40 protein-coding genes, 1 tRNA gene and 1 pseudogene are annotated in these 43,032 nt (G+C 68.8%); 6 read left to right on the forward strand and 36 right to left on the reverse strand.

Annotated elements, in window-relative coordinates:
* The 19 genes and pseudogenes from ML01_RS31490 to ML01_RS22525 form a co-directional block, all read right to left on the reverse strand.
* Nucleotides 1-88, reverse strand: a pseudogene (locus tag ML01_RS31490) (XRE family transcriptional regulator); the annotation flags it as partial.
* Nucleotides 89-191: 103 nt separating this feature from the next.
* A complete protein-coding gene (locus ML01_RS31495) occupies nucleotides 192-317 on the reverse strand; it encodes a type II toxin-antitoxin system RelE/ParE family toxin (RefSeq protein ID WP_371258235.1) in 126 nt (41 codons plus the stop codon).
* Nucleotides 318-348: 31 nt separating this feature from the next.
* Nucleotides 349-426 (reverse strand): hypothetical protein, encoded by a 78-nt coding sequence (locus tag ML01_RS31500; protein ID WP_371258237.1) that lies wholly within the window; start codon nucleotides 424-426, stop codon nucleotides 349-351.
* Nucleotides 427-943: 517 nt separating this feature from the next.
* On the reverse strand, nucleotides 944-1,510 hold the full coding sequence (locus ML01_RS22450) for a type IV toxin-antitoxin system AbiEi family antitoxin (RefSeq protein ID WP_162268084.1): 567 nt from the start codon (nucleotides 1,508-1,510) through the stop codon (nucleotides 944-946).
* Between the two features lie 137 nt (nucleotides 1,511-1,647).
* Nucleotides 1,648-2,055, reverse strand: coding sequence for a hypothetical protein (locus ML01_RS29210; protein ID WP_156427921.1), 408 nt, complete (start codon nucleotides 2,053-2,055; stop codon nucleotides 1,648-1,650).
* Between the two features lie 513 nt (nucleotides 2,056-2,568).
* Nucleotides 2,569-3,123: a hypothetical protein gene (locus ML01_RS22460; protein WP_058557631.1), complete on the reverse strand. Its 555-nt coding sequence runs from the start codon at nucleotides 3,121-3,123 to the stop codon at nucleotides 2,569-2,571.
* 175 nt (nucleotides 3,124-3,298) lie between these two features.
* Nucleotides 3,299-4,327 carry a hypothetical protein gene (locus ML01_RS22465; protein ID WP_058557632.1) on the reverse strand — a complete coding sequence of 343 codons (1,029 nt, stop codon included), beginning with the start codon at nucleotides 4,325-4,327 and terminating at the stop codon, nucleotides 3,299-3,301.
* A gap of 244 nt (nucleotides 4,328-4,571) precedes the next feature.
* A complete protein-coding gene (locus ML01_RS22470; protein WP_058557633.1) occupies nucleotides 4,572-4,844 on the reverse strand; it encodes a hypothetical protein in 273 nt (90 codons plus the stop codon).
* Between the two features lie 212 nt (nucleotides 4,845-5,056).
* Nucleotides 5,057-6,670 carry an adenylate/guanylate cyclase domain-containing protein gene (locus ML01_RS22475; RefSeq protein WP_082674559.1) on the reverse strand — a complete coding sequence of 538 codons (1,614 nt, stop codon included), beginning with the start codon at nucleotides 6,668-6,670 and terminating at the stop codon, nucleotides 5,057-5,059.
* A 187-nt stretch (nucleotides 6,671-6,857) separates the two neighbouring features.
* Complete coding sequence (locus tag ML01_RS22480) at nucleotides 6,858-8,255, reverse strand: tetratricopeptide repeat protein (RefSeq protein WP_058557635.1); 1,398 nt, start codon at nucleotides 8,253-8,255, stop codon at nucleotides 6,858-6,860.
* Nucleotides 8,236-9,156 carry a hypothetical protein gene (locus tag ML01_RS22485; RefSeq protein ID WP_156427922.1) on the reverse strand — a complete coding sequence of 307 codons (921 nt, stop codon included), beginning with the start codon at nucleotides 9,154-9,156 and terminating at the stop codon, nucleotides 8,236-8,238. The genes ML01_RS22480 and ML01_RS22485 overlap by 20 nt, the downstream gene beginning before the upstream one ends.
* A gap of 102 nt (nucleotides 9,157-9,258) precedes the next feature.
* Nucleotides 9,259-9,334 (reverse strand) — tRNA-Thr (locus tag ML01_RS22490).
* Between the two features lie 111 nt (nucleotides 9,335-9,445).
* Nucleotides 9,446-10,036: a Uma2 family endonuclease gene (locus tag ML01_RS22495; protein WP_058557637.1), complete on the reverse strand. Its 591-nt coding sequence runs from the start codon at nucleotides 10,034-10,036 to the stop codon at nucleotides 9,446-9,448.
* 108 nt (nucleotides 10,037-10,144) lie between these two features.
* Entirely contained in the window at nucleotides 10,145-11,248 is a 1,104-nt protein-coding gene (gene thiO / locus ML01_RS22500) for a glycine oxidase ThiO (protein WP_058557638.1), read from the reverse strand.
* 23 nt (nucleotides 11,249-11,271) lie between these two features.
* Entirely contained in the window at nucleotides 11,272-12,222 is a 951-nt protein-coding gene (ispH, locus tag ML01_RS22505) for a 4-hydroxy-3-methylbut-2-enyl diphosphate reductase (RefSeq protein ID WP_058557639.1), read from the reverse strand.
* 195 nt (nucleotides 12,223-12,417) lie between these two features.
* Nucleotides 12,418-13,248: a squalene/phytoene synthase family protein gene (locus ML01_RS22510; protein WP_058557640.1), complete on the reverse strand. Its 831-nt coding sequence runs from the start codon at nucleotides 13,246-13,248 to the stop codon at nucleotides 12,418-12,420.
* Nucleotides 13,245-13,970, reverse strand: a complete 726-nt coding sequence (locus ML01_RS22515; RefSeq protein ID WP_254045360.1) for an HAD family hydrolase — start codon at nucleotides 13,968-13,970, stop codon at nucleotides 13,245-13,247. Before ML01_RS22515 ends, ML01_RS22510 begins: the two co-directional genes overlap by 4 nt.
* A gap of 8 nt (nucleotides 13,971-13,978) precedes the next feature.
* On the reverse strand, nucleotides 13,979-14,698 hold the full coding sequence (gene ubiG, locus ML01_RS22520; RefSeq protein WP_058557641.1) for a bifunctional 2-polyprenyl-6-hydroxyphenol methylase/3-demethylubiquinol 3-O-methyltransferase UbiG: 720 nt from the start codon (nucleotides 14,696-14,698) through the stop codon (nucleotides 13,979-13,981).
* 102 nt (nucleotides 14,699-14,800) lie between these two features.
* Nucleotides 14,801-15,850, reverse strand: coding sequence for a UbiA family prenyltransferase (locus ML01_RS22525; RefSeq protein ID WP_058557642.1), 1,050 nt, complete (start codon nucleotides 15,848-15,850; stop codon nucleotides 14,801-14,803).
* A 462-nt stretch (nucleotides 15,851-16,312) separates the two neighbouring features.
* On the opposite strand from ML01_RS22525, the gene ML01_RS22530 reads away from it, so the two are divergent.
* Nucleotides 16,313-16,618, forward strand: a complete 306-nt coding sequence (locus ML01_RS22530; RefSeq protein ID WP_058557643.1) for a hypothetical protein — start codon at nucleotides 16,313-16,315, stop codon at nucleotides 16,616-16,618.
* A 187-nt stretch (nucleotides 16,619-16,805) separates the two neighbouring features.
* On the forward strand, nucleotides 16,806-16,988 hold the full coding sequence (locus tag ML01_RS22535) for a hypothetical protein (RefSeq protein WP_058557644.1): 183 nt from the start codon (nucleotides 16,806-16,808) through the stop codon (nucleotides 16,986-16,988).
* A gap of 424 nt (nucleotides 16,989-17,412) precedes the next feature.
* Here the strand turns inward: ML01_RS22535 and ML01_RS29765 are convergent, their stop codons facing one another.
* From ML01_RS29765 to ML01_RS22570, 7 genes are all read right to left on the reverse strand, one after another.
* Nucleotides 17,413-17,652 carry a DUF3368 domain-containing protein gene (locus tag ML01_RS29765; RefSeq protein WP_162268085.1) on the reverse strand — a complete coding sequence of 80 codons (240 nt, stop codon included), beginning with the start codon at nucleotides 17,650-17,652 and terminating at the stop codon, nucleotides 17,413-17,415.
* A gap of 38 nt (nucleotides 17,653-17,690) precedes the next feature.
* The gene (locus tag ML01_RS22545) at nucleotides 17,691-18,743 is read right to left on the reverse strand and encodes a formylglycine-generating enzyme family protein (RefSeq protein WP_058557646.1); all 1,053 of its coding nucleotides are present in this window, start codon (nucleotides 18,741-18,743) and stop codon (nucleotides 17,691-17,693) included.
* Between the two features lie 84 nt (nucleotides 18,744-18,827).
* A complete protein-coding gene (locus ML01_RS22550) occupies nucleotides 18,828-19,253 on the reverse strand; it encodes a DUF5615 family PIN-like protein (RefSeq protein ID WP_371258236.1) in 426 nt (141 codons plus the stop codon).
* The gene (locus ML01_RS22555; protein WP_058557648.1) at nucleotides 19,211-19,441 is read right to left on the reverse strand and encodes a DUF433 domain-containing protein; all 231 of its coding nucleotides are present in this window, start codon (nucleotides 19,439-19,441) and stop codon (nucleotides 19,211-19,213) included. The genes ML01_RS22550 and ML01_RS22555 overlap by 43 nt, the downstream gene beginning before the upstream one ends.
* 119 nt (nucleotides 19,442-19,560) lie before the next feature.
* Entirely contained in the window at nucleotides 19,561-20,424 is an 864-nt protein-coding gene (locus ML01_RS22560; protein ID WP_058557649.1) for a hypothetical protein, read from the reverse strand.
* Nucleotides 20,425-20,801: 377 nt separating this feature from the next.
* On the reverse strand, nucleotides 20,802-23,675 hold the full coding sequence (locus tag ML01_RS22565) for a valine--tRNA ligase (protein WP_058557650.1): 2,874 nt from the start codon (nucleotides 23,673-23,675) through the stop codon (nucleotides 20,802-20,804).
* 232 nt (nucleotides 23,676-23,907) lie between these two features.
* Nucleotides 23,908-24,723 carry a DUF2887 domain-containing protein gene (locus ML01_RS22570; protein ID WP_058557651.1) on the reverse strand — a complete coding sequence of 272 codons (816 nt, stop codon included), beginning with the start codon at nucleotides 24,721-24,723 and terminating at the stop codon, nucleotides 23,908-23,910.
* A gap of 309 nt (nucleotides 24,724-25,032) precedes the next feature.
* On the opposite strand from ML01_RS22570, the gene ML01_RS22575 reads away from it, so the two are divergent.
* Nucleotides 25,033-25,695 (forward strand): Crp/Fnr family transcriptional regulator, encoded by a 663-nt coding sequence (locus ML01_RS22575; protein WP_162268086.1) that lies wholly within the window; start codon nucleotides 25,033-25,035, stop codon nucleotides 25,693-25,695.
* Nucleotides 25,696-26,148: 453 nt separating this feature from the next.
* On the opposite strand, the gene ML01_RS29215 is transcribed toward ML01_RS22575, so the two are convergent.
* The 4 genes from ML01_RS29215 to ML01_RS22590 form a co-directional block, all read right to left on the reverse strand.
* The gene (locus ML01_RS29215; protein ID WP_156427923.1) at nucleotides 26,149-26,319 is read right to left on the reverse strand and encodes a hypothetical protein; all 171 of its coding nucleotides are present in this window, start codon (nucleotides 26,317-26,319) and stop codon (nucleotides 26,149-26,151) included.
* A 45-nt stretch (nucleotides 26,320-26,364) separates the two neighbouring features.
* The gene (locus ML01_RS22580; RefSeq protein ID WP_058557665.1) at nucleotides 26,365-26,997 is read right to left on the reverse strand and encodes a V-type ATP synthase subunit D; all 633 of its coding nucleotides are present in this window, start codon (nucleotides 26,995-26,997) and stop codon (nucleotides 26,365-26,367) included.
* Nucleotides 26,998-27,303: 306 nt separating this feature from the next.
* On the reverse strand, nucleotides 27,304-28,752 hold the full coding sequence (locus ML01_RS22585; protein WP_058557653.1) for a deoxyribodipyrimidine photo-lyase: 1,449 nt from the start codon (nucleotides 28,750-28,752) through the stop codon (nucleotides 27,304-27,306).
* Complete coding sequence (locus ML01_RS22590) at nucleotides 28,745-29,650, reverse strand: hypothetical protein (RefSeq protein ID WP_058557654.1); 906 nt, start codon at nucleotides 29,648-29,650, stop codon at nucleotides 28,745-28,747. Before ML01_RS22590 ends, ML01_RS22585 begins: the two co-directional genes overlap by 8 nt.
* Before the next feature lie 395 nt (nucleotides 29,651-30,045).
* On the opposite strand from ML01_RS22590, the gene ML01_RS27855 reads away from it, so the two are divergent.
* Nucleotides 30,046-30,348 (forward strand): GNAT family N-acetyltransferase, encoded by a 303-nt coding sequence (locus ML01_RS27855; protein ID WP_162268087.1) that lies wholly within the window; start codon nucleotides 30,046-30,048, stop codon nucleotides 30,346-30,348.
* Between the two features lie 471 nt (nucleotides 30,349-30,819).
* Here the strand turns inward: ML01_RS27855 and ML01_RS22600 are convergent, their stop codons facing one another.
* Both ML01_RS22600 and ML01_RS22605 read right to left on the reverse strand, forming a co-directional pair.
* Nucleotides 30,820-31,053 (reverse strand): hypothetical protein, encoded by a 234-nt coding sequence (locus tag ML01_RS22600; protein ID WP_058557656.1) that lies wholly within the window; start codon nucleotides 31,051-31,053, stop codon nucleotides 30,820-30,822.
* Between the two features lie 44 nt (nucleotides 31,054-31,097).
* Nucleotides 31,098-32,030, reverse strand: a complete 933-nt coding sequence (locus tag ML01_RS22605; protein WP_058557657.1) for a histone deacetylase family protein — start codon at nucleotides 32,028-32,030, stop codon at nucleotides 31,098-31,100.
* 269 nt (nucleotides 32,031-32,299) lie between these two features.
* Between ML01_RS22605 and ML01_RS22610 the strand changes: the two genes are divergently transcribed.
* The gene (locus ML01_RS22610; RefSeq protein ID WP_058557658.1) at nucleotides 32,300-34,981 is read left to right on the forward strand and encodes a bifunctional acetate--CoA ligase family protein/GNAT family N-acetyltransferase; all 2,682 of its coding nucleotides are present in this window, start codon (nucleotides 32,300-32,302) and stop codon (nucleotides 34,979-34,981) included.
* A gap of 632 nt (nucleotides 34,982-35,613) precedes the next feature.
* Here ML01_RS22610 and ML01_RS22615 read toward each other — a convergent pair.
* Genes ML01_RS22615 through ML01_RS22630 form a run of 4 tightly spaced genes read right to left on the reverse strand, consistent with a single transcriptional unit; the run spans nucleotide 35,614 to nucleotide 41,336 of the window.
* Nucleotides 35,614-36,906, reverse strand: a complete 1,293-nt coding sequence (locus tag ML01_RS22615) for a M48 family metallopeptidase (RefSeq protein WP_058557659.1) — start codon at nucleotides 36,904-36,906, stop codon at nucleotides 35,614-35,616.
* Nucleotides 36,907-36,912: 6 nt separating this feature from the next.
* Nucleotides 36,913-38,094 (reverse strand): J domain-containing protein, encoded by a 1,182-nt coding sequence (locus ML01_RS22620; RefSeq protein WP_058557660.1) that lies wholly within the window; start codon nucleotides 38,092-38,094, stop codon nucleotides 36,913-36,915.
* Nucleotides 38,095-38,106: 12 nt separating this feature from the next.
* Nucleotides 38,107-40,458 (reverse strand): polysaccharide biosynthesis tyrosine autokinase, encoded by a 2,352-nt coding sequence (locus ML01_RS22625; RefSeq protein WP_082674563.1) that lies wholly within the window; start codon nucleotides 40,456-40,458, stop codon nucleotides 38,107-38,109.
* Nucleotides 40,459-40,472: 14 nt separating this feature from the next.
* Nucleotides 40,473-41,336 carry a polysaccharide biosynthesis/export family protein gene (locus ML01_RS22630; protein ID WP_162268088.1) on the reverse strand — a complete coding sequence of 288 codons (864 nt, stop codon included), beginning with the start codon at nucleotides 41,334-41,336 and terminating at the stop codon, nucleotides 40,473-40,475.
* Nucleotides 41,337-41,614: 278 nt separating this feature from the next.
* Between ML01_RS22630 and ML01_RS22635 the strand changes: the two genes are divergently transcribed.
* On the forward strand, nucleotides 41,615-42,442 hold the full coding sequence (locus ML01_RS22635; RefSeq protein WP_058557663.1) for a tyrosine-protein phosphatase: 828 nt from the start codon (nucleotides 41,615-41,617) through the stop codon (nucleotides 42,440-42,442).
* The last annotated feature ends 590 nt before the right edge of the window (nucleotides 42,443-43,032 follow it).

The raw sequence follows: 43,032 nt of genomic DNA on the forward strand, positions 1-43,032 counted from the left end.
TTAGAGCGGAGCGAAGCTTCATGTTCTCAGCTTCTGCAGGGGTGTCTTCGATGGCATCCCAAATGCTGGGGAATCGCTCGTTGCCCATAATATATATCCCGCGTACTATCTAGGTATTGGGGTTGGCATCGCGGATCGGTTGGCAAAGGCGAAGAGTTGCCTGCCGAATCCTTTGATGCCAACCCTGTAGGTCATTGCTGGCGAGTAATTACCTCGCGGTAACGCCGTTTTGCTAAGTCTATGTCGTGTTGGCTTGTTTTCTCGGATGTCTTATGGAAGCAGTGAAGGACATAAACGGTGTCCGAGAACTTCGCCACATAGATGACGCGGAACGCGCCAGACTGCGTCTCAAATGCGAATCTCCTGCACCCCTGCCCCGATACCCTTCATGGGTTTCCAGTCGTCCGGCTCCAGCCCATGCGGCACCAGGTCGAGCTGGTGTCCAGCTTCGCGGCGCGCCGATTCAGGAAAAGCGCGCAGGTCGTCTAGGGATCTACCGCAAAACTCTATCTCTTAAAAACAATGGTCATTTGTCACTTCTTGTTGCCTGCTGAAAAAAACGTGGCAAAGCAGTCCATTATTCAGCTTCGACTCTAAGATCGAGGCCCCTGGGCCAGTACGAGACTAAGCGGATGCCTTGTCGTGAATCCCAGATAAGCTCCCTAGTTGCGTAGGAGCATACAAAGTTTTGTATGGGCACGTCAACAGTAGCCGTGAGAGCGCTTTGCTCCTACCCCCCCTCGCCCACATCCGCGCCGCGATCGCCCGCTGTTCTTCGCCGAGCGCGACCGCAAGCTCGTGGGTTCGCCGCCGCGTGACGACGCCGTGAATCTGGACCATCAACAAGTCTCTGGCCGCGGCGCCGACATAGAGCAGCTCTCCGCCGCCCAAGCAGCGCCGGTTGTCCGCGACCACGGCTGCCAGCATGGCGAGCTCCTGCCGATCACTTAAGTCGTGCAAAGAGATCTTCCTCGAGCGTTGCGGCTGCCTCGATGCAGCGTGCGTCTCCGGTTGCAAGGAGGTCGGCATAGATCAGCAGCGCCGGTGCCAGTTCCGGAGGCTGCTGGTCGAATCGCCAGAAACGGCTCAGGATCTCGACGTTCCCGTGGGCATCCGGCGTCATGCGGTGCTGGATCTGCATGCGATTCGCCGCCGCCCGGTTTCCATAGAGTGTGATGATCTGCGGCACGAGCACCCCGGACAATCGCGCAACGGCCGCCTCGCCGCTGAGCACGACGTCCGCTTCGCTGGGATCGATCTCGTTCCACCAACCGATATCGCTCGCGCGATAGTTGCCGAGCAGCAGCTTGGGCCGCAGCGTGCGACCGTAGGCATCCACCCACTGGCGCAGCAGCCGCTCCCCCTGCAACAAGCGCCGGCGTCCGCCGATGTCGCCGACGAACCCGAGGCGCTTCAGCTCAGCCATGACGATGCCGACGGTGCCGTGGGCAACGCCGGCGCTCTGGGCGATTGAACGATATGGCGACGACACGAGGGCGGGCTGCGCCAAGAGCGCAAACAAGACGCGCAGACCCTTATCCTGAAACGCGCGCCCGGCCGTCTCGCGCGGCCGCATGCGGGCGCCGCGTTGGCCGACGACGTAGACGAGAAGCCCTTCGCCGTCAATGTAGGCATTACCGGCGCCGTCTACGAAAGGGATGTGAAGGCCGCGAAGCCTGTCTGCGAGTGGCGGGGTAATCTGGTCCGTCGCGAGGAGAAAACGTTGTTCCCGGCCGCCTGGATTGCGCGTGCGACGCTGCCTATGTCAGATGGCCGCAATCCGCGCTTGATCAGCAGCCGGTAAGACAACGGCTTGCCTTGCCAGTGCAGTTGCAGGTTCCCGTCCCACCCGCGCTCCGATGTTGGTGCGGGGACGATGGCCGGGTCTAGGCCCAGCGACTGCAAGAGCCACAGGGCGTTGTCGAACAATTCCGGCTCTGCGGCAATGTTGATGGTGTCCAAAATATTGGCGTGTCCATGCGGCATGGATTTACCGCGATTATGGACAACTCCCCTCCCCGCGAACAGCCCGGCGGGGCGATCCGCGGCATTCAATGCGCCTCCAGCTTGGCCATCTGGCCGCCGACGGTGCTCATCTGCTCGGCCATGTGGCCGATGAGTGCTCGCGACGCGCGGGCGCTGCGGTTCGGAGAGCCGTGACCTGCAGTCTGCGGCCGTCAAGCGCTGGGGTCGCAGCGAACATGACCGCGAACAAGTGCTCGGGGTCGGCGGCCCGAACCGCAAGTTTTGGTGCGCACCAGAGCCCGAGGCCTGCTTGCGCGAAGAACGTGCCGCGTCACGCCGTGGATACGTCCACCGCCGTCGGTCCAGGCGAAGTGTTCCGATCAGCGTCCGTCCGCGCCAAGCGCGATCGACCGGCGACGCGCAATGGTCGAGGCCCAAGGGCCGACAATCTACTGCAATAGTCGCAGGGCGTTGTCGAACAACGCGGGCTCTGCGGCAATGCCGATGGTGTCCAAAACATTGGCGTGTCCATGTGGAATGGATTTGCCACGAGTATGGACATCTCCCTCCCCGCGAACAGCCCGACGGGCCGATCCGCGGCAGTCAGTGCGCCTCCAGCTTCCCGAGCTCGGACAGGATCAGCAGCACCAACCGCTCGCCCTGGCTGTCCATGCCGCGGGTGAGCCGGTCGGGGTCGCGCTCGCCTTGAATCATGGGACGGATGATGCCGGCGAGGCGGGCCATCTGGCCGCCGACGGTGCTCATCTGCTCGGCCATGTGGCCGATCAGCGCGAGCGCCTGCGGGTTGCCGGTGCGGGCGGCGTGGATCATGTGCGCGAGGCCCGGAGCGGCCATGGCCGGGTCCTGGCGCTTGGCGGGGTCCGGCAGCGTGGCCGGGTCCTGCATGCCGCGCAGCACGGCATCGGCGATGATCTGGTCCTCCTCGTCCAGGCCGCGGAAGACCGCGGGGCCGCGCTCGCCGGCGGCGATGCGCTTTAGCGCGGCCACCAGCTCGTGCCAGCCGCTCTGCTCGGCGCCGGCGAGCAGGGCATCGAATTCGGCGCGGCGCTCGGCGTTGCCGCAGGTTTGCGCCGCCTGGCGGATGAGCTCGGCGTGCACCAGTCGGATCTGCTCGTGGCGGTCGGGGAAGTCGGACATGCTATTGGGATGGCTTCGGGGTTTGGGCGCTAGATTGTAAGCGGCGAGGGGCGAGGGGCGAGGGGCGAGGGCGAGGGCCGAGGGAGCCCTCCTCGGCCCTTGGCCCTCGGCCCTCGGCCCTTTGGCGATTTCGATAGCGATCTCGATGAGGACGATGTGGGGTCGGGGAAGATTCTCACCGTCCCAGTGCTGCGATGCCCCCCGGCGTGCCGAGCTCGGTGGCGAGGCCCAGCGCAATGGCCTCCTCCGCGCCGAGCCAGTCCACGGCACCCGGGGCTGTCGCCGCGGCGCGCTCGGCCAGCGCCTGCGCCCCCTCGACGCCAAGCCCCCGCAGATAGCCCGCTTGGCGCACGATGGCGCCGCGGGTGCCGGCGTTGCCGCCGAGCAGCGGCAGCCGTTGCAGGCCGAGTCGCGCGCCCGGCGCCACGAAGCGCAGCATGCCGCCCGCGAAGGCCTGGGCGCAGGCCAGCGCGCAGTCGCCGGTGACGGCGGTGCTGAGGCCGCGGTCGCGAATCCACTGGCCGAGCCGCTCGGCCTCGGCCAGGTCCTGGCCGTTCGCGTCCAGCACGAGCCCCGTGGCGCCGACGGCGCGCACGATCTCCATCACCGCCTGCGCCCAACCGCTGCCGATGTCGCCGCTGACGATGGTCCAGTGTACGGCGGGGACCCGGGGCAGTGTCCGGGCCTTGCGGCAGTGCGCGCCGGCGGCGGCGATGGCATTGGCGGCGCCGGTGAGGCGGACTTCGACGCCGGCATCGCCGACGCTCAGGGTGACGACGTCACCGTCGCGCAGCGCCGTCACCGCGTGCTCGGTGAGCTGCACGCGCTGCCCGATGGACTGCTCGCCCACTGCCACGAGCCTGCCGTCGACCGCGGCGCGCACCGGGCCTCGGGGCAGCCGCAGCGTCCGCTGGCGAGAGAGCCAGCCCACCAGCAGCTCCGGCTGGCAGGCGTCGTCGTAGCGCACGATGACGCGGAGCCCTTCCGTGGCTGCCGGGGAACGGGCGCCGCGCGCGTCCGGCGCCCACTCGGCGCGGGCCGGGGTGGTGCCGGCGAGTACGCCGACGCAAGCCAGCAGGGCCGCGAGGGTGCCGAGCAGCCCGCGTCGGCGCGGCGGTGCCGGTGTCGCGCAGCGCGCGGCTGCAACTGGACCCGCGGCGCCGATGGCCGGGCGCCAGGTTCGGTTCGGCTTGGTGTTTCGCATGGACGTGGTACCGCCGCATCCTGCGCAGCGTTCCCCGAAGGCCGGTTGCGGCATCGGCCGGCGCACGCGCGGCGCAGACCCGCAAGCGCGCGGGATGGGCCGAATATGCCGGACAGCGGCACCGGCGCGTGTCGGTCTGCGCGGCCCGAGCGCGCTCGCACCAAGGTGCAGGACAGCGCTCGACGCTGGCGCGGCAGGTGGCCCTTCGCCCGGGGAGCTGCGTTGGGAGCGGCGGTAGCTCCGCTCAGGAATCGCTGCCGACGGCGAGTGATGCGCCGACGGCCGTCCCCGGGGCCGTCACGCTCACCTCGCCCACGGGGCTGATGCGCGCGCGCCGCTCGACGGTGGTATCGCTGTTGCGATGTGCGGCGGGGTCCGTCAGCAGCAGCGCGCCGACGCCGAGCACGAGGCCCGTGGCGAGGGCGCCGATTGCGGTCTTCTCCATCGACAGGGACGGGCTGCGCTGCGGCAGCATCGGTGAGCCGGTGCGGCTCGGCATGGGGGCAAGCTCGGTCATGGGGAAAACATCCTCATCCGGGGGCTGGTGGCGATCTAGTTGTATTCACGCTGCGGGTTGCGCGGGTCCGCAGGGCGACTACCCGCCCACTGCGCAACCGCGGCGTAAAGCGGGACATCTAGCCTCGCCGCTAGAAAACAAGCGAAAGCCCCATCGAAAAACTCGATCTTTCTGGGTGCCTGCCGGAGACGATTCCGGGCTGTCCGCTGCGCTCAGTCGGACAGTGCCACGCGTTGCCATTCGAGCCGATGCAGCAGGAGCGGCTCGTCCTTGCCCTTGACCCGCGTCGGCGGCAGTGCCGTCAGCGGCCAGCGCGCCGGATCGAGCCGTGCGCGGGTGCTGTCGGCGAGCACCACCTCGCCGTCCGCCGCGACACCGCAGATGCGGCTCGTGACGTTGGTCGTGTCGCCGATGGCGGCGTACTGCACGAGCCGCTCTGAGCCGATATTGCCCGCCGCCACCGGCCCCGTGTTGAGCCCGATGTGGATGCCGATGGGCGCGTGTCCGCGGGCGGTCCAGCCCGCGTTGAAGCGCGCCGCCGCATGCTGCATCCGTACCGCCGCCAGCACGGCCCGCTCGGCGTCGTCGTCGGCGCGATAGGGCGCTCCCCAGAGCGCGAGCAGGGCATCGCCGATGTACTTTTCCAGCGTGCCGCCCAGCGGGAAGATGATCTCCTCCACGGCGAGCTCGAACCAGGCGTTCAGCATGGCGATGACCTCCGCCGGCGGCAGCCGCGAGCAGAGCCCGGTGTAGTCTGAGATGTCGCAGAAGACCGCCGTGACCTCGGTGTCGGCAACCACAATGGTCTCGGTCTCCCGCAGGCGGCGGCTGACGGCGGGTGGAAAAAAGCGCTCTAGCCGGCTGCGGTAGGCGGCCTCCGCGCGCGCTTGCTCGATGAGTGCGGCGTTGTCCAGCGCGAGTCCGACTTGGCCGCCGATGGCGCTGAGCAGGTCCATGTCCTCCCGGGTGTAGACGCCCGTGAGGCGCAGGTTGTCCACGTACAGCGCCCCCAGGGTCCCGTCGCGGCCGGTCAGCGGTACACACAGCCCCGCATGGATGTGCTGGGCGATGATGGATGCGGAGCCCTCGTAGCGTTGGTCCGCCCCGGCGTGGCTCGTGAGCTGCGGCTCGCCGGTGGCGAAGGCGGCCTCGGCGATGTGCCGGCTGAAGAAGCCCGCGTCCTGCGGCAGCCCGTCGCGCACCCGATGCGCCCGCGGTGCGAGACCGCCCGTGTCGTCGCGCAGCAGGATGCAAGCCCGGTCCACGGCCATGTGCGTAAACAGCAGCTCCAGCGCGCGCGTGAGCAGCGCATCCAGGTCCTGCGGTCCCGCAAGACTGCGGCCGATGTCGAGCAGGATGCGGAGCTTGGCTTCGGTGCGGTCCGCGGGGGCGCCGGCGGCGAGGCGAAGCACCGACAACTCGGTGCTGCCGCCGGCCTCCGGCCCTGCGGCGGCCTGGCGCGCCGCAGCGAGGTCGGCCAGCGACCAGGGACCGGAACCCTCGGCGGCCGGGTCGGGTGTCGGCACCCCGGTTGCCTCGAAGCGGCAGCGCGTCTTGCCAAAGCCGACCTCGTCGCCATCCGCCAACTCCACCAGCATCACCGCCGCGCCATTCACGAAGCTGCCGTTGCTGCTGCCCAGGTCCTTCAGCACCGCTCGGCAGCCCGTCGCCGCGGGCACCAGCAGGATTTCCGCGTGATGGCGGGACACGCTGTCCAGGTTCAGGGGCACCGTGTTATCCGGCGCCCGCCCGACGCTGTTGCAGCCGGGCCGCAGCGGCCAGCACCGCGGCCGCCCGTCACCACCGTCCAAAATCAGTCTCGCCATCGCCGCCGCTCACGCCCGCACCGAGGAAACAGAATGTTACGGCGGGTTTGCGAAGATCGGAAGAAAAAGTTACACGCGGGAGGGACGGGGCGTTGGCGTTGTCGTCAGCGCAGTCGCCATCGACTGCGCACGCGGGATGACGATACCGACAACGAGGCGAAGGGATCGTGGCTTTCGCGGCAACGGACTAGACCCGAGCGGCGTCGGTGGCCACGTCCGCTACGTCGCAGCTCATGCCGTGCTCGGCCAATAGCTGCTCGATGTGCTCGGCTTCGGGGATGCGCAGCCCACGGGCGTCGGCGAGTGCTTGGCAGAGCAGGGTGTTGGCCTCAGCGCAGTCACGGTCGGCGGCGCGCTCGAGTAACACACGGGTGATGTTGACGCAGCAGACGAGCACTTCACGGCGGTCGCCAAGCCGCTGGTAGGCGGGCAGCTCTTCCTCCCGGCGGATGCGCAGCGCCTCGTCCAGCTCGCCACGGGCCTGGAGCACGTCGGCGAGCTTGCCCTGGGTGACGGCCGCCGAGCGCAGCTCTCCGAGGCGCTGGAAGGCCGGTAACTGCGTTTCCCGGCGGATGCGCAGCGCTTCGTCCAACTCGCCGCGGTGCTGGAGCACGTCGGCGATCTGCCCCTGGGTAATGGCCACGGAGCGCACATCACCCAGTCGCTGGAATACGGGCAGCGCCTCTTTCCGGCGGATACGCAACGCCTCGTCCAGCTCGCTGCGGTTTTGGAGCACGTCGGCGATCCTGCCCTGGGTGACAGCCATCGAGCGCGCATCGCCGAGGCGCTGATAGCCGGGTAGCTCCTCCTCGCGGCGGATGCGCAGCGCCTCGTCCAGATTGCCGCGCAGTTCCTCAAGCTCGGCGACCTCGTCCCACCACTCGAGCCGCGCGCGAACCACGCGCTCGTCATTGGAGCCCGCCGCGGCGGCAATCCGAGCCTTTAGCTCCTTGCGACGCTCGGTGCGCTCCTCGGCAGTGAAGCGCGGGTCTACGCCCCACTGCCACTCGCGCTCCGCGAAGGGGCGCAGCGCCAGGTTGGTCAGCTCCGGGAGCTCAATGCTGTCGCTGCGGCAGTCAAAGAAGTCCGGCGCACCCGCCGTTAGTTGCCCCAGGACCCGGCGAGGCACCCAGAAAACTACCGGCTGCGGGGCTTGGCGCGGCCATTCGGCGCGGCGCAGGTTGAGGCCTTGCAGGAATCCCGGTGCGAGGTCAGGGTCGTCCAGCATCCGCTCGGCGCCGGTGATCATCGCCGGCCCCGGCGTAGCGGATATGCAGCAGGCTGCGACGGTATCGAGCAGATCGTTGTCCTGATCGCCAAGGTCGATCCGGTGCAAGGTCGCTGACGGCATGGAGTCTGCCAATCGGTGGATGAGCTCATCTCGGCTCGCCGGCGCGTCGCAGGCGCAGAGGATCAACGCGAAGCCGCGGCTGCGGGTGATGGCGCGGCGCAGCGCCCGCAGCGCGTCGCCCGCTTGGGCAAGGCGGGGGTCGGACGCATCGATGCTTGCGGCATGGCCCGGCCCCTCGACGACGATCTCGGCGAGGCCTACCGCGGCGTGCAGCTCAGGGGCGGAAGCGCTCAAGGGTCCGAAGCACCGGGTTGATCTCGTACCAGATGTCGCCGTCCATGTACTCGAAGACAAACAGCAGAAAGAGCATTTGCTGGTGGGGCTCGTCCTTGGGGATGTCGCGTTGCGGTGTAGCAAAGACAGCGAGCTTGTCCCAGTCGGCGTCCGGCACCTCCCGCAATAGCGCGTTGGCGTACTTGCGCACGGCCTTCTCGGCGGCCGTGCGGGTGATGGGGAGGTCGTCCAGCTCGTTGCAGGCAGCCTGGAGGAACATCATCAGATGCCGCGGATGGCCGCCGCTCATGCGGCAGAGATGATTCAGCGTCGCGAGACCGTCGAAGGCGGCGTCCAGGCTGGTGCCAGCTTCGCAGCAGCGCCGTTCGACCATCTCCCGCATTTTGGCCATGCCTGGGGAGTCGTCGCTGATGTCGGCATTCCAGCCCGGCCGCAGCCGGATCATCGACAGCGGCACATTGTGCTCGCCGACGGCCTGTTGGAGCTGGCCAAAGCGCGGCGAGTAGATCAGCGAGATCGGCACCGTGTAGACCGTGTGCACCTTGGGCGACGCGAGGACGAACACCAGGAGATCCGGGAAATCAAGATCGTTTACGTCCAGCCGGTCGCCCACGTCGCAATAGACGACGACGAAGCCAGGCTGGCCGTCACCGGGTGCTTCCAGGATATTCTGAAGCCGGAACAGCTCGCTGGTCTTGCCGACGCCGCGATGGCCGGTGAAGAGCTTGAAGTCCGGGCGGTCGGCGGCGGCGCGCCGCAGACTCCGCGCATAGAGTGCGACCACATTTTCGTCGCCGCGCACCGGGTCAAAGTCCACCCAGCGCGGATCACCGGGATGCAGGGACTCCAGCGGCTCGCAGAGCTGATACAGGCGGGTGATGGCGGGGAGATCGGTTGTCATGGCCATCGGCGCGCAGCCGGCGTTGACGGATATCTCCCAATGCTAGACGGAAAGGTTCCGCTGGGCGAGATGTTGGAGCACTTGCAGGATAATGACGGCAGATGGAGCCGGTGAGCGGATTCGAACCGCTGACCTACGCATTACGAATGCGTTGCTCTACCAACTGAGCTACACCGGCGGGGAGGGGAGCTGGGGGCGGTGCCCGAGCAAGCCCGGCATCTTAGGACGATCCGGGCGCTTCGGCAACTGGAAACCCGGTGCGGCCGGTGCGGCTGGCGCGGCCGTGGGGTCAGCGGGCGCCGGCGTCGATGTCGACCTTGGCGTAGATCTCGGCCATCCGGATGGCGCAGTCGATGGCGTCGAGCACCAGGGTCTGGTCCAGGGTGTCGAAGGCCGTGAGCACCCAGCGCTCGTCCGTCTCGCGGGTCAGCAGGTCGATGCCGACGCGATCCTGGGCCACCAGCACGTACTGGCGCAGGCTCGGCAGTTGGCGGTAGGCCGCGAATTTGCCGCCGCGGTCGTGGCCTTCCGTGGACCGCGACAGTACCTCGATCAGCAGCGTCGGGTTGACGACGGTGCCGCGCCGCTCGTCGTAGAAGCGGGGCTCGTCGCGGAGTACGGCGACGTCGGGGTAGGTGCCGACGTTCGCGCGCTCGACGCGCACACGCATGTCGTTGCCGACGACGTAGCAAGGGCGTTGCTTCAGTGCCAGGGACAGCTCGCCGGTCAGGTTGGCGGTGATGAGATTGTGCTCCCAGCTCGCGCCCGTCATCGCGAAGACGTCGCCGTTGAAGTACTCGTGACGCGCGTCGACGCACTCGCGCTCCGCGCGGAGGTAGTCATCGAAGCTGTAGAACGCCTGCGGCTGCAACACGGACATGGGCGGACACTCGTGGATTTCCCGTCGAGTATAGATCAATGCCTCGGCGGCGCCGTGACGAGCGACGGCCGGCTCCGCGAGCAGGCGGCCAGCCCGCCGCGGCGGCGCTCAGCCCCGCGCCGCGTCCACCGCGTAGGCCGACGGCGGCAGGATGGGCTCGCGCTCGAGCAGCAGGTCGGCCAACAGCCGCGCCGACGCGGGGCCGGTGACCAGCCCGTTGCGGAAGTGTCCGGCGTTGATGAAGAGCCCGTCCGCACCGGGGTAGGGGCCGATGTAGGGGATGCCGCTCGGCGAGCCGGGTCGCAAGCCGGCCCAGTGGTCCTCGATGGGCGTGCGCCTCAGCAGCGGGAAGAGGCCGGTGGCGATGCGGTAGAGCTCTTCTTTGGCCTCGGCGGTGGTGCGCTTCTCGAAGCCCGCGTCCTCGAGCGTGCTGCCGATCAGCACGCGGCCGTCGCGCCGCGGGATCACGTAGCGCTCGCGGAACAGAGTCAGGTGCCGGATCTGGCCGGGCTTGGCGTAGAACAGGATCATCTGCCCGCGCACCGGGCGGATGTCCGGCGGGCGGCCGAGCTTGGCGAGCAGGTCCGCGGTCCAGGCGCCGGTGCAGACGACGATCTGCCGGGCGTCGATGTCGCCGGCGCGGGTGCGCACGCCCTGCACGACGCCGTCCTTCACCTTGAGCTCCAGCACCTCCTCTTGCTCGCGCAGCGTCACCCGGGGCTCAATGGCGACGCGCAGCGCCTTGGTGAGGCGCGGGTTGCGCACCTGGCCGATGCTTGGAAACCAGAGCGCCTCGCGCACCTCGGTGTCGAGGCCGGGCTCCTTCTCGGCGATCTGGGCACGGGTCAGGGTCTCGATCTGGATCTGCTCGGCGACGGCCCAGGCCTCGGCCACGGCGTGCTCTTCCGGGTCCAGCACAATGAGGCCGCTGGTGCCGTACTCGGGGTCGATGCCGGTGGTCTCGAACAGCTCGGCGCAGAGCCCGGGGTACTCCCGCTGGCTCCAGGCGGCGAGCGCCGTGACGGCGCCCGCAAAGCGCCAGGGATAGAGCGGGGACAGGATGCCGCCGCCGGCCCAGCTCGCCTGCTGGCCGGTGTCGCCCATCTCCACCAGCGTGACGGCGGCGCCAGCGGCCGAGAGCTCGCGCGCCGTCATCAAGCCGATGACGCCGCCGCCGATGACGAGGATGTCGCTGCCGGATGTTTGAGTCATGGCTGAGACCGGGTTTTAGCAGATCAGCAGGCGGGCTCGGCGGGGCGCTGAAGCGCCTTCGGCAGCGCGAAGCTGACGTTCTCGCGGATGCCGGACTGCTCCTCGACGCTGCCGGCGCCCCAATCCCTGAGCCGCTGGATGACCTGTTCGATAAGCAACTCCGGTGCCGAAGCACCGGCGGTGAGGCCGATGCGGGCGCCGTCGCTGAGCCATTCGCGCCGAATGTCGTCGGCGCCGTCGATCAGATAGGCCGGCTTGCCGTGCCTTTCGGCCAGCTCCCGCAGCCGGTTCGAGTTCGAGCTGGTGACGGAGCCCACCACCAGCACCAAATCGGAGCGCTCGGCGAGCGCGCGCACCGCATCCTGGCGATTCTGCGTCGCGTAGCAGATGTCGCTCTTCTTCGGGCCGGTCAGGTTCGGGAAGCGCTCGCGCAGCGCAGCGATCAGGCCGGCGGTGTCGTCCACGGATAGCGTGGTCTGCGTCACGTAGGCGACCTTGTCCGGGTCCGCGATGGCGAGCGCCTCGATGTCGTTTAGGTCTTCCACCAGGTGCATGCGCCCGCCGTCCGCGGCGCACTGGCCCATGGTGCCGTCCACCTCCGGGTGGCCGCGGTGGCCGATGAGCACGACGTCGTAGCCGGCCTTGCAGTGGCGGGCCACCTCCAGGTGCACCTTGGTGACCAGCGGGCAGGTGGCGTCGAAGACCCGAAGCCCCCGCTCCGCGGCTTGCGCGCGCACGTCCTGCGAGACGCCGTGGGCGCTGAAGATGCAGGTGGCGCCCTCCGGGATCAGCTCGATGTCGTCCACGAAGACGGCGCCGCGGGACTTGAGATCCTCGACCACGTAGCGGTTGTGGACCACCTCGTGGCGCACGTAGATGGGCGCGCCGAAGATGTCCAGCACGCGCTCGACCATGTCGATGGCGCGGTCGACGCCGGCGCAGAAGCCGCGGGGGTTGGCGAGGAGGATGTCCATGGCGAATCTCAAGTTGGGGAAGGGGAAAGTTTGAAGTTTGAAGGGTGAAGTTTGAAAGGGGGCGCGAAAGTTTGAAGTTTGAAGTTTGAAGTTTGAAGTTTGAAGGGTGAAGTTTGAAAGGGGGAGGGGGAAAGTTTGAAGTTTGAAGCGTGAAGTTTGAAAGGGGAAGGGACGTTCTTCCTCGGCCCTCGGCCTTTACCGCGTCCTCAGGCTGATCCAGAGCTTGCGCCAAGGCGTGAGTCCGATGCGCTGGTCGACGACGGCGAGGTGGCTGCGGCGCAGCTCATCGAGTAGCGCGGCGTGGATGCGGTACAGGATGCGCAGGGCTCGGGGCAGCGGCGCCGACGGGGCCGGCAGCGCTCGGTGCAGCGCCTCCGCCAACGGTTCGAGCAGGGTCGGCAGGCGCCCGCGGTGCTCGGCGCTGGCCAGCGCTTCGTGTGTGAGGCCGGCGTCGGCGAGCGTGTCCTGCGGCAGCACGCTGCGGTCCCTGCGGAGCAGCAGCCCGGCATCGCGCACCCGGCGCACGGCGGCGCACCAGCCGCCGTGGCTGCGGGCGGCGGCGAGGGCGGCGTCGCCGCCGCTGCCATTCGCGCGGGCGATCAGCTCGAACAGCGCGCCCAAGTCTTGCTCGTCGGCGGCACGTAGCGCCGCGGCGTCGGCGGGGCGCAGCCGCCTGATCTCCTGCTCGACCTGATCGGCGAGGGCCAGGAAGGGCGCGTCGGGCAGGCGCGCGCCGTGCGCGTCGAGCGCTGCCGCGAGCGCCTGGCTCAGCGGATGGCGCGGGGCGCCGTCCTGCGTGCGGCGCAGCTCGTCGCGCCACCAGTCGAGCTTGAGGCGCGCGACGCCTGGGTCCGAGACGTCGTCCAGGATCGCACGCACCTCGTGCCGCCAGCCCATCAGCGCGGCCAGCAGGTCGCGGTGCGACTGCGGCGCGAAGCGCACGGCGTAGTAGAAGCTGGAACCGGGCGGTGTCGCCCGGTTCGGATACCGCCACTCGGCGCTGCCCGGGCCCGCTGCGCTGCTCATGCGGCGCGCGGCGGGCGCGACGGCGGTGCCGTGGGCGGACGCGCCCCGGCGAGCCAGTCCAGCACCGCGAGCGGATGCTCCACGAGCCCGTCGGCGCCCCAGTCACGCGGATGCGACTCGGTGCCCAGATAACCCCAGCCGGCGGCCAGCGTCGCCATGCCGGCGGCGCGCCCGGCCAGGATGTCGCGCAGGTCGTCGCCGACGTACCAGCAGCGTCCCGGGTCCAGATCCAGCAGCGTGCAGGCGTGCAGCAGCGGGTCGGGGTGCGGCTTGGGCCGCGCCGCCGTGTCGCCGCTGACGATGCAGGCGGGCGCCGGCATGGGTGCCAGCGCCGCGAGCAAGGGCTCGGTGAGCCAGGCCGGCTTGTTGGTGACGATGCCCCAGCAGAGCCCTTGTTCCACCAGGGCACGGATGAGCGGGTCCATGCCGTCGAAGGGCCGGGTGTGACGGCAGATGTCGGCGGCGTAAAGATCCAGAAACGCCGTGCGCAGGTCCGCGTAGCCGGGGTCGTCCGGCACCAGGCCGAAGCCGGCGCCGATCAGCCCGCGCGCGCCGTTCGACACATGCGGGCGGATCTGCGCCGCCGCCAGCGCGGGCCGGCCGTGGTGGGCGAGCAGCGCGTTCAGTGCCGCGCCCATGTCGGCGGCGGTGTCGGCATAGGTGCCGTCCAGGTCGAACAGCACCGCGGCGCGGGCGCCGCCCGGCGGGGATTGCGGCGGCACGGTGTGCCTCAGCCGTGGGCGGGCCGGCGACACGCGGCCAGGTAGTTGACCGAGATGTCGTCCGGTGCGAGCCGATAGGTTCGCGTCAGCGGGTTGTACGACAGCCCGGTCAGCTCGGTCGTGCGCAGCTCCGTCGCCCGCACCCAGCGGTCCAGCTCCGCCGGGCGGATGAAGCGGCCGTAGTCGTGGGTGCCGCGGGGCAGCAGGCTCAGCATGTACTCGGCGCCGACGATGGCGAAGAGATAGCTCTTGGGGTTGCGGTTCAGCGTCGAGAAGAACACGTGTCCGCCCGGCCGCACCAGCCGCGCGCAGGCGGCGACGACGGAGCCCGGGTCCGGCACGTGCTCCAGCATCTCCATGCAGGTGACGACGTCGAAGGCGCCCGGCATCTCGTCGGCCAGTGCCTCGGCGGTGATCTGCCGATACTCGACCGCGACGCCCGTCTCCAGCGTGTGCAGCTCGGCGACCCGCAACGGCTCCTCGCCCATGTCGATGCCGAGCACCTCGGCGCCGGCCGTGGCCATGGACTCGGCGAGGATGCCGCCGCCGCAGCCGACATCGACGACTCGCTTGCCGGCGAGCTTGACATGGCTCTGCAGGTAGCCCAAACGCAGCGGATTGATGTCGTGCAGGGCCTTGAATTCGCTCGCAGGGTCCCACCAGCGCGAGGCGATGGCCTCGAACTTGTGGATCTCGGAGGCGTCGATGTTCGGTGCTGTGTCGGTCATGGGTGTCCTTGGCATCGTGTCGAGTCGGGGTGGGAGTTGGTAGCGGAGGGGCGTGATTTCGAGCCGCCCGTGGATCGGATCACGCGGATCGGATACGGGCGCTTAGGTGGGCGGCACGCGATAGCCGAGCAGCCACACCGGCACCAGCAGCGTCAGCAGCAGCGCGGCCGCCAGGCGCTGGCCGTCCCCGGCCAGGAGCAGCGCGTCCAAGGCAATGCTGCAGAGCAGCATAAAGGCGACGCTCGCGCGCACGCGGGCACGGGTCGGGTCTTGCTTCAGGCGCAGCAGCCGCCGCAGCAGCAGTGCGCCGCCCAAGGCCGTGAGCGCCACCGCGTAGGGGTCGGTGAGGATGCCGAGCGGATAGAGCGCCAGCGCCGCAGCGAGTGCGAGCCCCAGCACCACCACGGCACGGCGCACGCCACGGCTACTCGGCGCGGTACCGGCCCGGTGCAGTACGGCGAAGGCCAGCGTGTAAAGCAGCACGGGCAGCGCCAGCAGCAGCTCCGGGATCAGCACCAGCCCGGCGCTCAAGCCCAGCAGCCAGTTGAGCCAGCGGGCCAGCGCCAGCAGCAGCGGTCCCGGCCCGCGGTGCTTGATGCCGCCGACGTAGGCCAGGATCACGGCCGCGAGCAGCAGCGTCAGCACGAACGGCCCCGGCCCCGCGAGCAGGCCGAGCACGACCCCGGCGGCGAGCAGGCCGAAGCCCGCCGCCCAGGCCGCGCGCGGGGCGATGCGCCCCGACGGCAGCGGGCGCTCCGGGTGCGCCACGCGGTCGCGCCCCAGATCGAAGCAATCGTTCAAGATCATGCTCGCCCAATACAGGCAGGTGGCGATGGCGAGCTGCAGCGCCAAGAGCCGCCAATGCGGGCTGCCGAGGGTGGCGATGAGATGCGCGGCGATGACGTTGGACCAGGCCGTGAACAGCGTCGGCACGCGCACGAGCTGGAGCCAGGCGTCGAGCCGCGCGAGCCGGCCGTGGACGTCGCCGGTGCTCATGCGGCGCTCGCCGGTGCCCGACTGTGGCCGGCCGACGCGCACCGCGTCCGGCGTGCGCGACCGCGACTGACGCCCGCGCGCCGATGCGTCCACCGGCTGCGGCAACTGCTGCTGCAGCAACTGCTGAGGGTGCTCTTGATCCGGTTCATGCGGCAACGGCTCTGGTTCCAGCGTCCGCGCGCATGATACCCGGCCGTCGCCGCCGCAGCATGGCGGCCGGTCGAGCCGAGGTGTTGATGTGCCGGCCGCGAGGCTTGGCGCCCGTTGTCGGGGGGGCGCGCCCGGCGGCTTGCTCAAGGCCGCGGGCTTGCGGGACTCGGTCGGTGCCGGCCGGGCGCCCGCGGGCGAGCGCCGCAACGCCGCACCGGCGCGCGCCGGCATGCCATGACCACCCGCGCCGCAGGCAAAGCATCCGCCCGCTACTCACGCGCGGGCCGTGCAGAGCCGCGCACGCGGTCACGGTCAACAACCGTGCATTTCGCCGGCCGCTAAGCGGCCCGGAGTTGATCTGGTGCAGCTAAGCCCGCCCGAGCGGGCGGCCCGCGGCGTTAGCATGGCGTGGCCGGCGGCGCGGCCGTCAGCGACGAGCAACATCCATGCAAAGAGGTACCTGCATCCATGGCCACCAAGATCGTCTGGGGTTACTGCAACGAGGACGGCGAGGTCGAGTCCGGTTCCGGTGACTTCACCGTGTCCGAGGAGTCCCAGCCCGGCTTCTACGACATCGTCTTCAAGCCCGGCACCTTCACCGGGCAGCCCGCCATCACCGGCAGTTGCGTCAGCAACAGCCAGCAGGCCCCGGTATTCCAGGTCTATGAGGTGAATGGCGCCAAGGGGTTCACCATCGAGACCCGCGACGCCCACACCGGCAAGCGCGACTCGCGCGCGTTCATGTTCATGGCCGCTGGGCCGGCGGAGAACTGAGCGGGCGCTGTGCAGGCCGGCGACGGCCTGCGCGCTTGCGCCGGTCACGGCACGTTGCGGACAATCGGCCGCCCGTGCCGGCGGCGCGCGCCGCTTGCGCGTCGGCGCGGTATCCATCTCGGCGGTTTCGACGGACGGGAGTGACCGATGGGCGAGGGCAGGATCATGGGCCGTCGGCGGCCCCGAGATGCAGACCGACGCCCGCGGCATCACCTGTGTGCGGGTTTGCGGGGGGAGCTTTTCCATGGGCTCGTCGGCGAGCGAGGACGAGCACATCGACACCTACGCCCGGGAATACGTGGAGGTCTTTGGCGGGGAGGTCGAGCAGCGCTCCTGCGCTCCGCGCTCCGGGTCGTCGACAGGCCCGTGAGCCGGGTCGACCTCCTGGGCCTGCGTTGTGTTCGTTCCGGCGCCCGCCAGCCTTGACCCCTTGTCCTCTTGACCCTTTGTCTTCCGACCGCGGCGCAGCGGCGTTGACTGGAGTGTTGACCTCCAGGTCAACACGGCGACAGCGCGGGGTGCAGTGAAGCGCCGCGAGCGGAGCCGACCGGGAGGTCGGCTCTCCGGCCCGGCTCCCCATCTCTCCAGCGCCGGAGCGGCGGCCGACGAACCTCTGCCTGGCTCCCACGCTCCAGCGTGGGAGCAAGGGCCGGCGCTCCAGCGTCGCGTGGCTGTCGGGCTGGCGCCGCGCCCCCGCCGAGCGTGATCTCGCCGCCGCCGACCGACCCGCCCGGGCGCAAGAGCCACGACGCGACACCAAACGCACGCCGCCGCATCACGCTTGCAGGCGACCTTTACACCTCGCCGGCCTTGCTCAAGATCGCGCTGCGAGTGTTCGCGCTCAACCGAAAGCCCCGCCGTTGCAGGGCGTCGATGAGGGGTGTCACCGACGACACCAACCCGCGCCGCTTGGCGTCCAGCAGGATGCCAAGCGTCCCGGTCAGCGGGATACCCAAGGCCTCGGCTTGCCGCCGACCCAGCGCGCCATCGAGGATCACGACGGGATCGGCGCACTCCAGAGCGAGCAACAACACCGCCGTCTCCCCGGGACCAAGATTCGCAACCCACGGAGTCACCAGCTCCATCGACGGAGCGCGCACATCCGCCCAAGGCAAGGCTTCCGGCGCGGGCACGTCGATCCCCTGGCGCTCACCCTCTGCCTGCAAGCTCGGCTGCGACGGCCGTGGGTACGATGATCCGTCCGACCAGCCGGGGCAGCAGGTCGAGCTGCCCGATCTGGTGCAGATACTGAAGCGGCGACGGTTGCAGCCGGCCCTTGGCATTGCTGCGGTACCAGGCGTAGCGCTTGGCATGGGCCAGGTTGCTGCCCCAGAACCAGTCGGCGCCCGGCCAGCCAGCCGCGCACGCCCTCGATCAGGGTGGCGGTGCCGGCGCGGCAGGCGTATTCCCACTCCGCCTCGGTGGGTAGGCGCCAGCCGTCGGCGGCGCGGTCCCAGTGCCAGTCGCCGCCGGCGGCTTGGCGGTAGCAGGGTTGCAGACCGTCGCGCGCCGACAGGGCGTTGCAGAAGGCGAGCGCGGTGGGCCAGTCGATGTGCGTAGCAGGCAGCTTGGCATCCTTGCCGTCGGCCGCCCATTCGTCCGGCGCGCTCGGCATGACTGCCAGCCATTGGCCGCGGGTGATGGGGGTGCGGGCCATGCGGAAGGCGGAGACCTGGACCGCGTGCACGGGCTGCTCGAGGGCCAGCCAGTCGCGGACTTGCCGCTCGCGTTCCTCCGGCTTGCCGCCGAGTATAGGCGCCCATTCCCTGGCATAGCGGCGCACCTGCTCGGCGCTCGCCGGCTCCGAGCCCATGCGGAAGCCGCCGGCGGGGATGGCGATGGTCTCGAACAGCGGCGGCGGCCGGGGCGGGGCGGGTGGCTCGGGCGGCGCCGGCGCCGGCGCCGCCTCGTCCAGCAGCGGCTCCACGCGCAGCGCGAGCAGCAGCCCGGCGGCGATGGCCGCGAGCCAGAACAGCAGCGCGCCGGGGCCGCTGAGGCCGAGACCAACGCGGAACGCGAGCCAGCCCAGCCCGAGCCCGAGCAGCCACAGCAGCGCGGCCAGCCAGCGGGCGGACACCGGCGCGGTGAGCAGGCGCAGGGGGAGGAGGTGACGAGCGCGGTGCATGCTGTGGGCAACGGAGCGAGGACCCGGCCGCGGCCGGAATCCGAGGGATCAGGAAGGCACGGAAGCGGACGTGGGGGTTGCGGTTTACCGGTTCGCCGGCGTGGCGATGCGCAGCGGCAGCTGACGAACCCGAATCGTTGCATCCGACACGGTGACGAAGACGCCGGCCGCCCAGTCAATGTCGTCGAGGCCAAGCACCGCCGATAGGCGCTCGTTCACAGCGTCCGAGGTGTCCCTGACGAGCCGGAACAGGATGACGCTGGGCATCTGCTCTCGGCTGGCCGCCATCAGGTAGCCGAAATCGAGATCCATCGTCAACAATATGCTCTGCTCGGATCGAGCCTTGTCCAGAATGAAGTCGTCGCTTGCGCGTTGGAGATCTTGTTCGCGCACGTGGGTGGCATGATGCCCCCGAGACCGCAGCCACTCGACGGTCAACGGCGACATGTTCATATCCGCGAGAAACCTCACGCGGCGCGATCCTCGTGGACATGGTCGGATGCCAGCCACGCCGCGTAGGACAGTGCTGCTTGGATGTCTTCCGGCTCCAGATCCGGATACTCGGCGGCGATCTCTTCTCGGGTCATGCCGTTGGCGATGAGCCGTATGATCCGGGCGGCGGTGATGCGCATGCCGCGGATGCACGCCTGGCCGCCCATGACCTGCGGGTCGAAGGTGATGCGCTGAAATGCCTGCATGGCTCGCTCCTCGGGTTGAACCTAGGAAGGCATGTTAGCCCATCGCCGCCCGGTGCTTGCGCCCGCGCGCGGGGCGGGCGCGGGGCAAGGCGCCGGCGCCGCGCCGGGCGGTACTCGCCTCAGCGGCGGCTCCGCCCCGCCGCGAGCCGGCTGCCGCCGACGCCGGCGCTCGCCGCCCATAGGGGCAGCAGCGCGAAGAGCCCGGCGGCGCCTTGCAGCAGCACGGCGATGAGACCCGTCGCCAGTGCCAGCCCCTGACCGGCGCGGACCCTGGCCGGGCGCAGCGGTGCGCCCGTCGCGTCGCCCGTGCTCTGCATTCGGCCGGCGGCGCGCGCCGACGGCAGCAGCAGCAAGGCGGCGGCCAGCGCGGCGAGCAGCGGCAGCCAGGTCGGCGCGAGCGGATGCGCCACCGCGGGGGCGAAGGGCTGCGGCGCAGCGGCGGCGATGACCGCCGCCACCGCCAGGGCCGCGCCGCCGACCATGAGCCGACGGCGCGCACGCGGCGGCAAAAGCCCATCGAGCAGCAGGGCAGCGGCACCGGCGACGAGGTACAGGGGTTGGCCCTGTGTGGTCAGCCAGAGCCCGAGCGCGAGCAGGCCGATGCCGTCGGCGACGCTCGCGCCCAGGCCGGAGGTCCGGTTCAGCACGCGCGTGGCAAGCAACAGCACGAACAGCGCGGCCAGGTCCGGCAGCGCGGCGCCGCTCGCGCCGGCCGCGAGCAGCGCCGCGGCCATGATGCCAGCCGCCGTGAACGCGGCGCCTTCGGCATCCGGGTCCAGCTCACGCGCGAGCGCCCAGGCCAGGAAGACCGCCACGGCGCCGACCACGGCCCAGCCGGCGGCGGCGAGCCAGTGTCCCGTAACCGCGCCGCGCCCCAGCCAGGCGAGCGCGAGCACGGCCAGCGTGCCGCTGCCGATCCAGCGGTTGCTCGGGTAGCCCGGGTCCAGCGGGCGGGCCACGCCGGAGATGTGTTGCAGATCCATGGCGATGCCTCGTGATGGATAAGGATGGCGACAGACCTTGGGGCGTCGTCGCGCAATCCAGCACCGCGTGGCGATGCTGCGCCTAGGACCGACGAAAGCAACTACGAAACACGCGAAAAGCGCGAAAGCGCCGAAGCCGGTCAGGAGACGGTCCCCTTTCGCGTGTTTCGTGTACTTCGTAGTTCCAACAAATGCTTCATCGCGACTGGCTCCCACGCTCCAGCGTGGGAGCAAAGGCGGACGCTCCAGCGCCCCGAGCGCGCTGCGTTGGCGACGGCACCGGGGACACGCGGCGCTGGAGCGCCGGCGACACACTCCCACGCTGGAGCGTGGGAACGAGGCGGGAGCCGACTGAAGTCGGCGTACCCGGGGGAGGGTCACAGGCTCGCGATCTTGGTCTGCTGCGCGACGAGCTGGGCCAGCGCGGCGCCTTGGTCCGCGAGGCGCTCGCGCTCCTTGGCGACCACCGCGGCGGGGGCCTTGTCGACGAAGCTGGGGTTGCCGAGCTTGCCCTCGATGCGGGCGATGTCGGCGCGCAGGCGCGTGATCTCCTTCTCCAGCCGCTTAAGCTCGGCGTCCTTGTCGATGAGGCCGGCCATCGGGATCAGGAGCTTCATGTCGCCGACGAGGGCCATGGCGGACTCGGGGGCGGCGGCCTCGTCGTCGAGCACGGTGATGGATTCGGTGCGGGCGAGGAAGTCGAGGTAGGGCCGGGCGAGGTCGATCCACTGGCGGTCCTGCGCGCTCGCGTTCGCGATCAGCACGGGCAGGGGCTTGCCGGGCGGGATGTTCATCTCGCCCTTGATGCGGCGCACGCCGAGGATGAACTGCTGCACCCATTGCATCTCGGCGACGGCGTCCGGGTCCGCGGTGCCGGGGTCGGCGACGGGGTAGGGCGCGAGCATGATGGTGTCGCCGGTCACGCCGGCGAGCGGCGCCACCTTCTGCCAGATCTCCTCGGTGATGAAGGGCATGAAGGGGTGCGCGAGCCGCAGCAGGGTCTCCAGCGTCTGCACCAGGGTTTGGCGGGTGCCGCGCTTGGCGGCGTCGCTCGCGTGCGCGCCGGTGAGCACCGGCTTGGCCAGCTCCAGGTACCAGTCGCAGAACTGGTTCCAGGTGAATTCGTAGATGGCCTGGGCGGCGAGGTCGAAGCGATAGCCGTCGAGGGCCGTGCGCACCGCGGCGATGGTGCGGTGCAGCTCGGCGGTGATCCAGCGGTCGGCGGCGGAGAGGTCGATGTTTGTGCCGGCATCGTCGCGGGCAGTCGTCGCGGCTGAAGCCGCTCCCACGGGCGTCGCGGCTGAAGCCGCTCCCACGGTGACGTTCATCAGCACGTAGCGCGAGGCGTTCCAGAGCTTGTTGCAGAAGTTGCGATAGCCCTCGATGCGGCCGAGATCGAACTTGATGTCGCGCCCGGTGGTGGCGAGCGCCGCGAAGGTGAAGCGCAGCGCATCGGTGCCGAAGGCGGGGATGCCGTCCGGGAACTCCTTGCGCGTTTGCTTGGCGATCTTCTCGGCGAGCTGCGGCTGCATCATGCCGCGCGTGCGCTTCTCGACCAGGGGCTCCAGCTCAATGCCGTCGATGAGATCGATGGGGTCAAGCACGTTGCCCTTCGATTTGGACATCTTGTTGCCCTGGGCGTCGCGCACCAGGCCATGGATGTAGACGTCTCGAAAGGGTACGTCCCCCATGAACTTGAGCCCCATCATGATCATCCGGGCGACCCAGAAGAAGATGATGTCGAAGCCGGTGATGAGCACCGAGGTCGGGTAGAAGGCGCGCAGCCGGTCGGTGTCTTCCGGCCAGCCCAGGGTTGAAAAGGGCCAGAGCGCGGAGCTGAACCAGGTGTCGAGCACGTCCGGGTCCTGCTCCAGCGGAAAGTCCGCGGGTAGGCCGTGCTGGTCGCGGACCTCTTGTTCCGAGCGGCCGACGTAGATGTTGCCCTGGTCGTCGTACCAGGCCGGGATGCGATGGCCCCACCAGATCTGGCGGCTGATGCACCAGTCCTGGATGTTGCGCATCCACTCGAAGTAGGTGTTCTTCCAGTTGTCCGGCACGAAGCGGATGCGGCCCGTCTCCACCGCCTCGATGGCGGGCTCGGCGAGCGGGCCGATCTTCACGTACCACTGATCCGTGAGATAGGGCTCGATGACCGCGTTGGAGCGGTCGCCGCGCGGGACCATGAGCTTGTGGTCCTTGATGCCGGCGAGCAGCCCAAGGGCTTCGAGGTCCGCCACGATGCGCTTGCGGGCCTCATAGCGGTCGAGGCCGACGTAGGCGGCGGGGAGGAGCCCGTCCTCGTCCGGCTCGTTGGCGCGCACGGCCGCATCCGGCGTGAAGATGTTGATGAGCCCGCCGTGGGGCTGCTCGCTGATCTGGTTCTCGTCCCGATGCCGCAGCCACACCGCATGGTCGTTGAAGTCGTGCGCCGGCGTGATCTTGACGCAGCCGGTTCCGAATTCGGGGTCGGCGTGCTCGTCGGCGATGATCGGAATGCGCCGGCCGGTGAGCGGCAGCTCCACCAGCTCGCCGATCAGGTGCTTGTAGCGCGGGTCCTCCGGGTTCACGGCGACGGCGCAGTCGCCGAGCATGGTCTCGGGGCGCGTGGTGGAGACGGTGAGGCTGCCGGTGCCGTTGGTGAGCGGGTAGCGCATGTCCCACATGTGGCCGGCTTCTTCCTCGGACATCACCTCCAGGTCCGACACGGCGGTGTGCAGCACCGGGTCCCAGTTGACCAGCCGCTTGCCGCGGTAGATCAGGCCCTCCTCGAACAGCCGCACGAAGACCTCCTGCACCGCGGCGGACAGGCCCGCGTCCATCGTGAAGCGCTCGTGCTGCCAGTCCAGCGAGGAGCCCAGCCGCCGAAGCTGGCGCGTGATGGTGCCGCCGGACTCGGCCTTCCAGGTCCAGACGCGATCGATGAAGGCGTCGCGCCCCAAGTCGTGGCGGGTCTTGCCCGCGGCCTCCAATTGGCGCTCCACGACCATCTGCGTGGCGATGCCGGCGTGGTCCGTGCCTGGCTGCCAGAGCGTTTTGTCGCCGCACATGCGGTGGTAGCGGATCAGCGCGTCCATGAGCGTGTTGTTGAAGCCGTGGCCCATGTGCAGGCTGCCCGTCACGTTGGGCGGCGGGATCATGATGCAGTAGGCCGGGCCATCGCCGTTCAGCCGCGGTGCGAACCAGCCGGCGCGCTCCCAGCGCTGGTAGCACTCGGCTTCGAGGCGATGGGGGTCGTAGGTCTTCTCCAGCATGGCGGGGGCTCGCGGTGGTCGATGGGGCTGCAATGGACAACGACCGCCAGTATAGCGAACGGCCGTAAACGGATGTCGCGGTAGTGACGGCGCGGACTCGGCGCGAGGCCGCTTGCGCAGAATGCCCACGATACTTGGGGGGTCGCACAGGCCCCGCGTCTTGAGGATGGCGGGGAGTCCGGGGTGCGACGGAGGGTTAGATACTGCGGAGCTCAGGCGCCAAACGCAGCGCTCAATGCGACCCGGTCTGCCCCCCATGCACGGCCAGCCAGGTATCCAGCTCGACCGGCTCGGCGGCGTCGAGCACCGCCTCGGCAAGGGCACCACGCTGCTCGCTGGACAGGCTGCCCAGCCGCTCGCGCTGCTCGGCGGTCGGCTCGCCGACACGGCGGACGAGCAGTTTGAGCAACATGTCGATCTCGGCTGCCTTGCGGCCTTCCTCGCGGCCTTCCTCGCGGCCTTCGTCGAACACTTCTTGATAGAACCGAGTCTGCTTCAAGTCAGTCTGTGGCAGGTGCAGCATTCTGACGACCTCCTCGCGGGACAGGGTGGGAAACTTATAGACCAGGATGGTCTCCAGCAGGTCCAGTACGACCAGCCGCTCGGCGGACGGGAGCGACTCCGCGGCCAAGTCCCTAGCCTCGCGCGCGGCGGCGGCCTCATCGAGCACGATCAGCCGGGCCAGCCGCGCGCCGGTGCCGAGCCCCGGACGGCCGATCAGATCGATCAGGTAGACCCTCCGCAGCAGTCCGGCTTGCTCCAACGGGAGGTGGCTGGCGCCAGGGCCGACATCGAGCGCCGGCTCCGGATAGACCACGACGGCGACCCAAGGTTGATGGATGCGGTGACGGTAGAGGAACAAGAAGATCGACGCAAACCAGCGACCGTAGAAGCCCTTACGGCGCTGGAACTGGTTTTCGCTGCAGATGACCGGCAGATTCGGCCGGTTGATCACCGGTGCGAGCACGCCGTCGAGACGAAACGCCGTCTGCTTGACCTCGATGGACGCGAGCCCGTAGGCCACCTGCGGCGGTGGCAGCCCGGCCAACTCAAAGCCCGGCCAACTAAAACAGAGTCGCCGGGCGCTCTTGAAACAGGCGATACAGCAACGGATCGGTGTGCATCGGCAAAGGCTTTAGAAATCTGCGGTTACCAGGATCCTAACACCTTGGAACCGCGGCGGGCTCCGACGATCGTGCGGCCGGCGGGGTCACGGTCCGCGAGCTCAGGTCTTGCCTCTAGCGCAGCGGTGTCCGCGCCGCTGGCCGCACATCCTGTGGGCTGTCGCACAGGCAGGCGAATGACCACTTGTCGGCCGGGGTCGGCACCGCTAGCCTGTTCAAGCCAATCCCCCACCGTGCCGAGGCCCCATGCCATGCTGGACCGCGTGCCCCTGTTCGCCAACCTGGACGCGGCAGCACTGGACGAGCTGCAACAACACACCAAGCGCAAGCACTACCAAAAGCGCACCGTCATCATCGAGAAGGGGGACGAGTCCTCCACGCTTTACGTGCTCGCGAGCGGGCGCGCCAAGGTCTACATCGCCGACGACGCCGGCAAGGAGGTGGTGTTGCGCGAGCTTGGCCCCGGTGACCACTTCGGCGAGCTGGCGCTGCTCGGCGACTCGCCCCGCACCGCGTCGGTGATGTCGCTGACGGACTGCGAGGTGCTCGTGCTCACCGGGCCGGTGTTCAAGGAGTTTCTCGCGCACCATCCGGAAGTGGCGTTGCAGCTCATCTGCCATCTGGCCCGGCAGGTGGCGGACCTCACCGACACCGCGAGCGACATGGCGCTGCTGACAGTCTACGGCCGCGTCGCCAAGCTGCTCGCCGAGCATGCCGAAGAAGACGAGGTCGGCCGCCTAATCACCGCCCCGCTGACGCAGCAGGGCATCGCGGACCGCGTCGGTTGCTCGCGGGAGATGGTGAGCCGCATCCTGGGCGACCTGAAAACCGGCGGTTACATCTCAAGCGAGGGCAAGCGCTTCGTGCTGGAGCGCAAGCTGCCGGAGCGATGGTGATAGGTGACGATGGCGCCGAACGGCGTCAAGCCCGACAGGCGAGCCTCACCATGCTGCTGCGTTCTACTCAGCCGCCGCGGTCCTGAGCCGCCCGCGCTGTCGCCCCGCGCCGATGTTGCTCTCCTTGCCCACCTGGATGATCCACCTCCTCTCAGGCCGGCGGATTGGCGTCCTTGACTGGTAGATCGTTCGTTCGGCTCGGCCGTCTCGTTGGCCTTGTCCGGCGCCGTCGGCGGGCTGGTCGCTGACCTCTGCAAGAACCAGTACCAGGCGATGGCGCCGAAGATGGCGGCGAATTCTAGGAACTTGAGCGTGCGCAGCTCCATCGTGAGCCCTCCGATGGTGGTGGCAGCGGTCTGGGCAGGGCGTTGACGCCGCGCTCATCGGGACTGGCGTGTTGCCGGCAATGCAAGCTGCAATCAAGCCCTTGCGGGCGGGCTGCCCCGGCTGCTTTCAGCGCTCGGCGCTGTCCTGTCCGCCGGTGTCGCCCTCGTCGGCTTGCTCGTGCTTGGCTTCGCGCTCCTGCTTCAACCGCTTGAGCTTCGACATCTGCGAGAAGTAGAACCAGGCAACTGCACCGACGATGATGAGGAACTCAAGGCCCTTCAACGAGCTTGTGTCCATCGAATGGTCTCCGCTGAGTGGGTTTGGGAGGGGTGCCGGCCGCGATCAGCCCGCCGCCCGCTGTTGCTGCCGCTCGCGCAGCACTTTCACCTGGAACAACGTATTGCGCTCTTCTTCTTCCAGCGCGGACTGGATGAAGTGAATGGTTCGGCGGTACAGCGGGATGATGTTGTATTTGAGCGCGTTGACGCGTTTTTGTGCCTTGCGCTGCTCCTCCATCAGCCGGTGCAGCGCGATCTCCACCTCGCCTAGGCGGGCCAGCACGACGGCGGCGTCGGCGAGGCGCTCGCGGGTGTTGTCGAAGCTTGCATCGCTGCCGAGCAGGCCGACGGGCTCGATGGGCTTGCGCTCGGCGGTGACGGCCGGGTATTCGACGCCGAGGGAGCGCCGCGGCAGGATGTCGACGCGCAGCGCCGGCTGGGCGCCGAGGGCCGCCTGGTGCAGGCCGCGGCTGCCAAGGCGCAGATGCGTGATGCCGAGGCAGCGGTAGGCCTCCTCCAGCCCCTGGCGGCTCGCCTCGCGCAGGCGTCGGTACTCGCCGATGCGCTCGTAGACGAGGCGGGTCAGCAGCTCGCGCTTGCGCTCCAGCAGGTCGTGCCCCTCTTCGAGAAACTTCACCTGCTTCTTGAGCGACAGCAGCGTGTTCTTCGTCGGCGGAACCTTCAGGATCTGGGCCATGAGCATGTCTCGGGGGTGACGGCAAGGGGCTTCGGCGGCGGCCGGCGGCGGCTCGGGCGGCGGCTGACTCGGCGGACAGATTACTCCGCGGAGCCGTGGCGGACGATGGTCGGTGTCAACGCATGAGCGGGGCGGGCCGACTATTCCGACACGCGCCTCGGGGGCAAGCGGGCGAGATGGCGAAGGGCCGAGGGCCGAGGGCCGAGGAGGGCTCCGCTCCCGGCCCTTGCTTCACTTGCGACAACGAGCGGGTGCGCAACACCGCCCGTCCTTCACTTGGCGGGCTGCGGCGCAGCCCCCTCGGCGTCAGCGCGTCTGCTTGATCTGCTCGAAGGCCGCCAGCGCCTCGGCGCGCGAGGCCTTGAGGTCCACCACGGGTGCCGGGTAGTTGCGGCCGTGTGCGATGCCGACCAGTTCCAACAGGATGGGCTTCGCGCTCCAGGGCTGGTGGATCAGCCGGTCCGGCAGCGCGGCCAGCTCCGGGCACCAGCGGCGCACGTAGTGGCCCTCGGCGTCGAAGCGCTCGCCCTGCAGCACCGGGTTGAAGATGCGGAAGTAGGGCGCGGCATCGGCGCCGCTGCCCGCGGCCCATTGCCAGCCCTGGGTGTTGTTGGCGAGGTCGGCGTCCACCAGCGTGTCCCAGAACCAGCGCGCGCCCGCCTGCCAGGGCAGGCGCAGGTTCTTGGTCAGGAAGGACGCGACCACCATGCGTACGCGGTTGTGCATCCAGCCGGTGTGCCAGAGCTCGCGCATGCCGGCGTCGACGATGGGGATGCCGGTCTGACCGCGCTGCCAGGCGTGCAGCAGCGCGCCGTCGTCCTGCCGCCAGGGAAAAGCCGCAAACTTCGGGTTCAGCGGCTCCGTCGGCGCGTGCGGGAAGTGAAACAGCATCTGCACGCTGAATTCGCGCCAGCCCAGCTCACGCAGAAAGTGCCCGGCGCCGCCGTCCGTAACGCTGCCGGCGGCCTCGCGTACCGCGGCGAGCACCTGCCGCGGGCCGATCTCGCCCCAGTGCAGGTGCGGCGACAGGGCCGAGGTGCCGGGCTCGGCGGGGCGCTCGCGGGCGTCGGTGTAGTCGGCCACGCGCCCCGCGAGGAAGGCGAGGAGCCGCGCCTGGGCGCCCGCGGCTCCGGGTCGCCAGGCGTCCGCGAGGCCCTGGTCCCAGCGGATGCGCGGCAACAGGCCCAAGTCCGCGATGGGGAGCGAGCCCAGCGTGGGCGGCACCGGCGGCAGCGTTTGCGGGGCCGGCGTTGGGGTCGGCACCTCGGCCAGCCGCTCCACGCAGCGCTTCCAATAGGGGCTGAACACGCGATATGGCTCGCCTGCCTGGGTCTTGAGCGTCCAGGGCTCGAACAGCGCGGCGGCGTTGTGGCTCTCGCATCGAACGCCGTCGGCGCGCAGGGCCTGCTTGACCCGGGTGTCGCGGGCCACAGTGGCGGGCTCGTAGAGGCGGTTCCAGTGGCATTCCGCGGCGCCGGTGGCGTCGATGAGCGCGCGCAGTGACTCAAGCGAGTCACCGCGGGCGACGATGAGCCTGGAGCCGGCGTCGGCCAGCCCGTCGGCCAGCGCCGTCAGTGCATGGTGCAGCCACCAGCGCGAGGCGCCGCCGGGCTGCCACGGTGCCTCCTCGTCCGGGGCGTGGATGTAGACGGGGATGACCCGCTCGCAGCGCGCGCGTGCCGCGGCCAGCGCCGGGTTGTCGGCGAGCCGCAGATCGCGGCGGAACCAGACGATGGCCGTTGCGGCATTAGGCATCGGAACCTCGTTGGGTGCCTTGTCCGGAGCGGGTGTGATGGCGGGCTTGGAGCGATCTCGGCGGTTGGCACGGACCGCTCGTTGGGCAAGCCGACAATCGGGTCCGCCGCCGGGCGAGCCAAGCCACAGCCGGGAGCAGCAGTGCATAAGGCGCCGGCGCGGGCACCAGCGCGGGCAAGTCGAAGGGACCGGTTCGGAGCAGGATGCTGCCGAGTGTGAAGTCCGCGCGGGCGCTGCCCGTGTTGTCGCCGAGGTAGAGCATGTTCGGCGTATCGTACGGGTCCGGCAAGGGACTCGCGGGCGAGTAGTCGCGGGTGAGCCCGGTCAGGATCTCAATGCCGTCCGCGAGCAGGAAGTATTTGCTGTTGAGAATCAGCAGCTCGTAGTCGATCAGCTTCGGCGTCGTATCGAAGTCTTTGACGTATTCCGCTTGGGTAAAGCTCGGGCCGCTCTGCGCCCAGATGCGGTTCTCCCAGAAGCCGAGCTCGATGCCGAGTACGTCCATGCCGAGCAGGATGACGCTGAAGCCGGCGCGGTTGTGACTTGAGTGATTCTCGGCGTGGATCTGGAGCTGGAAGGAGAGATTGAACCCGTCGGCGGGGTTGAGCGCGGGAAAGCTTGAATTGACCGGAAACCAGTTGAAGAAATACCAGTGGTTGAAGTAGCCCGCGGCGCCCGCTCCAGATGTGTTCATGCGGACGCCGGTTCCTGCCACGACGTTCTGGGGCGGGGCAGGCGGGTTCAAGAGGGAGTCGTCCATGTAGACGAGCCAGGGCTGGTTCTGCGGCAGGTTGTTCTGTTTGCCGTCGTAGAGGAGGATCTCGGCGGACCGGGCGAAGGCCGAGAACAAAACCAGCGTTGCCGCCAGCGCAAACCGGCGGAGGAGCAGGGTGGGCATTTGGGGTTTCTCCTGAGGATGATCGCGCCGGATTCTCGGGGATCGGCCCCCGGGACTCAATCGATTCCGCGGCTTTTCCTTGGCGCTGTAAGGGCGCTGCAAGGGCGCTGCAAGTATTGATGTCGCAAGGTCACGGGCTTGACCTCGGCCGCTCGGCCCGATCCTCTGTCGCAACGGAGCACGAATGGACACCGACCACATCGACATCGTCGAGGCCCGTCTCGACGACCCCACCCACGCGCGGGCGCTGCTAACCGTGCTCGACGCCTACGCGGCCGACCCCATGGGCGCCGGCCGGCCGCTTTCGCCTGCGGTGCGGGAGCGGCTGATCCCGGCGCTGCGGGAGGTGCCGGGTGCGTGGCAACTGCTCGCGTTCGAGGGCGACGAGCCCATTGGTGCTGCGGTCTGTTTCACGGGCTTCTCGACCTTCCGCGCACTGCCGCAGGGGGCCGCTCACGAACATTCACGACTTCGCCGTGCTCGCGCCCTGGCGCCGCCGCGGCGTCGGCCGGCGCTTGCTCGGTGCCGTGGCGGCCGAGGCGCGCCGGCGCGGCCACTGCAAGCTGACGCTGGAGGTGCGCGACGACAATCCCGGTGCCGCCGCGCTCTATCGTGGGCTCGGCTTCGGTGCCGGGGAGGGCGACGGGCGGGCGGTGCAGTATCTCTTTATGGAGAAACGCTTGGTTTCAAGCCCCTAGAGTGCTTGACGGCGCCGAATGCTTGCAGATGAGTCAAGTTTCACGACGACAAGGCGCTTGCAGGCAAAAGGGCCGAGGGCCGAGGGCCAAGGGAGCCCGCCTCGGCCCTTGGCCCTTGGCCCGATGCGCCGACGAGCGGGCTGCGCAAGACGAGGCGCCGTGCCCTGGTCGGTCTGAGGCTCTGCCTCGCTAGCCCCTTGACTGGCGTGTGACTGGCGTGTGACTGGAGTGTTGACCTCCAGGTCAACACGGCGACAAAGCGGGATGCACTGATGTTCGAGTCCCTAGCCGAGCTGGAGGTCGGCTCTCCGGCCGGGCGATTCCCGAGTTGCAGTCAAGTTTCATGGCGACAAGGGCGACAAGGCGCTAGGGGCATAAGGGCCGAGGGCCGAGGGAGCCCTCCTCGGCCCTCGGCCCTCGGCCCTCGGCGATTGCGATGAGAACGACGCGTCGGTCTGAGGCGAAGCCTCGCTAGGGTTGGGAAGCCTGCTCGCGGCGGTGGTTGACGGTCTTGAAGAGCTTGCGGGCGACGTAGGCGGCGTATTCCTCGACGTTGTCGTAGCCGAAGTCCATGGCGATGCCGGCGAGGGCGTCCATGGCCGCCCGCAGCCGGGCGATCTCCTCCAGCGAGCGGCCGCAGGTGACGCAGCGCTCGCCGTTGTCGCGGCAGGCGTCTTTGCCTTGGCAGGGTTGGAAGCGGGCCACGGGGCTGTCCGATGGAGTCGAGCGGTTCATGATGCTGTTCGCCGTCAGCCGTGGCCGATCAGCTCGTCGATGTGCACGGCGACGCTGCGCCCGAGGGCGGACAGGTTGTAGCCGCCCTCCAGGCAGGAGACGATGCGCCCGCCGGCGTGGCGCTCCGCGAGCTCGTGCAACTGCTTGGTGATCCAGGCGTAGTCCGGCTCGCGCAGGTTGAAGTGCGCCATGTCGTCCTCGGCGTGGCCGTCGAAGCCGGCGGAGATCATCACGAGCTGCGGTGCGAAGGCGTCGAGGCGCTCGAGCCAGCGCGCCTGCACCGCGGCGCGGAAGGCGGCGCCGTCGGTGCGCGCCGGCAGCGGGATGTTGATGACGTTTGGCGCCTTGCAGTCGGCGCCGGTGCCCGGATAAAACGGGTGCTGAAAGCTCGAGCAAAAGAGCACGCGCTCGTCGTCGGCGAAGATGTCCTCGGTGCCGTTGCCGTGGTGGACGTCGAAGTCGATGATCGCGACCCGCTCGATGCCGTGCTCGGCCATGGCGTGCGCGGCGCCGACGGCGACGTTGTTGAAGAAGCAGAAGCCCATGGCCGCCTTGCGCTCGGCATGGTGGCCGGGCGGGCGTACCGCGCAGAAGGCCGCATGATGGCGCTCGCCCATGACGAGGTCCACGGCGTAGGCCGTCCCGCCCGCTGCACGCAGCGCCGCGTCGAGCGTGCAGCAGTTCATGGCGGTGTCGCCGTCCACCCAGACCAGCACGTCGTCGGCCTTCGGCGCGGCCTCGCAGAGCATGTCCACGTAGCTCGGGTCGTGCACGCGCAAGAGTTGTTCGCGCGCCGCCTTCGGCGCGTCATAATGCGTGACCAGCATTTCGAGCCCGGCGGCGATCATGCGGTCGCCGATGGCGTGCAGCCGCTCCGGCACCTCCACGTGGTGGGCGCCCATCTTGTGCTGTCGGCAGTCGTCGTGGGAGATGAAGGCGAGATTCATCAAGGGGCCCCGTGGTGAGTCGTGTTGCCTGACCGGCCGCGCTGCGCGTCGGCCGCCGTGGTTGCGGCGCTTGGTCCCGCGGGCAGCGAGCCTGCGGACATGCTGCCGGCTGATCATCACGGCAAGCGACGGCGGCGTCGACCCTTGCCGCTTGCCGCGAGCGGAGATTCAAGCGCCGCATGCCGCTAATCGATACCGCAGCGCTTCCCCGGGGCGCAACCGTTTTGTCACAAGCTTAATGCCTTTTTTGCCCGGGAGGGCAAGCACCGATGCGGCTGTCTGATGTCGACCAGTTGTTCGTGCCCGACGCGGTGGCCGTATTCGGCGCCAGCGAGCAGGCGGATTCGCTCGGTGCCACCGTGTTCCGCAACCTGCTTGCAGGTGGCTTCAAGGGCCAGGCGTACGCGATCAACCCGAAGTACCAGGAGGTGCAGGGCCGCCCGTGCTGGCCGCATCTGGCGGCGCTGGACAAGCACGTGGACTTGGCGCTCATCGCCACGCCGGCGGAGACGGTGCCGGGGATACTGGATCAGTGCGGCGGCTTCGGCGTGCGGGCGGCGGTGGTGCACTCGGCGGGCTTCGCCGAGAACGATGCGCGCGGCTTGGTGCTGCAGGAGCGCATGGTGGAGGCCGCGCGGCGCAACCGCATCCGGGTGCTGGGGCCGAACTGCCTCGGCATCATGCGCCCGTCCAATGGGCTCAATGCCGCCTTCGGCCCCGAGCTCGCGCGCGACGGCCGCGTCGCGCTGGTGTCGCAGTCCGGCGCTGTGTGCAGCGCGATGCTGGACTGGGCGGGCCCGCGGCGGCTCGGCTATTCCGCGGTGGTGTCGCTTGGCGCCGCGGCGGACGTGGACTTCGGCGATATCCTGGACTACCTGGCGCTGGACCCGAAGACGCAGAGCATCCTGCTCTACGTGGAGGGCATCCGCGATGCGCGGCGGTTCATGAGCGGGCTGCGCGCGGCGGCGCGCTTGAAGCCCGTGGTGGTCGTGAAGGCGGGCCGGCATCCGGCGGGCTCGCGGGCGGCGCTGTCGCACACGGGCGCCTGGGTTGGTTCCTCGGAGGTCTTCTCGGCGGCGATGGAGCGCTCCGGCGCCGTGCAGGTGCGCCGACTCTGGCAGCTCTTCGCCGCGGCGCAGGTGTTCGGCGCCGGGCGCCGGCTCACGGGCAACCGCATCGCCATCATCACCAACGGCGGCGGCCCCGGCGTGCTGGCCGCGGACCGGGCGGTGGAGCGGGGGCTGACGCTGGCTAAGCTCGGCGACACCACCCGTGCGGCGCTGGAGGCGGCGCTGCCGAAACACTGGTCGCACAACAACCCCGTGGATGTCATCGGCGACGCCGGCGAGGACCGCTACCAAGCGGCCGTGGAGGCCTGCATCGCGGACGAGAACGTCGACGGCGTGTTGGTGTTGCTGGTGCCGGTCGCGGACTGCGGCGACCCGACCGCCAGCGCCGAGGTGGTCATCGCCGCCGCCAAGAAGACGAAGAAGCCCTTGCTGACCTGCTGGATGGGCCAGGCCAGCGTCGCCGAGGCGCACCGGCTGTTCTCGGAGGCGGGTGTGCCGCACTTCGAGTCGCCGGAGGTGGCCGTCGATGCCATGTCCTACCTCGCCGAGCACAATCGCAACCAGAAGCTCCTGGTGCAGTCGCCCGGACCCTTGTCGCAGCAGAGCGCGCCGGACGTTGAAGGCGCGCGGCTCATCATCGAGAGCGTCATGGCCGAGGGGCGCAAGACCTTGGGCACCATCGAGGCGAAGGCGATCCTGTCCGCGTTTCGCGTCCCCACCACGCAGGCGGTGCTCGCGCGCAGCCCCAACGAGGCGCTGATGGCGGCGGAGGCGCTCGGCTTTCCGGTGGTCATGAAGATCAACTCGCCGGACTTGGAGCACAAGTCCGACGTGGACGGCGTGCGGCTCGGCCTGAATGATGCGCAGACCATCCGCCGCGCCTACACCGACCTCACCGACCGCGCCGCAAAGCTGCGGCCCGAGGCGCGCATCGAGGGCGTGACGGTGGAGCACATGGTGCCGGCGCGGGCCGCCCGGGAGCTGATGGTAGGCGTGGCGCGGGACCCGGTGTTCGGCCCCGTCATCAGCTTCGGCGCCGGCGGCACGGACATGGAGCTGATGCTCGACCGAGCGCTCGGGCTGCCGCCGCTGAACAGCTTCATCATCCAGACCATGATTGCGCACACGCGGGTCGCCCGGCTCATGGGCGCCTACAGCAACAAACCGCCGATGAACCGCCAGGCGCTGGCGCGCATCCTGCAGCGGGTGTCCGAGATGGTCTGCGAGCTGCCGGAGATCATCGGCATGGAGGTCAATCCGCTGATCGGCAATGACTTGGAGGTCATCGCGGTGGATGCGCGCATCCGCGTGGACTACCGCCCGCCACAGCAGTCGCTATACGGGCACATGTCGATCCACCCCTATCCGCAGCACCTGATCGAGCACGTGCCGCTGCCGGACGGCACGGACCTGACGATTCGGCCCATCCGCCCGGAGGACGCCGAGATGGAGCAGGCGTTCGTCCGCGGGTTGTCGGAGCAGACGAAGTACTTCCGCTTCATGCAGGCCATCAAGGAACTGTCGCCGGAGATGCTGGTGCGCTTCACGCAGATCGACTACGACCGCGAGATGGCCCTCATCGGCGTCATCGCTGAGGACGGCAGCGAGTTGCAGGTAGGCGTCGCCCGCTACATGACCAGGCCGGGCGGCGACACCTGCGAGTTCGCCATCGTCGTCGCCGACAAGGTGCGCAGCCGCGGCATCGGCTCGCGGCTGATGCGCTCGCTGATGCAGAACGCCCGCGCCAAGGGCCTGCGCATCATGGAGGGCGAGGTACTCACCGCCAACACCCGCATGCTGGCGCTGATGAAGTCACTCGGCTTCCGCATCGAGACGGATCGCAACGATCCGAGCGTGAAGCTGGTGACGAAGGTGCTTTAGCGCAGCGGTGAACCAAGGGCCGAGGGCCGAGGGCCGAGGGCCGAGGGCCAAGGCAGGGTTCCCTCGGCCCTCGGCCCTCGGCCCTGCCCCGGGGGTGTTCGCCTCAGACCGACGAGAGTGCCCATCGCTAATCGAAATCGAAATTGCAGTGGGAACATCGAGCAATGCTCTTTCTTCCTTTGCGGCTCTGCGTCTCTGCGCGAGTTTCTTCTTAGTGAAGACTCAGAAATAAGGTGTACAACTTCTTCTAACTACCAAAAACACGAAACACACGAAAAGGTCGGCGGGTGGCCGAGCATTTTTCGCGCTTTTCGCGTGTTTCGTAGTTCCTTTTCAGTCGTCGATGCCCTCGGCTTTGGCGACACAGGTGTTTGAGTTGTTTTTGAACCGTCACTTATCGTCGTTCTGCGCGGCGCTTTTCTTGCCGCATCGCTACGGGTTTCGACATCTTCTGGGAGGCCGCACCCGAGTGGGAGCCGACCGGGATGTCGGCTCTCCGGCCCGGCCCGGCCCGGCTATGCGTCGGAATCGGGATCGGTTGGCACTCGGTTCGATTTCGATAGCGATGGACACGAATTGTCGGTCTGAGACTCTGCCTCGCTAGTCTCTTTGTCGCGCCTTTGCATCCCGGGTCAAGGATTGCGCACCGCATCGGCGCCGTCCTCCGCGTCGTCGCCGTCGGCGCGCTGGATGCGCAGCGCGTCGAACCACAGCGCGCCATCCATCGCGAGCTCAAAATTGTGCTTGCCGGCGGACACGAGACGCAAGTCCTGCGTGTCGCAGTTGCGCGCGGGCACGTCGAAGTCGATGGAGAAATCCCCCCACGGCGCGGGACCGCGAAAGACCCGGCTCTCGCCGAGCAGCGCGTTGCCCTCGCCGTGGCACTGGACGCGCCAGCGCACGCCGCCTTCCGTCTCCAATCGATCCACGCGCGCGACGCCGGTCAGCCGATAGCGGCCGGGTTGCAGGAACAGGCGCTGGCCCAGATGCGCGAAGCGATCATCGAAGCTGCTGAAGCGCACCAGCAGCGATTTTGAGCCGGCGGTGCCGAGCGTGCGCAGCGGTCGAATGGTCAACTGCTTGTGTGGCCTCGCTTGCCAGGCGAACCCGGAGTTGCCGAGGGGCAGCTCGAAGCCGCCGTTGAACACGAGGCCGAGCTGCTCGCGCGCGGCAGGCTCCAAGCCGTTCAGCCATGCGAGGTAGGCCTCGGCGGCAAAACCATCGCGCAGCAGTCGGTTTTGGTAGGCGATGCGCTCTGCCGCAGTGATGTCATCCGCGCCCGCTTGGCGGCGCAGCGCCAGCAGATAGCGCACGACCTCTGTGCTGGCAGCGCGGTTCGCGGCGTAACCGAAGAATCCGGGCCACCACATGGGCGCCTCGAGCGCGATGGGCTCGAGCAGCCCGCGCAGCGCAGGGTCCTCCGCGAGCCGAAGCATGACCGGGAGGTTCTCCTGCCTGATGCGGCCATTCGCCGACATGGCCTTGCTCAGGTGCCGCAACGCGGTTGCGGGATCGCCGCGCTGATCCCAATGCAGCGCCAGCCGCTGCTGGATGCGCGGATCGACCGGTTTCAGACGGTCGGCAAGCTGCATTAGCGCATCGGCCTCTTCCGCGCGGCCAGAGTCGAAATAGAGCGCTGCCACGGCGACCAGCGGGTAGGGGTCGGTCGGATTGGCGGCATAGGCACGGGCGAAGCGGTCCAGCGCGGCCTGGCGGTCCTCCCCCACCTCGCGCAGGCCCTCCTGGTACAGGACGCGCGGATGATCGGGCTGCCATCGGAGCAGTTGTGGCAGCGCGTCCGCATCCCCGCGCGCCAACCGCTGCGCGTAATGGGCAGCGAGCCCGTGGGTGAGGATCTGCCAGGAGAGAAAGGCTGCTATGGCCAACAGCAGGAGCCGCCACAGCGTCACGCTTACCTTGGTCACGTCCGTTTAATCGTCCTGGATCTGAAGCCTATGTATGCGGTAGTCGGCGGCCACAGGGATCAGCTCCAGCTCGACGGTGCCGTTGCGGCCCTGTGCCTGTCCGCCGGATTGGGGTCCCGTGCTGATGAGAATGCGCCCGCGACCGTTGATGCGGCCATCCGCGGCGCTGTGCCACTGCATGTCATCGAGTGTGAGCCAGAGCGGGTCCGCAGTCCGGACCGGCCGGGGCTGATTCGGCGATATCAGCGAGCGTAGCTGCTCCGGGCCGAGGGGGAAGCTCTCGGCGCACAGTGCGGCGAGCTTGGCCACATCGCCGCGGCGGACGGCGATCTGCAGCTCGTTGACGATGCGCGCACCGATCTCGGCCGCATCCACGCGTGCTTGGCGGGCCTCTGCCATCGCAGCCGGGCCGGCGGTCGCCGGGAGCAACGCCGGCGCAGGCGCAGAGGATAGCGTCGCGGCGGCAGCTTGGGGCAACCGCTCGACGGGCTGGAGATAGCGCGGTCTCGGCGGCTGCGTCGGCTCCGGCAGCGTGGCCAACCGCAGCGGGCGCGCCGGCTCGAAGGCCCAGAGGCCGATGCCCAGCGCGGCGAGCACAACGCCGGTGGCGCCGAGCACAAGGGCCGTGCGCCACGCCGCGCGCGCCGGCCGCGCGTGCGCCGGTGCGTCTGCTGCGTGGATGGGAACCCGATGGGGTCCGTAGAAGTCGCGCGGATCGCTCACGCGGATTCGGGCCTTGGCGCCGGGCTGCCGGAGGTTGAAGCTCGGCCCGCGGTTGGGGTCGGACAACGCCTTGTAGGCCAGATTGATGCGGCGCGAGCAGGCCAAATCCGCAGCCGTGGCGTCGGGCAGCCGATCCGGATGGAACAGCTTGATCAGAAACAGATAGTGCTCCCTGATCAGGGTGTGTGACGCGCGCGGCGACACGCCGAGGGCACGGTAATAGGTGGTGGCGGGGTCGAGGAGGACATGGCGGGCGAAGAACCGGGCGGAGGCTTCCAGCTCTTCCGGTGAGCTGCCGAGTGCCAGCGCCGTCGCGTCGATGTGCAGGGGCGACAGTGCGGAGCCCAGGGCGGAGAACTGCTCGGAGAACCCCGCCGGCAAGGGAAAAGCGCCATCCGCGAGGTGGCCGTAGGCAAGGGGATCGCGATAGTAGTCGAGCGCCAGCTCGACCAGCGGCGGAATCATGGCGGCGCGGGGTCAGGCGTCGGCCTTCTCGGGAAGCTGCGCGTCGCGGCCCTTGCCGCCGTAGCTATAGAGGTAGTTGTAGCTGTAACCGTAGCCGTATCCATACCCGTAGCCGTAACCCTGGCCCGAGCGGCCCACCTTGGTGAGCACGGCGCCGATGACGCGGGCATTGGCCTGCTGGAGGCGGCGGATTGCACCGTCGATATCGTGCTTGCGCGTCTGGCCCGGCTCGGCGACGAAGATGGTCGCGCGGGACAGGTTGGCCAGCACTAGTGCATCCGCAAGCCCGATGACCGGCGGGCCGTCGATGATGACGTGATCGAAACGCTCCACGGCAAGGCTCAGCAGGTCCGCCATCTTGGGTGTCGACAATAGCTCCACCGGGTTCGGCGGCAGCGGACCGCTGGTGATGCTGAACAGGTTCTTCACCATGGTCGGCTGCGCGATCTCCGCCGGGTCGGCGTCGCCGGCCAAGTGATTGGTCAGGCCTTGGGCGTTCGGCAGTGAGAACACGCGGTGCAGGGACGGATTGCGCAGATCGCCGTCGATCAGCAGCACCTTGCCGCCCGCCTGGGCAAAGGCGATGGCCGTGCTGACCGCCGTGGTGGTCTTGCCCTCCGTAGGGCTGGCGCTGGTGAAGTGCAGAATCCTGGGCGCTCCCTCGGAGGTCGAGAACAAGAGCGAGGTGCGCAGCGAGCGCACCGCCTCGGCCACGGCGCTCTTCGGGTCGCGGAACGCGATGAGCGGAACCTCCACGTCGATGAGCCCATGCTCGCGCGGCGAGGCATAGGGCACCAGGCTTAGCACTGGGGCGCCGACGCGGCGCTCGACGTCATCGCTGGCCTTGACGCTGTCGTCCAGCATTTCGAGCAGGAAGGCCAGGCCCACGCCGCAGAACAGACCGAGCGCGATGGCGATGGCCAGGTTCTTGGACAGGCTCGGCTTGTAAGCCGCGAGGGGCACCTGGGCGGCATCCACGACGGAGATGTTGTTCTCGCCGACGCCGGCGGCGACGCCGACCTCCTTCATGCGCTGGAGCAGGCCGTCGTAGAGCTCGCGGTTGGTCTCGACCTCCCGGCGCAAGGTCTCGTAGTCCGTGCTGCGATCCTGCATGGCCAAGGCCTCATCTTTAAGCTCGCCGAGGCGTTGACGGATGGACTGCTCCTCGCGGAGCTTCGCCTGATACTCGGCCCTGACGGATGCGCCGATGGCCGCGGTCTCGCGGCCCAACTCGGTGCGCAGCTCGTCGATCTGCCGCTGGAGCTGCTGCATCTTCGGGTAGCCGGGCTTGTAGACCTGCAGATTCTCCTCGTAGGTCGCCTGCAGCTCGCTCAGGCGCTTCTTGAAGGATTGAATAACCTCGCTGTCCTGCACGCCCGGCGCGCCGCCGTCTGTTGCCGCCTGAAACTCCTGCCACGTGGCCTCGGCCGCGAAACGCTGCGCCTCTGCCTTGACCAGGGTGTCGTTCATGGTCCGCAGCTTGGTGAGGATGGTCTCCAGGCGGTCGTCCAGATTGACGATCTCGCGCTCGCGGGCGTACGCGACAAAGCGCCGTTCCGAGTCCTCCAGAGACACGCGCATGCGGTCGAGCTGGTCTTGCAGGAACTCCTTGGCGTAAGAGGATGCGTCGTAGCGCCGCTCCAGATTCATGCTGATGAAGTTGGCGGCGATGGCGTTCGCGACCGCCGCCGCTTCCTCCGGGCTGGGGCTCTCGAAGGAGACGCGGACCAGTCGGGAATCCGGGACTGGATCAACCGTCAGGCTGTCGAGAAACAGGCGTTCTTCCGCCATGCGCTGCGCCAGCTCCGGATCGGCCGGAACTGCATCGGCCTCGTCGCTGCCGCCGGTGAGGGACGTGATGGCGCCCTTGATGGCCGCCTTGACGTCGCTCGCGAAAGACGGCTCGTCCGCTTCCTCGTCCTCGATGGTGCTTAGCCCGACCAGGTCGATGACGCGCCGCGCCAAGGTGCGGCTGCGCAGCAGCTCGTATTGTGTGGAATAGAACTCCTGGTCGCCGAACCAGCTTCGCTCCTCCGCCGAGACGCTGCCGTATTCGACCACCTTGTTGGCGCTGCGATCGATCTGCAGCAGCGCCGTGCTGCGATAGATGGGCGTCGCGTTGAACGTGGCGACCAGCGCCAGTACCGTCGCAATGAGCACCACCAGCAGGATCGTCGCCCGCCGGCGCATGAGCAGGCGCCAATACTCGCGCAAATCGATGATGTCGTCATCGGCGGCCTGATCCGCAGCTCCCCCCGCAGGGTAAAACCTGCCTGGCGGGCCCGCGCCGGCCCAAGGCGCAACGGCGCTCCTTGACGCAGCAGCAGCAGCGTCCGCGGCCGGAACCGGTACGTGGTCAGTCATGTCGGGCTCGGGGCTCAGTACAGCAGCGGATTGAAGTTGACGAACCCGCGCAGGGTATCGCGCACGTCCTCAAAGAATACACGCGAGCCCGACTTCGGCACGACAATCTTGTCTTCCGCCGCGAGCATGGGATCGTTGAGCTCGCCTTGCTGGATCTTCTTCAAGTCGACGACATAGGCATCGACCCCGGCCGGCGATGTTCCTGTCCTGAACACGATAACTTGCTCTTCTTTGGCGCGTCGCGTGGTCCCGCCCGCTAAAGCAATGCCCTCAAGCAAGGTCGTGCGACCGCGTATCGGGAAGACGCCGGGTTTATTCACCTCGCCCGCAATGGAAACCTCCAGATTGGCGAACTCCGACACGAACACGGCAACCTGCGGGTCCTGTAAATGGTCCTGCGCCAGCGCAGCGGCGATGCGTCGCTCGGCCTCGCCCGTGTTGAGCCCGGCGACGAGTACCATGCCTACCAGCGGCAGGCTGATGCCGCCGGCGTCGTTCACCCGCACAGTGGTGTTCAGCTCGTCAGCCTGAAAGACCTTGATATCGATAACATCGCCCGGCGTAATGCGATGGATTGCCCCGACGTCGACGTTGCGCGGGACACCGACCACCGCAGGCACGAGATTCTCCGACGGAACCTCGCCACGGGTTGCAAGCTCCGTCGGACCGGAACCCGGCAGGGGTTGCGCATCGCGAACGGCACCGCCGCCGGCGCAGCCGGCAAGCAGCGCGACGGCAGCCAGAACGACGAGCGGAGATTGACTGAGCATGACGGGTCGGGGCACGGCGGGAATGTAAGCGCTGGAATGATGCCGAACGTCGGCGGCGGTGACAACAGGCAAACAAAAGGGCAGGGGCACGGTCAGCGCTTTCGGCAACGTTCGGCGGCATTTCTCGACGCGTCGAGGGCGGCGGGCGTCCCGCGCGACGCCGGCCGGTTCGCGTTCGGCTCGGTGCCCTGGACTTTGAGCTGCTGCCGGCCGGGCGCGGACCGGCAAGTTGCGGTGCGCCACGGCGCGCGGCCTCGGAATTCCGCCCATGAGCCCCCATCAACTTGCCCCGAGGCGGACCGGCGAGCCAAACCCCCTGCCGGGTCCGTCATCCGCCGCCCCGAACGCTGTCGGAGACCATCAGGAGACCTTCAGGAGACCGTCAATTGATCGACCTGCACTGCCACATGCTCCCCGGCATCGACGACGGCGCCGGCGATCTGGACACGGCGCTGGCCATGGCCCGCATCGCGGTGGCGGACGGCATCGCGGTCACCGCCTGCACGCCGCACATCTATCCGGGGCTCTACGAAAACACCGCCCCAGGCATCGCAGCCGCCGTTGATGCGTTGCGCGCTGCGCTTGCGGAGGCCGACATCGGTTTGCAGCTCACCTTTGGTGCGGACATCCAGATCGTGCCGGAGCTGCTTGCCGGTCTGCGCCGCGGAACCCACCCAACGCTCCATGGCTCGCGGTACTTCCTGTTCGAGCCGCCCCACCACACGGTGCCCGTGCGCTTTGCCGAGACCCTCTTCGACACCCTGGCCGCCGGCTATACGCCCATCATCACCCATCCCGAGCGCCTCACCTGGCTGGACGACGAGCACTACGGCTGGTTCCTGGACGCGGCTGCCGACGGCGCCTGGATTCAGCTCACCGCCGGAGCGCTGACGGGCGATTTCGGACGCCGCGCGCGCTACTGGAGCGAGCGCATGCTGGACGACGGCGTCGTGCATATACTGGCCACGGATGCGCATGACCCGCATCATCGCCCGCCGATCATGTCCGCGGGTCGCGATGCCGCGGCGCAGTGGGTGGGCGCCGAAGAAGCCGAGCGTCTGGTCGATGATCGCCCCCGGGCGGTGCTCGCGGACCAGCCCAGCAACAGCGTCCTGCCGCCTCCTGCACGCCGGGGCGAGGTCCCAGCGAGCCGGCGCGGCAAGGAGCGCCGCGGCTGGTTCAGTCGGCTCTTCTCCAGCGCCGAGGTTGATTGAGGCCGCGCTCTGATCCCCTCGCGACACCGCTCCAGCGGTGTCGCGCCGCGAAGGGCGCTCTGCGCCCTGGTGCGTTGACGCGCGGGAGCGGCGGCGACTCGACAGCGACCCACTTGCCCGACCGGAGCCGGGCCGGAGAGCCGACCTCCTGGTCGGCTCGGTCCTCGCGCCCTGAGTGCATCTCGCTCTGTCGCCGTGTTGACCTGGAGGTCAACACTCCAGTCAGCACGCCAGTCAACACTCCGGTCAGCACTCCAATCAACGCACCAGAAGCACTTGCGCGCCCGGAGCCGGGCCGGAGCCGGGCCGGAGAGCCGACCTCCTGGTCGGCTCGGTACTCGCGCCCTGAGTGCATCCCGCTCTGTCGCCGTGTTGAACTGGAGGTCAACACTCCAGTCAACACGCCAGTCAACGCTCCAGTCAACGCACCAGAAGCACTTGCGCGCCCGGAGCCGGGCCGGAGCCCGGCCGGAGAGCCGACCTCCTGGTCGGCTCGGCACTCGCGACCGCATCCCGCTCTGTCGCCGTGTTGACCTGGAGGTCAACACTCCAGTCAACACTCCAGTCAACGCACCAGAAGCACTTGCCCG

The sequence above is a fragment of the Thiohalocapsa sp. ML1 genome, from assembly GCF_001469165.1.
In the GTDB taxonomy this organism is placed as follows: Bacteria; Pseudomonadota; Gammaproteobacteria; order Chromatiales; family Chromatiaceae; genus Thiohalocapsa.

Excerpts from the sequence above, each read along its gene's own strand:
- ML01_RS22460 (WP_058557631.1), bottom strand. The coding sequence starts at position 3,123 with ATGTCCGACTTCCCCGACCGCCACGAGCAGATCCGACTGGTGCACGCC.
- ML01_RS22465 (WP_058557632.1), bottom strand. The coding sequence starts at position 4,327 with ATGCGAAACACCAAGCCGAACCGAACCTGGCGCCCGGCCATCGGCGCC.
- ML01_RS22470 (WP_058557633.1), bottom strand. The coding sequence starts at position 4,844 with ATGACCGAGCTTGCCCCCATGCCGAGCCGCACCGGCTCACCGATGCTG.
- ML01_RS22475 (WP_082674559.1), bottom strand. The coding sequence starts at position 6,670 with ATGGCGAGACTGATTTTGGACGGTGGTGACGGGCGGCCGCGGTGCTGG.
- ML01_RS22485 (WP_156427922.1), bottom strand. The coding sequence starts at position 9,156 with ATGACAACCGATCTCCCCGCCATCACCCGCCTGTATCAGCTCTGCGAG.
- ML01_RS22495 (WP_058557637.1), bottom strand. The coding sequence starts at position 10,036 with ATGTCCGTGTTGCAGCCGCAGGCGTTCTACAGCTTCGATGACTACCTC.
- thiO (WP_058557638.1), bottom strand. The coding sequence starts at position 11,248 with ATGACTCAAACATCCGGCAGCGACATCCTCGTCATCGGCGGCGGCGTC.
- ispH (WP_058557639.1), bottom strand. The coding sequence starts at position 12,222 with ATGGACATCCTCCTCGCCAACCCCCGCGGCTTCTGCGCCGGCGTCGAC.
- ML01_RS22510 (WP_058557640.1), bottom strand. The coding sequence starts at position 13,248 with ATGAGCAGCGCAGCGGGCCCGGGCAGCGCCGAGTGGCGGTATCCGAAC.
- ubiG (WP_058557641.1), bottom strand. The coding sequence starts at position 14,698 with ATGACCGACACAGCACCGAACATCGACGCCTCCGAGATCCACAAGTTC.
- ML01_RS22530 (WP_058557643.1), top strand. The coding sequence starts at position 16,313 with ATGGCCACCAAGATCGTCTGGGGTTACTGCAACGAGGACGGCGAGGTC.
- ML01_RS22535 (WP_058557644.1), top strand. The coding sequence starts at position 16,806 with ATGCAGACCGACGCCCGCGGCATCACCTGTGTGCGGGTTTGCGGGGGG.
- ML01_RS22545 (WP_058557646.1), bottom strand. The coding sequence starts at position 18,743 with ATGCACCGCGCTCGTCACCTCCTCCCCCTGCGCCTGCTCACCGCGCCG.
- ML01_RS22555 (WP_058557648.1), bottom strand. The coding sequence starts at position 19,441 with ATGCAGGCATTTCAGCGCATCACCTTCGACCCGCAGGTCATGGGCGGC.
- ML01_RS22560 (WP_058557649.1), bottom strand. The coding sequence starts at position 20,424 with ATGGATCTGCAACACATCTCCGGCGTGGCCCGCCCGCTGGACCCGGGC.
- ML01_RS22565 (WP_058557650.1), bottom strand. The coding sequence starts at position 23,675 with ATGCTGGAGAAGACCTACGACCCCCATCGCCTCGAAGCCGAGTGCTAC.
- ML01_RS29215 (WP_156427923.1), bottom strand. The coding sequence starts at position 26,319 with ATGGACACAAGCTCGTTGAAGGGCCTTGAGTTCCTCATCATCGTCGGT.
- ML01_RS22580 (WP_058557665.1), bottom strand. The coding sequence starts at position 26,997 with ATGGCCCAGATCCTGAAGGTTCCGCCGACGAAGAACACGCTGCTGTCG.
- ML01_RS22585 (WP_058557653.1), bottom strand. The coding sequence starts at position 28,752 with ATGCCTAATGCCGCAACGGCCATCGTCTGGTTCCGCCGCGATCTGCGG.
- ML01_RS22590 (WP_058557654.1), bottom strand. The coding sequence starts at position 29,650 with ATGCCCACCCTGCTCCTCCGCCGGTTTGCGCTGGCGGCAACGCTGGTT.
- ML01_RS22605 (WP_058557657.1), bottom strand. The coding sequence starts at position 32,030 with ATGAATCTCGCCTTCATCTCCCACGACGACTGCCGACAGCACAAGATG.
- ML01_RS22610 (WP_058557658.1), top strand. The coding sequence starts at position 32,300 with ATGCGGCTGTCTGATGTCGACCAGTTGTTCGTGCCCGACGCGGTGGCC.
- ML01_RS22620 (WP_058557660.1), bottom strand. The coding sequence starts at position 38,094 with ATGATTCCGCCGCTGGTCGAGCTGGCGCTCGACTACTATCGCGATCCC.
- ML01_RS22625 (WP_082674563.1), bottom strand. The coding sequence starts at position 40,458 with ATGACTGACCACGTACCGGTTCCGGCCGCGGACGCTGCTGCTGCTGCG.